The sequence below is a fragment of the Dactylosporangium sp. NPDC051485 genome (assembly GCF_040682015.1).
Lineage (GTDB): Bacteria > Actinomycetota > Actinomycetes > Mycobacteriales > Micromonosporaceae > Dactylosporangium.
This window is the reverse complement of the sequence record NZ_JBFAZW010000068.1, coordinates 1-56609: the sequence shown is the minus strand read 5'-3', so window position 1 is coordinate 56609 and position 56609 is coordinate 1. Positions and strand designations below refer to the sequence as shown.

Below are 56609 nucleotides of genomic sequence, written 5' to 3'. Positions count from 1 at the left end.
GCGAAGGAGACCGGCCGTGAGGTCGTCGGCGTGCCGCTGGACGTGCGCGACGAGCAGCGCATCGACGAGGCGATCGACAACGTCGTCGAGCGGTTCGGGCGGATCGATGTCGTCGTGAACAACAGCGGCATCAACCAGCTGTCGCCGCTGCACGAGATGCCGACCGACACGTGGCGCAAGGTCCTCGACGTCTCGCTCACCGGCCCGTTCATGGTCACCCGCAAGGCGCTGACCTACATGCGGGAGCAGCAGTCCGGCGCCATCGTGAACATGTCGTCGATCAACGGCTGGGTCGGCACGCCCGAGGGCGAGTCGCACTACTCCGCGGCCAAGGCCGGCATCATGGGCCTGACCCGGGCGAGCGCGGTGGAGGCGGCGCCGTTCGGCGTCCGGGTCAATGCGGTGGCTCCGGGCCTCGCCTGGAACAACTTCCTCGCCAAGGTCTACCCGACCGAGTACATGGAGGGCATGGTCGCCCGCACCCCGCTGCGCCGCGCCGGCACCCCGGAGGACATCGCCAACGCTGTACTCTTCCTGGCCAGCGACCGGGCCAGCTTCATCACGGGCGAGGTGCTCTGCGTCTCCGGCGGGTACTACATCCGTGGCTGAGGAAGCTCAGGGGGCCGGACGCGGAGCACTGGACGGCGTGCGCATCGTCGACGTCACCCAGATCGCGTCCGGCCCGTACGCCACCTCGATGCTCGGCGACTTCGGGGCCGAGGTCATCAAGATCGAGCCCATCGTCGGGGATCCGCTGCGCCAGATCGACGAGGTCTTCGGCAAGGGCGAGAGCTCGTACTCGTTCAGCGTCAACCGCAGCAAGCGAGCCATCAGCGTCGACCTCAAGTCCGCCGAGGGACAGCGGATCCTGCACCGGCTGCTGCAGGACGCCGACGTGCTGATGACCTCGATGAGGCCGAGCGCGACGAGCAAGCTCGGCCTCGAGTACGCGACGCTCGCACCGCGGTACCCACGGCTGATCGTCTGCTCCATCACGGCCTACGGCGACGACGGCCCGCTGGCGAACAACCCGGGCATGGACATCCTCGCCCAGGCCCGCGGCGGCACGATGGGGACCACCGGTGAGCCCGGCCGGACCCCGGTCAAGGTGGCGCCGGCGATCGCGGACTTCCTCGGCTCGTTCCTGGCGATGAACGGCGTGCTGCTCGGCCTGCGGGCGCGGGACCGGGACGGCGTTGGCCAGCAGGTGTCCATCAACCTGCTGGACGGCCAGGTGTCGCTGCTGGCGAACCTGGCCACGTCGTACTACAAGACCGGCATCCCGTTCATGCCGCAGGGCGGCGCACAGTCGAACATCGTGCCGTACCAGGTCTTCGGGACCTCCGACGGCTGGATCGTGGTGGCCTGCCTGACCCAGAAGTTCTGGCCGCTGCTGTGCCGGGCGCTCGGGACTCCCGAGCTTGCGGACGATCCCCGGTACGTCACCAACGCGCTGCGGGTGCAGCACCGCGCAACGCTGGTGCCCTATCTGGAGCAGATTTTCGCGACCCGTACCGCCGCCGAGTGGATCGCGGCGCTGGAACCGCACGACGTGCCGTGCGCGCCCGTCAACCGGCTGCACGAGGTGTTCGACGACCCGCAGGTCGCGCACAACCGCATGCTGCTCAGCCTGCAGCATCCGCGGCACGGCGACTTCCGCACGACGGCGAACCCGATCCACCTGTCCCGCACCCCAGCCGCGCCGTTCGGCTACCCGCCCGACATCGGCGAGCACACCTACGAGGTGCTGGCGGAGTTCGGGTACGACGTGGCAGCGCTGGACGCGTTGCGCGCCGACGGGGTCATTCGCGACGCATCGCGGGAGGGCTGAGCCGGCCTGAGCCGGTATCAACCCTCCCGCGCTGCGGATCGGTTTACCGCGGACGGCCGGCTCGTGCTCACGGAGCCTGGAGCCGGCCGAACCGCGCAGCTCGCTTCTCCAGGAAGGCCTGCGTGGCTTCGACGGCGTCGGCGCTGCGTGCCAGCCGCAGCGTGTGCTCCTGCTCCACGGCGTAGCCGTCGGAGACGGGCAGCGATTCGCTGAGGTTGAGCGCTTGCTTACCGACCCTGAGGGCGAGCGGGCTCTTCGTGGCGATGTACGCCGCGAGCTCCACCGCCCGGTCCAGCTCGCCGCCGGCCTCGACGAGTTCCTGGAGGAAGCCGAGGCGGTGGGCCTCGGCCCCGGGCAGCGGCTGGCCGGTGAAGAACATCAGGCGGACGGTGCCCTGCGGGAGATGCCGCATCAGGTGGCGGCCGCCGCCGCAGCGGGCGATGTCGATCTCGGGCAGCACGAAGCTCGAGCGCTGCGACCCGATGCGGGCGTCGCAGCAGGACGCGATGACGGCGCCCGCGCCGATGGCCGGCCCGTTCACCGCGGCGATGGTCGGCTGGGGCAGGTTCAGGATGGTGTCGAACACCTCGTGGGCGAGCGCCTGGCGCTGCTCGTCCAGCGTCTTCGCGTGCTCGCCGCTGAGACTGCGCAACTCCTTGATGTCCGCGCCCGCGCAGAAGATGTTCGGGATGGTGGAGCCGACGACGACGGCGTGGACGTCGGGGTCGGCTCCTACCTGGGCGAGCTGCCCGGTCAGATCCCGGTAGAGCTGGGAGGACAGGGCGTTGACCGGAGGCCTGGCGAGGCTGACGACGGCGACTCCGGGGCGCGGCCTGGCCACCGTGATCCCGTCGCTCACCGGCCGGCCGCCTCGCCGCGGCCGGCCACCAGCAGGCGGGAGACCGACACCATGACGGTCTCCCCGTGCTGGTTGAGCGCCGTGCGCTGCTCGACGAGCACGCCCTTCGTGCCGCTCGGGCTCAGCGACTTCTCCAGCACCTGGTATTCGACGTGCACGGTGTCGCCGATGCGCGTGGGTGCCGGCCAGCGGCACTCCACCGACAGCAGCCCCAGCAGGGACTCCTGCAGGCCGATGAGCAGCGGCAGGCGGGTCGTGAGACCGTTGGCGATCCCTTGCACGAGGACGCCGTGGGCGATGCGCCCACCGAACGGAGTGCTGCGGGCGTACTCCTCGTCCACGTGCAAGGAGTTGTAGTCGCCGGTCAGCCCGGCGAACCGGGACACGTCACCGTCGCCGATGGTGCGCCCAGGGGTGGAGAACGTCGTACCGACCGGGACGTCTTCGAAGTAGAGCCGCTCGACGGTGAACCGGTCGACGGTCATGCCGCCGGGCCCTTGGTGGACGGGAAGACGGGGCGCCGCTTCTCGACCATGGCGTTGTAGCCTTCGCGGGCGTCGGGGCCGAGGAAGTCGAGCATCTCCAGGGCGAGCGAGGCCTCGAAGATCGGCGTCGCCGCGCGGATCCAGTGGTTGAGCGTCCGCTTGGTGTTGGCGATGGCGAACTGCGGTCCGCTCGCGAGCCGCCGAGCGGTGTTGAGGGCGGTGTCCAGCAACTGGTCGGCCGGGACGCACTTGCTGACCAGCCCGATGCGCTCGGCCTCGCGCCCGTCGATCATATCGCTGGTGAGCAGGTAGTACTTGGCCTTGGCCATGCCGCACAGCAACGGCCAGATGATCGCGGCGTGGTCGCCGGCGGCCACGCCCAGGCGCAGGTGGCCGTCGGTGAACCTCGCGTCCTCGGAGATGATGCTGATGTCGGAGGTCAGCGCCACCGCCAGGCCCGCACCGACCGCGACGCCGTTGATGGCGGAGATGATCGGCTTCGGGCAGTTCGTAATGTTCTGCACGATGTCGAAGGCCTCTTTGAAGAGGCGGGTCACGACCTCGTGGCTGCCGAGCGAGGACTCGACCATGTCGAGGTCGCCGCCCGCCGAGAACGACGGGCCTTCGCCGGTGACGACCACGGCGCGGGTGCGCTCGTCGGCGGCGACGTCGTGCCAGATGACGCTGAGCTCCTGGTGGAGCAGGGCATCCATGGCGTTCAGCCGCTCGGGGCGATTGATCTTGATAAGGAGAATGCCGTCTTCCCAGTAGTCGATCGCGAGTCGCTGGTAACGCGACCAGTCGACGGTGCCCAACCGGGAGTGGTACGCCTCAGTAGTCATGGTCTCTCTTCTGGATCTAGCGCTCGGAGGAGCGAACCGCTCCGGAGCGGATGAGCTCGGCAGCCGCGTTGTCGTCAAGACCGAGGTCGGACAGGATTCGGTACGTGTCTTCGCCCAGCTCGGGAGAAGGCGTCAGCCGGTCCCTGCTGGCAAATCCGTCGAGGGCCGCGGGCCACTCCGAAACACGCACCGATCCGCCGTCGTCGTACACCATGCCCCGGGCGAGGAAGTGCGCGTCCCGGGTGGGCTCGGCGAGGTTGTTGACCGGCGCGACCGGTACATCCTTGTCGATGAGCAGGCGGACCAGTTCGTCGCGGTCGTACTGCTTGACCTTCTCGCGAAGGGCGGGCTGGATATCGTCATAGTGGCACTTGCGCAGCGCAAATGTCGCGTACGGCGCGCCGATGAACTGCTCGAGCCCCAGCGCGGTGACGAGGCTGACGAAGAACTTGTCCTCGATGGCGCCGATGGTGACGTACCCGCCGTCCTTCGTCTCGAAGACACCGTAGGCGGGCCGGCGCAGCGCGTCGGCGGGGTTCTCCTCGACCATGCCCTCGGCGATGCGCGGCTCCATGAGTGCCAGCGCGCAGTCGGCCATGGCCACGTCCAGGTGGCGGGCCGTGAAGGCGTCAGGGTCGTTCCGCTTCTGGAACAGGGCGAGCACCACACCGAGCACGCCGTACAGCGCACTGCCCATGTCGGCGACCGGGAGTGAGGTCGGCACGTAGTCCGCGGCGAACTCCGGCTTGGGGGCGGGGATCGCGCCCGCGAACGAGAGGTACTGGAAGTCGTGGCCGGACAGGTTGCGGTACGGTCCGGACTGCCCGTAACCGGAGACCGACAGGTAGACGATCCCCGGGTTGATCTGCCGCAGCGTCTCGAAGCCGAGTCCCAGCCGGTCGAGCACCCCGGGGCGGTAGCCCTCGACGAAGACGTCGGCGATGCCGACCAGCTTCTTGACGACGTCGAGCCCGGCCGGGTTCTTGAGGTCGACCGCGATGCTTTCTTTGCCGCGGTTCTCCGCCTCGAACATGAACGGCCTGCTCCGCAGCCGGTCGCCGTGGTCCGGCCGCTCGACTTTGATCACGCGGGCACCCAGTGCCGAGAGAAGCCGGGTCGCGTTCGGCCCGGGCAGCAGCTCCGAACAGTCCACCACCGTAAATCCAGCCAGGATCCCGTTGTTGCCCGCCATCCATCCTCGCTTCCGACACAAGAACCAGGCCGCTTCACCGGGCCGTCTTGGGCTTGTTTCGAGCATCCCTACTGATGTAGGTAGCAGTCAAGCTAGCAGCCGATCAGAGCGGTGGCAATCGTTGCCGGCGGCCGTACGGGGCGCCGGCACGGGGGCTGATCGGCGATGGGAGCGTGCCGAGGACGGGTTGCGTGAGGATTGCCACGGCCTCGGATCACCGTCTCGAACGGACCGGGCGCCGACCTGGCCCGGCGCGCGTCGGCTGGCGGGACGGCGCCGATCCCCTTGCCCTGCAAGCGGTTGCCGGATAGCCGAATGCCGGATCGCTGACGACCGCAGCGCAGCCGAACCGGCCCGGTTTCCGCGCTGCCGGCGATGCGGAACGGTTGACGTGGCGGGGTGCGGCGCTATAGTGCCTACGATGGTAGGTATCAACGACACCTCGAGCGTCCCCGGGATCATCGGGAGACGCCTTGCCCCGTTCGACGTCCACGTCGAACGGGACCTGCTGCGGCTGTTCTGCGAGATCACCGGCTTCCAGTCGGCCATCTACCACGACGTCGCCAGTGCGCGGCAGGCCGGCTACCCGGACCTGCTCGTGCCACCCACGTACCTCTTCTCCCTGGAACTGCGGCGACCTGACCCCTACGGCATCGTCCGTGAGCTGGGCCTGGACGTGTCCCGGCTGCTGCACGGCGGCCAGGAGTTCCGATACCAGGCGCCGTGTTTCGCGGGCGACCTGCTCCGCTTCGAGCCGCGCATCGTCGAGCACTACGACAAGCGCGGCGGCGCACTCGTCTTCCTCGTTCGCGAGACCGAGGTGACGCGCGCCGGTCAGAGCGTGGCGACACTGCGCAACACGGCGATCATTCAGACGGGAGCCACCCCATGACCGCCGTGACCGTCGGCGAGGAGATCGGGCCGCTGGTCACCGGGCCGGTCACCCGGCAGCTGCTGGCGCTGTTCGCCGGCGCGTCGGGCGACCGCAATCCGCTGCACATCGACATCGACTACGCCAAGGCCGCCGGTCGCGACGACGTCATCGCCCACGGCATGCTCAGCATGGCGTGGCTGTCCCGACTGGTCGTCGAACGGTTCGGACCGCAGAGCCTGACGTCACTGCAGGTCAGGTTCCTGTCGCCGACACCGGTACACGCCGTCGTGCACTGCCGGGGAGTCGTCACGGCCGTCGCGGAACAGGCCGCGGGTACCGCGGTGCAGCTCGACCTCTGGTCGGACCTCGACGACGGCACCACCACCCTGCTCGGTTCGGCCGCCTGCCTGGTCGAGCCGGCTCGCTGCGAGGAAAAGGACGAATAGATGCCATATCGCTCGCCGTGGATGACCGAGGAACTCGAGGACCTGCGCGGTCTCGCGCACGATTTCCTCTCCAAGGAAGGCGTGCCGCGGATGGCCAAATGGGCCACGCAGCAGTACGTCGACCGGGAATTCTGGGCGCAGGCCGGCAAGCTCGGGCTGCTCAGCCCGACGGTCCCCGAGGAGTACGGCGGGATCGGCGGCAACATCCTGCACCAGATCGTCATCGTCGAGGAACAGTCGAAGCTGCTCGACAAGGGCTGGGGCACGATGGTGCACAGCGGCGTCGTGACCGACTACATCGTCAAGTACGGGACCGAGGAGCAGAAGCAGCGCTGGCTGCCCGGCATGGTCGCGGGCACCATCGTCGGCGCGATCGCGATGACGGAGCCGTCCGCGGGTAGCGACCTGCGATCGATCACGTGCCGCGCCCGGCGTGACGGCGACGACTACGTCATCAACGGCACGAAGACGTTCATCACCAACGCGACCACGGCCGGGCTCGTCATCGTCGCCGTGAAGCTCGAGGACAACCCCGATCCGCGGGCCGTCACCCTGCTCGTCGTCGAGGCCGGCACGCCAGGCTTCCGGCACGGCAAGCCCCTGAAGAAGATCGGACAGCACGCCGCCGACACCGCCGAGCTCTTCTTCGACGACGTGCGGGTGCCCGCCGCGAACCGGCTCGGTGACGAGGGCGCCGGCTTCCCGGCGCTGATGGCGCGGATGCCGCAGGAGCGACTCATCGTCGGCGTGGTCGGCGTGGTTCAGGCGCAGAAGGCCGTGGACCTCACCCTGGAGTACACCCAGCAGCGCACGGCGTTCGGCAAGACCCTCTACCAGCAGCAGAACACCCGCTTCGTGCTCGCGGAGTGCGCGACCCTGGCCAAGGCCGGTCGCATCTTCCTCGACCACTGCATCCAGGAGCATGTCGAGCACGGGCTCGACAACGCCACGGCCGCGATGGTCAAGTGGTGGATCTCGGAGCTGCAGTGCAACGTCGTCGACAAGTGCCTGCAGTTCTTCGGCGGGTACGGCTACATGGAGGAGTACCCGATCGCGCGCATGTACGCCGACGCGCGCGTGCAGAAGATCTACGGCGGGGCGAACGAGATCATGAAAGAGATCATCGCCAGGTCGCTCGACGCCACGAGCCATCGCTGAATGTCCACACACGACAGAGCCGGGAGAGGGCAGCAGGAGTGAAGTCTACGGAGTTCAGCGGGCAGGTCGCGCTCATCGTCGGCGGGGCGGGAGGGCTCGGCCGACAGAGCGCACGATGGCTCGCGTCCCGGGGCTCGCACGTGGTCATCGCGGACATCAACGAGTCCGCGCTGCTGGCCGCCGCGGGTGATCTGGCGGATGCCGGTTCGGTGAGCACCGCCGTCCTGGACGTGACCGACGCGGCCGCGGTCGAGTCCGTGGTGCAGTCGGTCGTCGCGGACCACGGTCGTCTCGACATCCTGGTCACCAGCCAGGGGTTTCCGAAGGACGGCCGCCTGACGGACCTGACCGACGGGCAGTGGCACGACGTTGTCAGCGTGTGCCTGACCGGGACGTTCAACTGCATCCGTGCGGCGGCCCGGCCGATGATCGAGCAGCAGTACGGCCGGATCATCACGTTCTCCTCGCGCGCCTGGCACGGCAACCCCGGACAGGCGAACTACTCCGCGGCCAAGGCCGGCGTGGTCGGGCTGACCCGAGCCGTCGCCAAGGAGCTGGGCCGCTATTCGATCACCGCCAACGCGATCGCCCCCGGGCTCATCGACACCGAGTCGCTGCGGCAGCTGCCGACCTTTGACGCGATCGCCGAGCGCGCCGTCAAGGCCAACAGCATCCGCCGCCTCGGCGTGCCCGAGGACGTCGCGGCCACGGTCGGCTACCTTGCCTCGCCGGCCGCCGGCTTCCTCACCGGCGAGGTCGTGCACGTCTCCGGCGGGCGGTTCAGCTAGATGAGCCACCGGGCCGGCGCGGCCGAACACGCGGAAGCCACCGCCGAGTGGGCGCACCTCGACGCGGAGAGCCGGCAGATCGCCAGCCGGGCGCGCGAGCATCTCGCGCGGCACCTCGCGCCGATCGTCGCCGACTGCGAGCGCGACCGCCGCTTTCCGTACGAGCTCCTGGGCGGCCTGCTCGACCTGGGCTTCGTCAGGGGCGTGTGCGGGCCGCAGGACGGCGGCTACGGCCGCACCCACCTGCAGAACGCGCTGCTGATGGAGGAGGCCGGGCGGGTCTGGGCGAGCCTTCGCACGACGATGAACATCCTGTCGCTGGTCGCGGAGCTGCTGGCGTCCTCCGGCACGCCGCAGCAGAAGGCGAGCTATCTCGCCCCCCTGCTGCGCGGTGAGCGGCGCGGCTGGTTCGCCATCACCGAAGCGGAGGCGGGCTCGGACGCGGCCGGCCTGACGACCCGGGCGGAGCGCCTGCCCGACGGCTCGTTCCGGTTGACCGGGGAGAAGCGGTACATCACGAATGCCGCCCAGGGCGATTTCGGCATCGTCATGGCGAGCACCGATCCCGCGCTGGGCGCGAAGGGCATCACCGCTTTCATCGTCGAGCACGACCGCGGTGGCGTCACGGTGAGCGAGCAGCGGCGGCTGTCCGTGCGGGGCACCTCGAGCTGCACCGTCACCCTCGACGGCGCCGTCGTGCCGAAGGACCTGGTCCTGGGCCAGGTCGGCAGGGGACTCGCGACGGCCATGGCGGCCGTCAACGCGGGCCGGGTCAACGTCGCCGCGGGTGCGACGGGTCTGGGCCAGGCATGCCTGGAGGCCGCCGTGGCGCACACGACCGCGCGGCAGCAGTTCGGCAAAGCCATCGCCGGCTTTCAGCTCGTGCAGGAGATGGTGGTCGGCATCGGTGTGCGCACCCACGCCGGCCGGCTGCTCTACCAGGACGCGGCCCGGGCGCTGGACGCCGGGCGCGACGCCCGCACCGCCTGCGCGATGGCCAAGCTCTACTGCACCGAGGCGGCGGTACGCAGCGCCTCGGACACCATTCAGCTGCACGGCGCGGCCGGGCTGGAAGAGGGTACCGCGCCCGAGCGGTACTTCCGGGACGCGCGTGAGGCCACGATCCCCGAAGGGACGAGCCAGATGCAGATTCTCACCATCGGGCGCGCGTTACTGGGCGTCTCGGCGATCCGATAGGACGGGCGCAATGCCAACCGAGCAACAAGGAATCACGTCATACGCGGTGTACCTTCCCAGGTACCGGCTGAGCCGGGGCGAGATCGCGTCCGCCATCGGCGCGCGCGCGAACGGCACCAGGGTGGTCGCCGGACACGACCAGGACGCCACCTCCCTGGCGGTCGAGGCCGCCTCGCGCCTGGACCTCGCCACCGCCGCACCACGGTCGCTGTGGTATTCCACGACGTCTCCGGCGTATCTGGAGAAGACGAACGCGACCGCCATCCACGCCGCGGTGGGCCTCGACGAGGAGATCCCGGCCTTCGACCTCGGCGCGAATGCCCGCTCGGCGCCCGCCGCGCTGCTGAGCGCGAGCGCGTCGCAAGGTATTGCGGTCATGGCCGATCTCCGGCAGGGCGATGCCGGCGGCAGTGACGAGCGCGACGGGGGCGATGCGGCCGCCGCCTTCGCCTTCGGCCCGCAACCCGTCGCCGAGCTGCTGGCCACCGCATCGACCAGCGCTGAGTTCCTGGACCGCTGGCGACTGCCCACCGAGGTCGCGGCGCACGTCTGGGAGGAGCGCTTCGGCCAGCGGGAGTACGACAGCGCAGGGCTTCGGGCCGTCGCGCTCGCGCTGTCGCGCGCGGGTCTGACGCACCAGGACGTGACGCTGGTCGGCGTCGCCGGCCCCAATGCCCGGGCCACGAAGTCGGTGACCGCGGCGTGTACCAAGGGCGGCGCCCGGGCCGTCGGGGCCGACCTGCTGAGCCTGGTCGGCAACTGCGGCTCCACCCAGTTCGGCCTCGTCCTCGCCGACCTGCTCGACCAGGCCCGGCCGGGCGACGTGCTGCTGTGCGTCTCGCTCGCCGACGGGGCGGACGCCTTCGTGCTGCGCGCCACGGAGCGGATCGGCGCACAGCGCTCCGACATCCGCGGCCAGCTCGAGCCCTCCATCCCGGTCGACTACCCGAAGTACCTGGTCTGGCGGGGCCGGGTCGCCCGGGAGGCGCCCCGCCGGCCCGACCCGCAGCGGCCGTCCGCGCCGTTCGCGCGGCGCAACGAACCGTTCAAGTTCGGGTTCCGCGGCGGCCGTTGCCTCAGCTGCGGCCGGGTGCAGTTCCCCCTGCCCCGAGTCTGCTACCACTGTCACGCCGTCGACCGGTTCGAGGTCGTGCGTGGGGCCGGCCAGCGGGCAACGATCGTGACCTTCACGGTGGACCGCCTGGCCTTCTCGCCCAGCCCCCCGCTGCGCAGCGCCGTGGTCGAGCTCGAGCAGGGCGGCCGAATCCAGTGCGAGCTGACCGATGTCGCGCAAGAGCCGCAGGTCGGGGACACCGTCGAGATGACCTTCCGCCGTGCGGTATCCGTCGAGACCATCCACAACTACCTCTGGAAGGCCCGACCGGTCTCCTGACCGACGAGTGGAGCAGTGATGGCAATCCATAGCATCAAGGACCGCGTGGCAATCATCGCCATGGGGTGTACCAGGTTCGGCGAGTTCTTCGACAAGGGTGTGGACGACCTCATCGTCGATGCCGTGACCGAGACGGTCGCCGGCACCAGCCTGAGCCTCGACGACATCGACGCCTTCTGGCTCGGGACCTACGTGTCGGGCATCAGCGGCATGAGCCTGTCCAGGGCGTTGCGCCTGGAGGGCAAGCCCGTGACCCGCGTGGAGAACATGTGCGCCACCGGCTCGGAGGCCCTGCGTGCCGCGTGTTACGCGGTGGCGGCCGGCGCGGTCGACGTGGCCATGGCCGTCGGCGCCGAGAAGCTCAAGGACACCGGCTACTCGGGCCTGATCTCGCCGAAGATCCAGGACGACGGCAGCCGCGTCGACCTGTCGGCGCCGGCGAACTTCAGCCTCCTCGTGCCCGCGTACGAGCACCGCTACGGCGTGTCGGAGGGCGACTTCCGCGCGGCCATGACGCATGTGGCGTGGAAGAACCACCAGAACGGCGCGCTCAACCCTCGGGCGCAGTTCCGCAAGGCGGTGACCAAGGAGGCCATCGACGCCTCGCCGCAGGTGGCCGGGCGGTTCGGCGTGCTCGACTGTTCCGGGGTCGCCGACGGGGCCGCCGCCGCGATCGTGGTCCGGGCAGAGGACGCCTGGAAGTACACCGACAAGCCGATCTTCATCAAGGCGTTCTCGCTCGTCTCGGGCGCGGCGTCGGGCAACATCGACGAGGGCTACGACTTCACGACCTTTCCCGAGGCGGTCGCGAGCGTCACCCAGGCCTACGCCGAGGCCGGCATCACCAACCCCAGGCAACAGCTCGCGCTCGCCGAGGTGCACGACTGCTTCACCGCGACGGAGATCGTCCTGATGGAGGATCTCGGCTTCGCCGAGCGGGGCTCGGCGTGGGAGTCGGTGCTCGCCGGCGAGTTCGACCGCGACGGGGTGCTTCCGGTCAATCCGGACGGCGGCCTGAAGAGCTTCGGTCATCCGGTCGGCGCCAGCGGCCTGCGGATGCTGTACGAGGCGTGGCTGCAGCTTCGCGGCGAGGCCGGTGAGCGCCAGCTTGCCACGGCCGACCGGGGGCTGGCGTTGACGCAGAACCTCGGTGGTGCGCCGGGGGCGGCGGTGTCGTTCGTATCGATCGTCGGTACTGACGCGGTGTAGGCGGGTAGCCGGCCGTTGCCCGCGGCCGGCTACCCCGGCCGGGCCTACGCCTGGCGCAGGGCGTCACGGACGACCGCGGCCACCGTTTCGGGGTCGCGGGCGTCGTGCAGGACCAGCACGGTCGAGCCGGTGCCGGCCGGCTCGGCCTGGCGGGTGAAGAGGGACACGACCTGGGCCATGGCGGCGTCCAGCTCGGCCGCCGGGTCCTCGGCGTCGCGGCGCAGCCACCGCCGCAGCACGTGGTTGTGGGCGGAGACCACGGCGGCGGCCATCAGCTCGGCCCGCAGTGCCGCGCCCGGGGCGGGGCCCATCCACTCGGCGATGAACTCGCGGAACAGCCGCTGGTAGCGGGCCACGCTGGCGATCTCCCGGTCGCGCAGGGCGGCCACGCGGCTCGTGATCCGGTAGCGGCGCCGGGCGCGGTCGCCCTCCTCGACATAACGCAGGAGCACGAGCCGTACGGCATCCGTGACCGCGACCAGAGCGGTGTCCGCGCTCGAGGTGGCCAGCCGCTCCTTGACGGCGGCGAGGAGCCGGTCGTGGTCCGGGAAGATCACGTCTTCCTTGGACCGGTAGTGCCGGAACAGCGTCGTGCGGCCGACGCCGGCCCGGTCGGCGATGTCGTCCGCGGTGGTCTGCTCGAAGCCGCGCTCGTCGAACAGGTCGAAGGCCGCGTCGACCAGGCGCTCTCGGGCTGGAGTTGTCACGGAACCATCCTCGCGCATCGGGCGTTGCCTGACCTCGGCGGTATGCAGTACCGTAATGATGGTACTAGGTACCGCCCACCTAGGAGGCTGACATGCTCGAGGACACCGACCTCGCCACCGAGTTCGAGACGATCCAGGTCCCGCGCCGCGGCGTGCTGTTCCGGGAGGGCGACCTGGCCGACTACCTCTACATGCTGGTCGAGGGCAAGGTGAAGCTGAGCCGGCGCTCGCACGACGGGCGCGAAGGCCTCCTCGCGCTGCTCGGCCCGGACGAGCACTTCGGCGAGGTGGAGCTGCTCGACGGCGGGCCGCGGGTGACCACGGCGACGGCGGTGTCCGACGCGCGGCTGGCCCGGCTGCACAAGACCGCGCTGTACCACTGGCTGGCGCACCGGCCGCACGCCGCCGAGCAACTGCTGCGGGTGGTCGCCCGGCGCATCCGCGACGACCGGGCCACCGTGCACGACCGGCTCTTCACCGATGTCTCCGGGCGGGTGGCGGGGCAGCTGATCCAGCTCGCCCACCAGTTCGGGGTGGCCGACGGCGGCGTGACCCGGGTGGTGCACGACCTGACCCAGACCGAGCTGGCACAGTTCGTGGGGGCGTCGCGCGAGTCGGTGAACAAGGTCCTGGCACAGTACGCGAGCCGCGGCTGGGTCCGGCTGGAGAACAAGTGCATCGTGATCCTGGACGACGCCCCGCTGGCCCGCCGGGCCCAGCACAAGCGGCGCCGGTAAAGGAACGTTGCGGGCCGATCGTGGCGGCACGTTAGGTCTCTGGCGCGTCGTGCGGGGCGCGCACGGACCGAAATCTCCGCGGTCAGCAACGCCACGATTGCTGCAATGTCGGTCAGGTCGCTCCACGTGATGCTGGCCCCGGTGTGGCGGAGCTGGTCGACCGTTTCGCTTCCGGTGGCGATACCGATGGTCTGCGCGCCGCCTTCGAGCCTCGTTCGCACGTCGTGCCGACTGTCGCCGATGACGAAAGTATCCACCGCAGCTTGGCTCGAAGTATCGCGCACTGTTCGAGCACCTTGACGCCCTCGCCTTCGTCGGCAAGCAGGCGACGGTCACGCTCAGTGAGGTGCATCGCGTTGGGTGCGCAACAGCACGATGGCGAGCACCACCATCCACAGCAGGTAAGCCGCGACGTTGATGCGCTCGTACACTCCCTGCCACGGCGTGGGCTCGTTCGTAGCTAGGGCGTCAGCCTGCATCGAGGCCATTGCGCCGAACGCGAGCAGCGTCAGGATCGTAGCGACGGAGTAGACGCGGAACCGCTTCCCGAGCGCCACGGCGCCGAAGGTCATGGCCAGTAGGAAGAACAACGAGAGCACGATGGTGAGGGTGATGTGCATCGTGTCGCTGAAGGTGCCACCGCCCTGGGCGATGACGTCACGCATGTGCATTGGGAAGAAGGGGCCGGCCTGGTCGACGACTCCGACTATGACCAGCGCCCAGCCGGTGACGCGCAGAGCGCGGTTCCGACCGGCTGACCACAAGACTCCGAACCCGAAGGCGAGCGCAAGCACCCCGCTGACGAACAGGAGCGAAACGACGAGCGGTCGGGAAGGAGCGTCGACGGCAAACAGCTCGCTGATGGTTTGGTCTATCGAGCTGTAGCCCTCCCACCGCATGGGTCCCAGCACAAGCGCGACGACATAGAACAGGGAAGAGCCGATTCCGGCGGCGAGCAGTACCCTTCGCAGCACCCCTGGCGAGCCCTCGGCCGAGATATCAGGCTGCGGTAGCTCCGGTGCCCGTCCGATCGTGCTCGACATGTTGGCCTCCTCCGAACCTCAATGCGCGCACCCTCGACCCCGACCATCCCCCTGTGGGAGGAGCGGAGGTAGGGCCGATCGACCCCCCGGGATGGAGGCCCAAGGGGCCCGCTCACAAGTCAAGATCGATCACGAACGCGGCGTGTCGTGATGCGACGCTCGGTTCGCTGAGTTGGTCATCGAAGGCATGCCGCAGCTGTCTGCGCGTCGTTCGTGACGCCGTGTGAGGGCTGTGGGGTTTCGGTGTGTGGGCCATGACGCCGCGCACGTCGTGGACGCCCTCGTGCGGGCGGCCGGCGCGAACCGCCTGCCGGCCCGGTGACATCGCGCTGGTCGCCGCCAATGTCAACTACGTCCGGTGGCCTTGGGCTGGTGGGGGCATGCTGGCGCGGGCCAGGATCCCCGCCGCGGCGACCGCGCAGGCGCCGCCGATCGCGATGAGCGCGGTGCTGTACCCGGCGGCGGACGCGAGGGCGGCGGCGGCGAGCGGGGCGGCGGCTCTGGCCAGGGTGACTGGCGTGTTGAGAGTGCCGGCGATCGTGGCGTAGCCGGTGGTGCCGTAACGGTCGGCGAGCAGCGCGGGGGAGGCGAGGTTCGCGATACCGAACCCGATGCCGAAGGCGACCACGCCGATGACGGCACCGGTCCGGGTGCCGGCCAGCAGCGGCAGGGCGAAGGCTGCGACGGCCTGGGTGGCGAAGACGATCGCGATCACGGTAGTCAGCCGGATTCGTCGTTGTGCACCGGTGAGCACGAGCCGGCCGGTGACCGACAGTACGCCGAGGAGTCCGGCGACGGTGGCGGCGAACGTGGCTGGGTGGCCCTTGTCGGTGAGGAAGCCGACGAGGTGGACGGTCATTGCGGTCATGGCGGCGCTGTGGGCGACGAACGCGACGGCGAGGTACCAGAATCGGCTGTCGTGGACGGCGGCGCGGACGGCTGCTGCGCGCTGGGTGGCAGTTGGTCTTCCGGCAGCGCTATGTCCGGCCGGTGGGCGGCGGACGACGAGCGCGTGCAGGGGCACGGCGACGGTGCCGTTGACGGCCGCGAGTACCAGCAGTGTGGTGCGCCAGCCGTACCGCTGCTCCAGCAGCCCGGTGAGGGGCATGAAGATCGTGCTGGCGAATCCAGCAACGATCATCATCCCCAGGAGCGCCCTGGACCGGCGGGCGGCATCGAACCAGGAGACGATGACGGCGGTCGCGGCTTCGTAGAGCGACATCGCCATGGCGACGCCGAGTGCGGCGAAGACGAGGTACAGCTGCCATACCTCGTGGACGCGGGACCACGCGACGAGCAGGCCGGCCCCGGTGAGCGAACCGAGGGCCATCAGGGCCCGGCCGCCATGGTGGTCCAGCCATCGGCCGACCGGGATGGCTGTGGCAGCTCCCGTGAGTACTGCGGTGGTGAGCGCGCCGGTGACCACTGCGGGGCTGGTGTGCAGGTCGGCGGCGATCGGGTGCAGCAGGACGGCGAAGGCGTAGTACAGCGTGCCGTAGCCGACGGTCTGCGTGACGGCGAAGATGGCGACGATCCACCAGCCGTGGAACACCGGCCGGTGGCCGCGATCCTTGCGGTCCGCGGCCACCGGTGTCGTCGTGGGTGCCATAGGGGCGTGGTCAGCCGCAGCAGCTGCCGCCGGACTGCTCCCCGCTGGCGTCCGCCACGGGCAGCAACGTCAGCGGCGCGGAAAGCAGGCCGCCGGAGAGGCCGGTCGCCAGTCCCCGTCCGGTCGCAGCGGCCGGCTGTGCGGCGGGGGCGCAGCATCCGCCGTCGTTGGCCGAGATGGTGGTCTCGCCGAGGACGGGGTTGCTGTTGCACACGCCGGTTTCGGGTAGGTCGAGCTGGACGTCGCGGGCGGCGTCCCAGTCCCCGGCGAGGGCGGCGACAACGGAGCGGGCCTGCTCGTAGCCGGTGGCGAGCAGGAACGTCGGCGCGCGGCCGTAGCTCTTGACGCCCACGGCGTAGTAGCCGGCTTCGGGGTGGGCCAGTTCGTCGATGCCGTGCGGCGGGACGGTGCCGCAGGAGTGGTCGTTCGGGTCGATCAGTGGGGCGAGGGCCCGGGTGGAGCCCAGGATCGGGTCCAGGTCCAGGCGTAGCTCGGAGGTGATGCCGTGGTTGGGCCGGAATCCGGTCGCGGACACGATCCGGTCCGCGGTGATCGACCGTGTCCCGTCGGAGACGGTCACCTGGCCGTCGACAGTCGGGGTCAGCGAGTGCACCGAGAAGCCGGTGACGAGTTCGATGTTCCCAGCCTCGACGTGTTCGCGTAGGCGGGTGCCGATCGCGCCGCGGGCCGGCAGCGCGTCGGCGGTCTCGCCGCCGTAGGTGCGCGCCGCGCTGGCCGCCCGGATCGCCCACACGACGGACGTGCCCGGCGCCTGGCCGGCGAGCTCGGCCAGGAACAGCAGGGTGTTGGCCGCGGAGTGCCCGGCGCCGACGACCAGGGTGCGCCGACCGGCGAAGCGGTCCCGGTCGGCGCGGAGCACGTCCGGCAGTGCCTGCTCGATGAAGGCCGCCGCGGTGTCCTCGCCGCGGGCAGGGATGCCGGAGGCGCCGAGTACGTTCGGGGTGGTCCAGGTGCCGGAGGCGTCGATGACCGCCCGGGCCAGGATGTCGTCGCCCTCGGCGAGCCGGACGAGGAACGGTGCGGTGTCGCGGCCGGCGGTGCGCACCCGGTCCACGCCGAGCCGGGTCACGGCCTGGACCCGGGCGCCGTAGCGGACGTGCGGCTTGAGGGACGGCAGGTCGGCGAGCGGCTGGAGGTACTCGTCGGCGAGCTGGGCGCCGGTCGGCAGTACCTCGGGGGCGGGCTCGATCCAGCCCGCGTCGGCCAGGAGCCGGCGGGCCGCGGCGTCGGTGTTGTACCGCCACGGGGAGAACAGCCGGACGTGGCCCCACTGCCGTACCGACGCGGCGGGCCGGTCGCCGGCCTCGAGGACGGTGAACGGCAGGCCGCGCTCGGTCAGGTGCGCGGCGGCGGCGAGGCCGACCGGGCCGGCGCCGATGACGACGACCGGCAGGCCGTCGAGCTGGGTGGTCATATGAAAGATCCCTTTCGGTTGTCTTGACGAATGTCGAATCAGGAAGGCGGATTGCGCCCGCGCTGGGATGCCGTGGGCGGGACTGGTCTAGTTGATGTGTGGGCTGCGGCGTTCGATGAGGGTCACGTCGCGCCAGCGGTTGCCCTGGGTGACGTGCCGGGCGACCCGCTCGCGGATGCCGACGGTACGGAACCCGGCCGAGTGATGCAGGGCCAGGCTCGCCGTGTTCTCGGGAAAGACACCGGACTGGATGGTCCAGATCCCGGCCGCCTCGGTCGAGGCGATGAGCGCCCGTAACAGTGCCCTGCCGATCCCGCGTCTCTGGGCGGCGGCGTCGACGTAGACGGAGTGTTCGACCACGCCTGCGTACACCGCCCGTGCCGACACGGGCGAGACGGCGACCCAGCCGAGCGCGGTGCCGGTGTCGTCGACCGCGACGAACCGGTGGTCGGGCAGTCTCGACGTGTCAAACGTGTCCCAGTGGGGCGCGGTGGGTTCGAAGCTGGCGTTACCACCGTCCAGGCCCGCCTGGTAGATCGCGAGGACCGCGTCGGCGTCGCCGGCGGTCATCGGCCGGATGGGGACGATGGTGCGGGCCGGGGTGGTGGTCATGTGCAGCTTCCGGTGGGAATCGGGGCCGGGCGGCCCATGACGACGTCGGCGGCGGACGGGAAGCAGGCGATGCAGTTCTCGTTGATCCGGTAGTGCCGGGCCGTGCCGATGGCGTCCACCAGCACGAACCGGACCTCGGTGAGGATCTTCAGGTGCTGCGACACCGTCGACTGTGCCAGCCCGACCGCCGCGACGAGCTCGCCGACGCTCATCGGCCGGGCCTGCCGCGCCAGGTACTCCACAATCTGCACCCGCGTCGGATCGGCAAGGGCCCGGAACCACGACGCGTAGGTCTCCGCGGTCGTCCGATCGAGCAGCTCGCTCATCATCCACCAACTTCATCGTCTATCGCCGATCAACGATGAAACTGTAGCCGGGTCTTTGGTGATCAGCAACCCGGTCGCCACGACGAGCTGTGCGACCGCGGCCAGCGTGGCCGGTTCGACGTGTTCCGGGGTGTCGGCCGGGCTGTGGTACCCGGCCATCCCGGCTTCGATACCCACCGCGGCGAGCCCGGCGGCGGCGTGGCGGCGGTTGTCCGAGGCGACCGGCCCGGCCACGAGCGGCAGGCCACCGCCGGCGGGGTGTAGACCTCGCTCGGGAGCGTGCGGCACGGTGAACGCCTCGAACGTCACCGTGGCGCCGGCGTCGTCGAGCTGCTGGGTCAGCCAGGCCCGGGCGGCGGCCCCGCCCGCGCTGCCGACCCGCCGCCCGGCGAACGCATCCCCAGCCAGTGCGGCCACGGTTGCCGCCATCTGCTTCCCGGACACCTGTCGGAGCGCCGAGCGGAGCCGGTCCAGGGTGGGCCCGGTAGCAGGCGCAGCTGACGGCTGGGTGGGAATGTTCATCCGCAGCAGCCTTGACCGGCGGCGCTGGCGTCGGCCTTCGCTGCGCTGCCGCAACAGGAGGCTTCCGCGGCCGCCTCGGCGGTCGTACCGCAGCACGGCGCGCTCGCGGCGGCGGGCTCGGGCAGGTCGAGCGTGGCGGTGGGTGGGTTGCCGCAACAACCGCTGGTCCCGGCGACGAGCAGGGCGGCCGCCGGGTCGCCGGCGAACCCGCCGGTGATCGTGGTGGGTGCGGGGCTCGTCTGGGTCTCGTTCACGATCGTGGTCCTTCCTGAATTCTGACGCCAAGGCTGTCTCGATGTCTGTCGAATCAAACGGTTGCACGCTGATTTGAGATCTGTCAACCTAGAGGCATGTCAAAACAGCCGGCGGTGCTCACCCTCGCCGACCTCAACGCGGCGGAGCCGTGCTGCACGCCGCTCGCCGAGCGGCGAATCCCCGCGGAGACCGCTGCCGTGCTGGCGCCCGCGTTCAAGGCCCTCGGCGATCCGGTCCGGCTGCAGCTGATGTCGATGATCGCCTCGGCGCCGGACGGGGAGATCTGCGTGTGTGACCTCACCCCGGCGTTCGAGCTGTCCGGCCCGACCATCTCGCATCATCTGCGCACCCTGCGCGAAGCCGGCCTGGTCGACGCCGACCGTCGCGGCACCTGGGTGTACTACCGCGCCCGTACCGGCGTCCTGCGTCAGCTTGCCACGCTGCTCGCGGTCGAGGTTCTTCCGACAAGCTGACGATCTGCCGCGCTGCGGCGGTTTGCCGCACGGTGGACGACATCGACGGGCGAGTCCGGGCCCTGATCGACGAGCTCACCGCTACGCCGGCGGGATGACCGTCCGGCATGGCACGCCGGCCGGCTCGGTGTGTCGCGACGTCGTTCGCCGCGGGTTCACCGGCGCCGCGAAGGTCAGGTTGACAAGAGCATGTGACTCACCGGATATTGAGTCAATGGATGCTGAGTTTTCTTCGGTGCAGCGACGGGCCCGGATCCACGCCGCGCTCGGCGACCCGGCCCGGCTCGCCATCGTCGACACGCTCACCCTCGGCGACGCCTCGCCGGGCGAGATCGCCCGCGCGCTGCAGTTGCCGACCAACCTCGTCGCCCACCACGTCAACGTGCTCGACGACGCCGGGCTGCTCGAACGCGGCCGGTCCGAGGGCGACCGGCGCCGCACCTACCTGCGGCTGCGCCCGGACGTGCTGGCCTCGCTGGTCCCGCCGCCGCTGCGCGACGTGTCCCGGGTGGTGTTCGTGTGCACCCACAACTCGGCCCGCTCGCAGCTGGCCGCCGCGCTCTGGTCGCACCGGGCGGCCGGCATCCCGGCCGCGTCCGCCGGCACCCACCCCGCGGCCCGGGTCAACCCCCGTGCCGTCGCCGTCGCCCGCCGGCACGGGCTCGTCATCAACGCCACCGGCACCGCACACGTCGCCGACGTCGTCACCGAAGCCGACCTCGTCGTCGCCGTCTGCGACAACGCCCACGAGGACCTCACCGACGGCGTCCGGCCCCGGCTGCACTGGTCCGTGCCCGCCCCCGAGGACACCGACGCCGCGTTCGAGGCCATCTTCGCCGACCTCGCCGCCCGCATCGACCGCCTTGCCCCCGCCCTGCACCCCGCAGCAGCCCAGCGCGCCGGAGCCGACCATGACTGACGCGATCGTCTACTACCACCCGGACCTGTCCGTCGACCAGCAGCTCGCCCTGCGCACCGCCGCGATCCGCCTCGGCCACGAGTTCGACGGCACCTACACCGCCGAGACCATCGAACGGTTCCTGCACACCAGCTACGACCAGTTCGCGTCGCTGTCCACCGTGCCGAACTTCCTGCCCCTGCTCGCCGAACGCTTCGCCCGCCAGCGCCTGCACGCCCTGGCCCGCGTCGAAGGCAAACACCGCGACGGCAAACCCGTCGTGCTGTTCCTGTGCACCCACAACGCCGGCCGCTCCCAGATGGCGCTCGGGTTCTTCGCCCACCTCGCCGGCGACCGCGCCGTGGCCTGGTCCGGCGGCTCCGAACCCGGCACCGAGGTCAACCCCACCGCCGTCATCGCGATGGCCGAACGCGGCATCGACATCACCGACGAATACCCCAAACCGTGGACCGACGAAGTCGTCCGCGCCGCCGACGTCGTCATCACCATGGGCTGCGGCGACGCCTGCCCCGTCTTCCCCGGCACCCGCTACGAGAACTGGGTCCTCGACGACCCGGCCGGCTGGGACCTCGACGGCGTCCGCCCGCTACGCGACGAGATCGAACGCCGCGTCCGCCGCCTCATCGACCAGCTCGCCATCGCCTGACCACCCGAACCCGAGACAGGACCTCCACCCTCGTGAACCCAACCCTGTGGCGCCGACTCCTCGCCGAGTTCACCGGCACCGCACTACTCGTCACCGCCGTCGTCGGCTCCGGCATCATGGCCACCACGCTGTCGCCGAACGACATCGGCCTGCAGCTGCTGGAAAACTCCATCGCCACCGCGTTCGCCCTCGGCGCGCTCATCCTCACCTTCGGACCCATCTCCGGCGCCCATTTCAACCCGGTCGTCTCCGCCGCCGACTGGTTCCTCGGCCGCCGCGCCGGCACCGGACTCACGGCCCGCGACCTCGCCGGCTACATCCCGGCCCAGATCGGCGGAGCCATCGCCGGGGCGATCCTGGCCGACCTCATGTTCGATCTGCCCGCCGTCGCCTTCTCCACCAAAGACCGCACCGCCGGGCACCTCTGGCTCGGCGAGATCGTCGCCACCACCGGACTGCTGCTGCTCATCTTCGCCCTCGCCCGCTCCAGCCGGGCCGGCGTCGCCCCGGCCGCCGTCGGCGCCTACATCGGCGCCGCCTACTGGTTCACCTCCTCCACCTCCTTCGCAAACCCGGCGGTCACCATCGGCCGCGCCTTCACCGACACCTTCGCCGGGATCGCCCCCGCCTCCGTGCCCGGCTTCGTCATCGCCCAACTCGCCGGACTGGCCGTCGGCGTCGGACTGATCGCGGCGCTGTACCCCGACGCCGGGCGCAGCGCCGACGACGTCGTGACCGCCCGCCCCACCGCCGCGGACGACGCCGCCACACGCCGGGCCGCCGACGCCGTCGGCCGGTCCTGAACCTCCCGGCCAGCCTGAACAACCTCTTGGTCACCGAGCACGAAGGAACCGACACTCCATGAGCGACAAGCCAACCGTCCTGTTCGTCTGCGTCCACAACGCCGGCCGCTCCCAGATGGCCGCCGGCTGGCTGCGCCACCTCGCCGGTGACACCGTCGAGGTGCGCTCCGCCGGCTCCGAACCCGCAGACCGGATCAACCCCGTCGCCGTCGAGGCCATGCGCGAGGTCGGCATCGACATCACCGCCAACACCCCCCGCAAGCTCGACTGGGACACCGCCGAATCCTCCGACGTGCTCATCACCATGGGCTGCGGCGATGTCTGCCCCGTCTTCCCCGGCAAGCGCTACCTCGACTGGAAACTCGACGACCCCGCCGGGCAGGGCATCGACGCCGTCCGCCCGATCCGCGACGCCATCAAGGCCCGCGTGGAGCAGTTGCTCACCGAGCTGCCCGTGAAGACCGGCTGACCCGGACCGGCCCGCGAGTTTCAGCGTTCGCCGGGCCCGGCACGGGCGGTGCCGTCAGCGGCGGCCGCGACCAGCGCTTCAAGCTCTTCTTCCCCCGCCCTGGCCAGCCCGGGCCGCTGGTGCCCCGGGGCGAGGACTGGTTCGCGCATTGGCGCGCCATGGACCCCTCGACCCGCGGCGTCATGCGCACCTACACGGTCAGCGACCAGCGCCCGGGCGAGTTCGACGTCGAGTTCGCCCTGCACCCGGGCGGCGGCCCGGCCATCCAGTGGGCCGGCCGCGTCCGCGCGGGCGACCGCCTGGTCGCGCTGGGCCCGACGGTGGCCGACAACGGCGGCGTGGACTTCCGCCCGCCGGGGGACACCGAGTGGGTACTGCTGGCCGGCGACGAGACGGCGCTGCCCGCCCTGGCCGCGATCCGCGCCTGGATCGGCGACGACCTTCCGGTGTACTGCTACGTCGCCGCCGAACCGGACCGCTGCCCGGCCCTTGCCGGCGCGGTGCGGTGCGACGGCGACCTGCTGACCCCGATCCGCGGCGCCGCCCTTCCCGCCGGCACGCCGTACGCCTGGATCGCCGGCGAGTCGGGCGAGATCCGCGCCCTGCGCCGCCACCTGGTCCAGGACCGCGGCTTCCCGAAGCCGCGCGTGATGTTCACCGGCTACTGGCGCCGGGGCGCCACGGAGGACGACCTGATCGCGGAGTCGGTCGCCTGAGCCGGGGTCAGGCGGGGTAGCGGCGCGGGGTCCAGACTCGCGTGCCGTCGTGGCGGGTCTGCGAGGAGCCGATGATGAGCAGCGTCCGCATGTCCACTTCGGAGGGTTCCAGGGCGGCGAGGTCCACGACCCGCACCGACTCCTGCGGCCCGCCCACGTCGCGGCCGATCACCACCGGGGTGTCGGCGGCGCGGTGCTGCAGCAGCAGCTCCTTGGCCGCCGCCACCTGCCAGGTGCGCGAGCGCGAGCCCGGGTTGTAGATCGCGATCACCAGGTCCGCCGCGGCCGCGGCCGAGAGCCGGGAAGCGATGACGTCCCATGGCTTGAGCCGGTCGGACAGCGACAGCACGCAGAAGTCGTGCCCGAGCGGCGCCCCCGCCCGGCTCGCCACCGCCTGGGCCGCGGTGAGACCCGGCAGCACGCGGACGGGCACGTCCTTCCAGCGCGGCTCGGCGGCGACTTCCAGCACGGCCGCCGCCATGGCGAAGACGCCGGGGTCCCCGGAGGACACCACGGCCACCCGCCGCCCGTCCTTCGCCAGGGAGAGCGCGAACTCGGCCCGCTCCTCCTCGACCCGGTTGTCCGAGGCGTGCCGCCGCTGCCGGGGATTGACCGCGACCCGGTCCAGGTACGGCCCGTATCCCACGAGATCGTCGGCGGCGGCGAGCGCGGCCTGGGCCTGCGGGGTCAGCCAGTCCCGCCCGGCCGGTCCGAGGCCGACCACCACGACTTCCCCGGCGGCCGGCGCGGGCGGAGCCGCCGCGAGGGCGGCCGCGGTCTCGTCGTGGACCTTCGACGGCAGCAGGACGAGGGAGAAGTACGGCACGGTCGACGGGTCGACGTCGGCCAGTGGCGCGGTGCGCTGCCCGCCGGTGGTGGCCCGCTCGACGTACCAGGCGTCCTCCAGCCGCCCGGCCCGCTCGAGCGCGGAACGGACGTTGCCGAACGTGCGGCCCAGCTTCAGCACGGCGGCCGAGTCGGTGGCGGCCAGCCGCGCGGCCAGCTCGTCCGGGGGCAGGGTGCCGGGCAGCACGGTGAGCACCTCGTCGCGCTCCACGAGCGGGCGGCCCAGCACGGCCGAGGCGCCGGAGACGGAGGTCACGCCGGGGACGACCTCCGTGCGGTACCGCCGCGACAGTCGCTTGTGCATGTGCATGTAGGAGCCGTAGAACAGCGGGTCGCCCTCGCACAGGACGACGACGTCGCGCCCGGCGTCGAGGTGGGCGGCCAGCCGCGCGGCCCAGGCGTCGTAGTGCTCCTCGATGACGGCCCGGTAGTCCGGGGTGTCCTCGGTGGTCACCGGGTAGACGAGGGCCTCCTCGATCTGCTCCGGGCGCAGGTACGGCTCGGCGATCGAGCGGGCGATGCTGCGGCCGTGGCGGGCGCTGTGGTAGGCCACCACCGGGGCGGCGGCGATGAGCCGGGCCGCCTTGACCGTCACCAGCTCGGGGTCGCCGGGGCCGAGCCCGACGCCGTAGAGGCTCCCGCTGTCCACAGTGGTCATTCCTTCTCGTCCGCGATCGCGTTGACGGCGGCGGCCGTCATCGCGCTGCCGCCCCGGCGGCCGTGCACGACCAGGTGCTCCAGGTCCGACTCGGCCAGGGCCAGTTTCGACTCGGCGGCGCCGATGAAGCCGACCGGGATGCCGAGCACCGCGGCCGGGCGGCCGGCGCCCTCGGCGACCATCTCCAGCAGCCGGAAGAGCGCGGTCGGGGCGTTGCCGATGGCCACCACGGCGCCGTCGAGGCGGCCCCGCCACAGCTCGAGCGCCGCTGCGCTGCGGGTGGTGGCGAGACGCGCGGCCAGCTGCGGTACACCCGGATCCCGCAGCGTGCAGATGACCTCGTTGTCGCGGGGGAGCCGCGCGCGGGTGACCCCGGAGGCGACCATCTCGGCGTCGCAGAGGATCGGCGCACCGGCCCGCAGCGCGGCCCGGGCGGCGGCGACCACGCCGGGGGAGTGCCCCACGTCGGCGGGCAGGTCTACCATCCCGCAGGCGTGGATCATGCGCACGGTCACCTGGGCCACGTCGGGCGGCAGCGCGGAGAGGTCGGCCTCGGCCCGGATGGTGGCGAACGAGCGCCGGTAGATCTCCGCGCCGTCGCGGATGTAGTCCGTCATACGACCGCGCTCCGGTACCCCTGCGGCGTCGCCACCATCTCCACGTGCCTTCCCTTCGGCGCGCCGCAGCGCCGCTCGCAGCCGGCCCAGTGGACCGGAAGTCCGCCGGGGTCCCGCGGCCGGGCGTCCGCGCGGACATCGGCCAGTGCCTTGGCGCAGCCCGGCCGTCCGGCGCACGCCGTCACCCCGGTCCACGGAGAGGGATCAGAATCCGGCATTGGTACGCCGGGCAGCACGACGGTCCGCCACGGCGTGACGATGATCTCTTTCGCGGCGTCCTCGAACCGCAATGCGGGCGTGAGGAGCCCGAGGGGCACGACAACCCCTGGCGGAGGACCAGCGAAAACGGGCAGATCGCACACGTCGACGGAAGCGAGCAGCCGGTGGGCCACCCGCGCCGGACCGTCGCGCAGCTCGGCCAGCCGCCACGCCTGCGACTCCTGCGCGGCCCGCTCGGCCAGGAACGCCAGAGCGGCCGCTACCAGCAAGGACGCGCCCCCGGTGGCGGTGGTCGGCAGACCCGCGAGCACCAGGCGGCCGCCGTGCAGCCCCACGTCCCCGAGCAGCGGCGTCACGTCCCCGCGCCCGTCGTCGATCGTGGCCAGGAACCGCCCTGGCAGCTCGGCCAGCTCGGGGGTCGCGCACAGCAACGCGTCGAACTCGCGGACGAGCTCTCGCACGTCGCCGAGGGGGCTGGCGATGATGTTGCGCACCCGCTCGTGGGTCGCCGAGGGCAGCAGCCCGGCCGCCGAGAGCCGGTCGCCCAGCTCGGTCTCGGCCCCCGGCCGCAGGCCGCGGACCTGCACGTTCGCCCGCGAGGTGAGCTCCAGCACGGGGTCGCCCAGCTCGGCCGCGGCGGCCCGCAGCACGCCCAGCTGATCCGCGGTGAGCAGGCCGCCGGGCAGCCGGACGCGGGCCAGGCCGCCGTCCGCGGCGGCGTGCACCTGCACCGCGCCGGGGCACCGGTCGGGGGCGTCGCGTTCGCTGGGAGCCTGCACGGGGCGGATACTACCTGCGCTTGACGCGGCGGCGGCCGGTCAAGGAGAGTTGGCGACGCTGTACACAGCAACGGCGACGTGTGGAGGAACCCGGTGCGAGTCCGGGGCGGTCCCGCCACTGTGACCGGGACCGAGCCGCCAGCGCCGATCCGGAAGTCAGGAACTCCTCCGCCGCCGGAACCGACCCACCGACTTGGGGCGCGGACCCCGAGGGAGGACCACGGCGTGATCCTGCTGTTGTCGACGTCCGACACCGACCTGCTCAGCGCCCGCGCGAGCGGGGCCGAGTACCGGCTGGCCAACCCGTCCCGGACCGCCGTGGAGGACCTGGCGGGGCTGGCCGAGGGCGCGGAGCTGATCGTCGTGCGCTTCCTGGGGGCGTACCGCGACTGGGCCGACGGCCTCGACGCGCTCCTGGCCACCGGCCGCCCGGTGGTGATCCTCGGCGGCGAGCAGGCCCCCGATGCCGAGCTGATGAGCCACTCGACCGTGCCGGCCGGCCTCGCCGCCCAGGCCCACGCCTACCTCGCCTCCGGCGGCCCGGCCAACCTCGCCGAGCTGCACCGGTTCCTCTCCGACACGGTGCTGCTGACCGGCCACGGCTTCGCCCCGCCGGTGGAAACCCCGGCCTGGGGCGTGCTGGAGCGCGAGGCGGCCGCGACCGGCGGCCCGACGGTGGCCGTCATCTACTACCGGGCCCACCACGTGTCCGGCAACACCGCGTTCGTCGAGCGGCTGTGCGACGCGATCGAGGCCGAGGGCGCCAACGCGCTGCCGGTCTTCGCCGCCTCCCTGCGCACCGCCCCGCCGGAGCTGCTCGACACGCTGTGCCGGGCCGACGCGCTCGTCGTCACCGTGCTCGCGGCCGGCGGCACCCGCCCGGCCGACGCCCAGGCCGGCGGCGAGGACGAGGCCTGGGACGTCGGCGCCCTGGCCGCGCTGGACGTGCCGATCCTGCAGGGCCTGTGCCTGACCAGCAGCCGCGAGACCTGGGACGCCAACGACGACGGGCTCTCCCCGCTGGACACCGCCACCCAGGTCGCCATCCCGGAGTTCGACGGCCGGATCATCACCGTGCCGTTCTCGTTCAAGGAGATCGACGAGGACGGCCTCACCGTCTACGTCGCCGACCGCGAGCGGGCGCGGCGCGTGGCCGGGATCGCCGCCGCCCACGCCCGGCTGCGCGGCCTGGCCAACGCGGACAAGCGGATCGTGGTCATGCTCAGCGCGTACCCGACCAAGCACTCGCGCATCGGCAACGCCGTCGGCCTGGACACCCCGGCCAGCGTCGTGCGGCTGCTCGCCGAGCTGGCCGAGCGCGGGTACGACCTCGGCGAGGGCTTCCCGGCCGAGGGCGACGCGCTCATCCACGAGCTCATCGCGGCCGGCGGCCAGGACGTCAACTGGCTCACCGAGGAGCAGCTGCGCGGCAACCCGGTGCGGATTTCGGCCGAGCGCTACGCCGCCTGGTTCGCCACCCTGCCCGAGGACCTGCGGGCCGGCATGGAGCAGCACTGGGGCCCGGCCCCGGGCGAGCTCTTCGTCGACCCGGCCACCGGCGACATCGTGCTCGCCGCCCTGCGCCGCGGCAACGTCGTGGTCATGGTCCAGCCGCCGCGCGGCTTCGGGGAGAACCCGGTCGCCATCTACCACGACCCCGACCTGCCGCCGAGCCACCACTACCTGGCCGCGTACCGCTGGCTGGCCGACGAGTTCGGCGCGCACGCGGTTGTCCACGTGGGCAAGCACGGCAACCTGGAGTGGCTGCCGGGCAAGACCGTCGGCATGTCGGCCGGCTGCGGCGCCGACGCGGCCCTGGGCAACCTGCCGCTGGTCTACCCGTTCCTGGTCAACGACCCCGGCGAGGGCACCCAGGCCAAGCGCCGGGCCCACGCCACCCTCGTCGACCACCTGGTCCCGCCGATGGCCCGGGCCGACACCTACGGCGACATCGCCCGCCTGGAGCAGCTGCTCGACGAGCACGCGACGATCGCCGCGCTCGACCCGGCCAAGCTGCCGGCCATCCGGGCCCAGATCTGGACCCTGATCCAGGCCGCCCGCCTCGACCACGACCTGGGCCTGGCCGACCGGCCCCACGACGCCGAGTTCGACGACTTCCTGCTGCACGTCGACGGCTGGCTGTGCGAGGTCAAGGACGTGCAGATCCGCGACGGCCTGCACATCCTGGGCCAGGCCCCGACCGGCCCCGCGCGCGTCGACCTGGTCCTGGCCATGCTGCGCGCCCGCCAGATGTGGGGCGGCCAGGCGGCGGCGCTCCCGGGCCTGCGCGAGGCGCTGGGCCTGGACGAATCGTCGACGGCCCGCCTGTCCGTGGACGAGGCCGAAGCCCGCGCCCGCGAGCTGGTCGAGGCCATGGAGGCGCGCGGCTGGGACGATTCCGGCATTTCGGATCTGTCGGACAACCCGGAAGTCGTACGTGTCCTGCGCTTCGCCGCCGCGGAGATCATCCCCCGTCTGGCGAGGACCACCGACGAGCTCACGATGGTCCTGCACGCCCTCGACGGCGGCTACGTCCCGGCCGGCCCGAGCGGCTCGCCCCTGCGCGGCCTCATCAACGTCCTGCCGACCGGCCGCAACTTCTACTCCGTCGACCCGAAGGCGGTCCCGAGCCGCCTCGCGTGGGAGACCGGCCAGGCGATGGCCGACTCGCTCCTGGCGCGGTACCGGGCCGACCACGGCGACTGGCCCCGCTCCGTCGGGCTGTCCATGTGGGGCACCAGCGCCATGCGCACCGCCGGCGACGACATCGCCGAGGCCCTCGCCCTGCTCGGCGTCCGCCCGGTCTGGGACGACGCCTCCCGCCGGGTCAGCCGCCTGGAGTTGATTGGCCTGGCGGAGCTGGGCCGCCCGCGCATCGACGTGACCATGCGCATCAGCGGCTTCTTCCGCGACGCCTTCCCGCACGTGGTCGCCCTGCTCGACGACGCCGTGCGGCTGGCCGCCGACGCCGAGGAGCCCGACGAGGACAATTTCGTGCGCGCCCACGTGCGGGCCGACCTGGCCGCCCACGGCGACGGCCGCCGCGCCACGCTGCGCGTGTTCGGCTCCAAGCCGGGCGCGTACGGCGCGGGCATCCTCCCGCTCATCGACAGCCGCAACTGGCGCGACGACCGGGACCTCGCCGAGGTCTACGCCGTGTGGGGCGGCTACGCCTACGGCCGCGGCGTCGACGGGATCGAGGCCCGCACCGACATGGAGGGCGCGTACCGCAGGATCTCCGTCGCGGTGAAGAACACCGACACCCGCGAGCACGACATCGCCGACTCGGACGACTACTTCCAGTACCACGGCGGCATGGTCGCCACCGTCCGCGCCCTCACCGGCCGGGCCCCCGCCGCCTACGTCGGCGACAGCACCAACCCCGACGCGGTGCGCACCCGCACCCTGAGCGAGGAGACCGCGCGCGTCTTCCGGGCCCGGGTGGTCAACCCGAGGTGGCTGGCCGCCATGCGCCGGCACGGCTACAAGGGCGCCTTCGAGCTGGCCGCGACCGTCGACTACCTGTTCGGCTTCGACGCCACCGCCGGCGTGGTCGCCGACTGGATGTACGAGAAGCTCGCCGAGTCCTACGTCTTCGACCCCGACAACCACAAGTTCCTGACCGAGTCCAACCCGTGGGCGCTGCACGGCATCGCCGAGCGCCTCCTGGAGGCGGCGGAGCGGGGCCTCTGGGAGCACCCCGAGCCGTCGACCCTGGACTCACTGCGCGAGGTGTACCTCGAGACCGAGGGCGACCTCGAGGACCACTGAGGCGCTCAGGCGATCCGCTCGGCGGCCATGACCACCGTGGTGTACTGCATGACGAAGTCGTCGCGCACCACGGCGGCGACGCCGTCGAGCACCTCGCCGAGGGTCCGCGGGTCGAGCCGGTTCAGCCCGCCGAACGTGGGCAGCACGTCGAGCCACTCGGCGGGGGTGTACGCGCGCTCCCACGGGAAGCGCCACTCCTGCGGCTCGCCGAACCGGCCGGTGGCCCGCGCCCCGTCGGCCGCCTTGGCCGCGAGGAGCGCGTAGGGGTCCGGCCCGACCTGCCACCGGTGGGCCTGCGGTAGGTCCGGCAGCACCCGGCGGAAGACGGTCACCATGCCCTCGGCCACGTCGTCGGGCGGGACGAAGGCGTTCCAGAACGTGGCGAGCAGGCCGGCCGGGCGCAGTACCGCCGCGGCCTTGTGAGCCCCCGCCTCGGGGTCGATCCAGTGCCAGGCCTGGGCCGCCACGACCGCGTCGAAGGCGCGCCCGGCCGGCTCCCAGGCCTCGATGGTGGCCACCTCGACGTCGAGCCCGCGCCGCCGGGCCTCCTCGGCCATCCGTGGGTCGGGGTCGACCCCGAGCACGGTGCAGCCGCGTTGCTGCAGCAGCCGCGCCGCGATGCCGGTGCCGCAGCCGACGTCGAGGACGTCCCGGCGGTGCTCGGCGAGCCGCTCGATCAGCACGTCCGGGTATGTCGGGCGGGCGCGGTCGTAGCGCTGGGCGTTGGCCCCGAAGGACTCCGCTACCGTTCGGTGGTGGTGGGGTTCGTCCGTAGTGGGCATGCGCCCACTCTAGTGGGCGGGTGCCCACTCAACAAGCCGATGGGAGTGCGGGTGCCGACCGGAGTGGCCCTTCGCGACGTACGCGAGCAACTGTTCGACGCCGCCGACCGCATCCTGCTGCGCGACGGCCCGAGCGCGCTGACCAGCCGCGCCGTGACCGCCGAGGCGGGCGTGGCCAAGGGCGTGCTGCACCGGCACTTCGAGGACTTCGACGCCTTCCTGGCCGAGTTCGTGCTCGACCGGGTGGGGCGGATGGACGCCCGTGCGGCCGCCCTGCGCGAGGCTGCCGGCACCGGCGAGGTGGCCGACAACGTCACCGACGCCCTGGTCGCCGTCTTCGGCTCGGTCGCGGTGGCCATCGTCGCGCTGGTCACCTTCCGCGACGAGCTGCGCGCCCGGCTGCGCGAGTCCTGGCCGGCCGGCGTGCCGGTGCTGACCGACCTCGCCGTCATGCTCGACAGCTACCTGTCCGCGGAGCGCGACCTGGGCCGCTTCCCCGGTTCGGCCGACGTGAGCACCCTGGCGGCGATGCTGGTCGGCTCGACCCACCTGCTCTTCGCCGACCGCACCGGCCCGGCCCCGACCCCGGACGCCGTCCGCCGGGTGGTCGCGGCGGTGCTGGCCCGGGCATGACCACGGCGACGATCGTCCGGGCCTGCCTGCGGGACGGGCGCGGCGGCAGCCCGACGGCTGTGCTCGACGACGGGCCGTTCGACGACGCCGAGCGCCGGGCCGTCCCGCCGAGGGCCGGCACTTCGCACGCCGTGTACCTCGGCGAAGGCCCCCACCTGCGCTTCTTCACCGCCACGGGCGAGCTGCCGGCCTGCGGCCACGGCACCGTGGCCGCCCTCGCCGTCCTGGCCGCCCGCGCCCCGCACGGCCGCGTAGCGCTCACCCTGCGCGCGGGACCCCGCGCGTTCCACGGCCGGGCGGAGCGCAACGGCGACGAGTACGAGGCCTGGTTCGACCCCGGCCCGGTCACCCTCCGCGCCCCGCGGCCCGCCGAGGCCGCCCCGATCCTCGCCGCGCTGGGCCTGACGGCGGCCGGCCTGGCCGACCGGCCCTGCGTGGGCGGCGTCGGCCGGGAGCGCCTGCTCGTCCCGGTCCCCGGCCGCGCTGCCCTCGCCGCACTCGCGCCCGACCTGGCCGCCCTGCGCGAGGCGTGCGACGACGCCGGGATGCTGGGCTGCTACGTGTACAGCGCCCCGGACGCGCGCGGCCGCGCCGCCGCCCGCATGTTCGCCCCGTCGATCGGCGTGCCCGAGGACATCGCCAACGCCAACAGCACCGCCTGCCTGGCCGCGCGGCTGGCCGGTGACGGCATCGACGCCGTCTCGGTCGACATGGGCGACGCACTCGGGGAGCCGGCCACGATCCGGGCGAGCGTCCGCGGCGGGGCCGTCGAGGTCGGCGGGGCCGCCCGGCCGGCTTGAGCGATCACGGATCGAGCTCGGCGGCGCCCGCACGATCCGCGCGTCGCGGCCGGGACCGGCAGCCGCCATCACGTCCCGCGTACGGGCCGATTGGCTCAGCGCTCGGCGTCGAGCAGCGCCAGGAGCGGGATCGCGGCCCGCGGCACGGCGGCCCGGAACTCGTCGGCCCCGAGCGTCTCCCGGATCGTCCGCAGCTGGTCGATGTCGTCGCGGGCCGCCGGGCTGTTCAGCTCCTGCCAGATGGCGAGGGCCTCGCAGTGCAGCCGCACCGCCTCGCGCAGGCGGCCGGCCCCGGTCATCTGCGCGCCGCGCCGGCTCGCCGAGGCGGCCACGGCCGCGCGGTCGCCGGCGTCCCACCCGGCCAGGGTCTTCGCCTCCGTCAGCGCCGCGCCCAGCCCCTGCCCGGCCACCTCGGCCAGGTAGCCCCGCGGGTCCGGGATGCCGGCCGAGGCCAGCAGGCGCTCGATCCGCTGCTCGACGTCGGGGAAGCGGGCGTGGCCCGAGCGCAGGAACGCGTCGAGGTACTCCAGGGTGCGCGGGTGCCCGCCCGCCTCCGCGTGGATGCGGGCCTGTTCGTCCTCGTCCAGGTCCGCGAGGCTTGGCAGGCGCGACATCAGCCGGCGGCTCTCCGGCCACGGCAGGGGGCCGACGTGGTGCGCGGGCAGGCCGAGGTCCGCCTCGTGGCGGGCGATCAGGACCAGGGGCAGGGCCCGGCCGCGCCAGCCGTCCAGCAGCTCGTGCAGGTCCGGGTCGGCCGTCGCCCAGCCGTCGCCGTCACGGACCAGGTTGTCCTCGAAGTCGTCGATCACCAGCAGCAGCCGCAGCCGGTCGCGGCGCAGGGTCCGGCGCAGGACGTCCAGGCGGTCGGCCCACGGGTGCGCGGCGTCGCGGACGAACGCGGCCACCTTGATGTACGACGGGCCGTTCGCGTCGACGCGCCCGACCGCGTACGCCAGCAGCGCCAGCCCGGCAGCGTCGAGCACGGCGTCCACGCCGGTCCGGCCGGTCACCCCGGCGACGATGCCCGCCTCCGGGCCGAGCTGGCGGACCAGCTCGGCGGCCAGGGTGGACTTGCCCACGCCGCGGGCGCCGTGGATGTACGCCCCGGGCCGCTCCTCCTCGTCCAGCAGCGCGTGCAGCCGGCGCAGGTCGGCCCGCCGCCCGATGAACTCGCCGACCGGCCGCGCCGGCAGCCCCTCGACCACCGCGGGCGGCTCCTCGGCCACCGGCTCGGGCCGGGCGTGCGGGTCGAGCAGGGCCGGGGCGGCATCGGCCTGGTAGCACGCGGGCGGCGTGCGCAGGACCGAGGACTCGACGGCCACGCGGACCGCGGTCGTGACGTCGGCGCCGGCCGCGAGCCCCCGGTAGAGGTCGTAGGTGAAGGCCGTCGCCTCCCGGTCGCTGACCGGTCCGGTCAGCGCGACCACCTGCGGTACCCCGGCGGCCATCAGCGCCTCGGCCAGCGACGCCCCCGCGGCGGGATCGACGTCGAGCACCACCAGCCGGGGCGCCTGGTAGGCGACGCAGAGGGCGGCCAGCTCGGCCGCGCCGATGCGGTCCGCTCGCCCGTCCTCGGTCTCGAGCAGCAGCCCTTCCGGGTCGCCATGGCAGGCGAAGTGCAGCACGTGACACGGCTCGCGAACCAGCGCGTCGGCGATCGCGGCGCGGGTGCCCTGGTTGAGCAGCCGCACGCGCGGGCGGTCCCGGGCGGGTCGCACGGCGTCGAGGATCGCGCGGAACCGGGCCTCCAGGTCCAGCTCGGGCGCCGAGTCCGGGTTGGCCGGCACGACGAGGATGCGCAGCGGCCCCGGCCCGGGCGGCGGGACCGCGACGTCGGTGCGGACCCGGCGGAACAGGCGCACCGATGCCCGCCGGGCCAGCGGCGCCGTGTCGCCGGGCAGGGTCAGCAGCTCCCAGGGCACGGTGGCCAGGGCCGCGTCCACGGTCTCGATCGCCACCGACAGGCGGGTGCCGCGCCGCTCGGCCGCCTCGACCAGCCCGGCCAGTTCGGCGAGCACGTCGCGGTGCACCGGCTGCCCGGCGTTGGCGGGCCCGTCGGCCAGCCGTACGCCGTCGGGGCCGAGCAGCGTGGAGCGGCCCACGGCGAGCTCGAGGGTGACCGCCTCGACGGCCGCCCCCGGGTAGACCGGCCGGTCCCGGGCCGGCGCGCCCGCCCCCGTCCGCGGCAGCCGCAGCTCCTCGAGGACGGCCACGACCCGCTCGTACGCGGCCCGCGCGCTCAGCCCGGCCAGCCCGATCGCCGTCCGTGCGCCCGCCGGGGCCGCGTCCGGCACGACCGGCAGCACGGACAGCCAGCCGGGCGCGGCCCGTACGAGCCCGAGGCCGGACCCGGCGGTCACGATCGGCAGCACCAGCGCCGTGCCCGCGAGCAGCTGCCCGGTCCGCTCGGGATCGAACTCCTCGACGGTGGCCGGCCAGCCCTCGGTGCCGAGGACCCAGTGCAGCCAGTCGGCCCACGCGCGGTCCGCCTCCCGGCACACGATCCGAAGCTCCCGCGGCTCGGCCGGGCCGGCCTCGAAGGCGGCGATGAGGCGGCGCCGGTCGGGCTCGTCGAGGGGCGCCGCCCGAGTCACCGCGCCCCCGACGATCACCCCGGTCAGCCGCTCCAGCGCGGCCAGGAGCGTGTCCTCCAGCAGGGGCCGGTCGCGGACGGTCGCGAGCATCTCCTCGTAGGCGTACAGCGGCTTGTACGGGACCTCGACCGCGGCCCAGAAGGCGTCCGGCCCGGCGAACCCGGCCGGGTCGAGCAGCGGGGCGAAGCGGCGGCGCACGTAGTCGCGGCGGGCGTCGGCCCGGGCCTGCTCGGCGTCCTCCACCCGCAGCAGCGCCGGGATCATCCGGATCGGGCGGTCGCCGCGCAGGGCAAGGACCCGCTCGGCCACGGCCACCGCGCCGTCGATGCTCTGCCCGTTCAGGGTCACGCAGTTGACCAGGACGTCGGGCAGCTGCACGGTGCAGATACCGGCGGTGTCGGCCAGGCCGGTGCGGCTGTCGACGAGCACGTAGTCGTATTCGGCCAGCAGGCGGCGACGCAGCGCCTCGAGGAACGGGCCGCCCCCGTGTCGCCGGTACAGGTCGTTCCAGTCGAACAGGTCGACCCGCTCGGCGTAGGTGTCGTCCTGGCGCCCGGCCGGCACGAGGGACAGCTCGCCGCCGTCCGGGAACTTCCAACGGACCGGGATGCTGTACGGCGTGAGGTCGGTGAACCGCGCGAAGAGCGCCTCGCTGCCGCCGTCCCCGGACCCTGGTCTGCGCCTCGAGGTAGGCGCCCCTCAGGTCCTCGCGGAACGCCGGCAGCGTCTCGGAGCCCTGACGGAAGGTCGGGTCGGGGCGCAGCACGCTCTTCGGCATCGTCGCGATCAGGAGCTCGTCGAGCTCGCCGGCCCGGGTCGTGGCCTCGCCGTCGTCCCGGCTGCGCGGCACCATGACGACGGCACCGACCTCGTTGCGGTCGTCGTACCCGCGCAGCTCGTCCCGGTACGGCGCCAGCCCGGCGGCCCAGGCGTCGACCAGCACGACGACGACGTCGTTGGCCTCGCCGGCCTCGTCGAGCACCTCGCGCAGCGGGCGCCCGGCCGGCTGGAGGTACACGTTGGTGCCCAGCCCGGCGAGGACCCCCATGGCGTACGCCGACAGCGGATGGTCGTTCGGCGCGGGGAACGGCCGCCAGTCGCACGACCCCGCGCCGTAGTAGTCCAGCTCCCGGCGTACCGCCGCCATCTCCTGCTGGCTGCCGGCCACCACCACGATCCGGACGCTGCCGTCGCGCTCCCGGCCGGCCGCCGCGACCGGCACCGGCCCGGCGGGGACGGGGTCCGGGAACGCCTGCGCGATGTCGTCCCACGCCGGCCGGGGCGACAGCTGCGCCAGCCGATCGGGGGCCAGCACGATGTCGCGGATCCGCGTGGCAAGCTCGGTGACGATGTCCTGGTAGCGCCGCTCGAGCTCGTCGTTTTTGCCCATGCGCTGTGCGATCCAGCGCAGCCCGCGCTCGGCGTACTGCTCACCGAACGCCGCGCCCCACAGCTGCGGCCTGGAGGCGACCGCGGGCCGGGCCGGTGTCGGCAGCCAGTTCACCGGCAGGATGCGCCCGGGTTGGCCCCCGGCCCGCTCGGTCAGCACCGCCCATTCCTTGCCGCAGTACGGCCGGGTGAAGTACGTCGGCGAGTACACGGCCACCATGACGCCGCACGTGCAGGCCACATCGATGATCCCGGCCGCCCAGTCGTCGCCGACCTCCACGCCCCGGTAGTCGATGAACCCGGCGTCCTCGAGCGCGCAGCCGATGAGCCCGCAGGCCTCGTTGCGCAGGTCGGTGAAGAACTTCTCCAGGTACGGGTCGAAATCCTGCCGGGCGTAGCTGAACAGGAAGTGCCGCACTACCTCTCCCGGGGTGGCCTCACGGCGGGCGAAGCCACCATTCAACCATCCGCATACCCGGATCGGGGTCGACCGAGCGGCCGCCGCCCGGCTCGGCCGGACGCCCGTGACGTGGCCGGTCTGTGGTCCCGGTGGCGGGGGGACTTCGGTCCCGCTCGATTGAGGAGGTTCGGCACAGGCGCCGGGTCCCCGCCGGGGATGACGATGTGTGTGTCACAAGGGAACGGCAGGAGGCCGAGATGAGCACCGCACACTTCCACCGGGTCAACCACCTCGAGCACGTCGAGGCCCCGGGCAGCATGCTGACGAAGACGGCTGCCAAGGCGCTGGCGGTGCTGCGGTACGCCACCGGGTTCGTCTTCCTCTGGGCGTTCCTCGACAAGACCTTCGGCCTGGGCTACGCCACCCCGTCGGCGAAGGCCTGGATCAACGGCGGTAACCCCACCAAGGGCTTCCTCGCCTCGGTCGACGCCGGCCCGCTGCAGGGCTTCTTCCACACCATCGCCGGCACCTGGTACGCCAACTGGCTCTTCATGGCCGGCCTCCTCGGCATCGGCCTCGCCCTCACCGCCGGCATCGCCCTGCGCATCACCGCCGCCTCGGGCACCCTCATGATGGCCGGCATGTGGCTGGCCGAGTGGCCCCTCGCCCAGCACACCGCCAAGGGCGCCCCGAGCGGCTCGACCAACCCCTTCACCGACTACCACGTCATCTACGCCGCCGTGCTCATCGTCCTGGCCGCCGCCTACGCCGGCCACACCTGGGGCCTCGGCCGCCGCTGGGCCAAGCTCCCCATCGTCCAGCGCAACCGCTGGCTCATCTGACCCGTCCGCACCACCGCCGAAGCCCGGCCGAGGCAGCCAACAGCCGCCTCGACCGGGCTTCACGTCTGTTCCTGGGCCGTCTCCTCGGCGACATCGAGAGCCCCGCCGGCGTCGTCGAGGCCGACTGCAGCGCCCGGCAGACTGACAGCTTCGAGAAGGTCACGCTCGTATGCGTATCGGCGTATGCCCGCGCTGTCGGCTCAACCTTCTCGGCGAGGAGTGCTCAGCTTGCGGAGCGGGCCGACGCTGACGCGGCCGGGCAGCCGTCGTGTTGGGCACCTTGATCCTGTTGACGGTGCCTTCGGCGGGTCCGGCGTTCCAGGGCAGGGGCAGGCCTGCGGTGACGGCGTCGTTGTCGGCGGTGGGGTGCGGGGCGAACGTGCTGACGCCGGTCAGGTCTGCCGTGGTCGCGGTGCGGATCGATCCATCGGCAGAACCCGTGTGGTTTCAGCCGGACGGCTTGGGTGTTCGTGCGCGGCCCCGGCCCGGGCGGGCGGGCGAGAGCGTCCGTCAGGTCGGCAGAGCCCCGTGTGGCCTCACCCGACGGGCCGGGGGTTTGTGCGCGGCCCCGGGCCGGGTGGGTGAGGGCGTTGGTCAGGCGACGCCGGACGGGCGGAACTGGACGCTCACGCGCGGGCCGACCGGGCGGGCGGTCTTTGGGATCGAGTGCTCCCAGGTGCGCTGGCAGGAGCCGCCCATCACGACCAGGTCGCCGTGGCCGAGGACGAAGCGGATGCTGTCGCCGCCGCCGCGGGGGCGTAGTAGCAGGGAGCGCGGTGAGCCGAAGGAGACGATGGCGACCATCGTGTCGAAGCGGGCGCCGCGGCCGATGGTGTCGCCGTGCCAGGCGACGCTGTCGCGACCGTCGCGGTACAGGCACATGCCCGCGGTCATGAACGGCTCGCCGAGTTCCTCCACGTAGTGCGCGGTGAGGCGGCGGCGGGCCTCGGTCAGCAGCGGGTGGGGGAGGGTGTCCTCGGCGCCGTACCAGTGCAGCAGCCGCGGCACGTCCACCACGTCGTCGTACATCTTGCGTCGCTCCGCCCGCCACTCGACCTCGTGCAGCAGCGTCTGCAGGATCGCGTCGGAGCCGAGCACCCAGCCCGGCAGGTGGTCGACCCACGCGCCGCGGCTCAGCGGATGGCGGGTCACCTGGCCGGTGATCGAGCCCAGGGAAGGGCCGGCGACGTCGAACATCGACGGCTGGTACGCGAGGTCAATCATGCCCCGATTCTACCCTCATTTCGAACGGGTGTACGAGCAACTTGCCAGGCTTTACCCTTGGTCGATGGGAGCGACACGCAAGGTGGGGCGCGGCAGCGCCGAGGTGGGCTGCCCGGTCGAGCGCGGGGCGGACGGGGTCTGGCGCGTGCGCGGGCACGCGGCCGGGCGGGTGGTGTTGCGCAGCACCGACACGGTGCAGGCCGGGCTGGGCGTGGAGACCGTCGAGCACCTGCCGCCCAGTATCCGCCGGCCGGTGCTCTACCGCGACGGGGTGGAGCACCGGGAGTACCGCCGCCAGACCGCCCGTTTCTTCACCCCCAGGCGGGTCGACGAGCACTACCGCGACCTGATGGTCGAGATCGCCGAGCGCCAGCTGGACGTCCTGCGCCGCGACGGCCACGCCGACCTGTCCACGCTGAGCTTCCGCCTGGCCATCGACGTCGCCGCCGCGATCATCGGCCTGACCGAGAGCCGCCCGGGCATCGACGAGCGCCTCCAGCGCTTCTTCCCCGAGAAGTTCGGCCGCCCCGGCTTCACCAGCCTCGACGGGATCCGCTGGTTCCTGCGCCAGAACGTCCAGTTCCTCGGCATCTACCTCAAGGACGTCCGCCCCGCCATCCGCCCCCGCCGGCGGGCCCGCCGCGACGACCTCATCTCGCACCTGCTCGACGAGGGCTGCCGGGACGGCGAGATCCTCGGCGAGGTGATCACCTTCGCCGCTGCGGGCATGGTGACGACCCGCGAGTTCATCAACGTCGCCGCCTGGCACCTGTTCACGGACCAGGAGCTGCTGCAGCGGTACCGCGAAAGCCCCGAACCCGACCGGACGGCCCTCCTGCACGAGTTGCTGCGCCTGGAACCGGTCGTCGGCAACCTGAAGCGCCGCACCACGGCCCCGCTGACCGTCCCCACCGACGACGGCGAGGTGACCATCCCGTCCGGCGACCTGGTCGACGTGGCCGTGAGCACCGCCAACCTCGACCCCGCCGCGGTGGGCGAGGACCCGGCCGAGGTGTGCCCGGCCCGCGGCCTGGCCCCGGGCGTCGCCCCGATGGCGTTGTCCTTCGGCGACGGCCCGCACCGCTGCCCGGGCGCGCACGTCGCCATCCAGGAGTCGGACATCTTCCTGACGCGCCTGTTCGCGCTGCCGGGCCTGCGCATGACCCGCCCGCCCCGCATCACGATGAAGGAGGACATCTCCTCTTACGAGCTGCGCGACCTGACCGTCTCCATCGACCGCGTGCCGGCCTGATCCGGCAGGCGCGCGGTCGGGCGCCGGCCGGCGGGGAAGGGGCCAGTCAGCACCGTCTCATCGACCGCATGCCGGGCGGGGGAGGGCGGTCGGGTGCGGGGTTGATCCGGCAGGCGCGCGGTCGGGTCAGCGCACGCCGGCCATCGGGGGAGGAGCGATCAGCGACACTGCTGTGGGGTCCTCGATCATGCGCTCGACCACGACGCCGGCGCCGCCGCGGGCGGCGGCGGTGAAGCCCAGGTGCGAGGCGACGAAGTGGCAGCGGGCGGCGGTCGAGGCGACGGCCAGGCGGGCGAGGTTGGCCTGGGCGGACGGGATCAGGTGGTCGGAGAGCTCGGCGAAGTAGCCGCCGAGCACGATCACCCTCGGGTTGAACAGGTTGACCAGGATGGCCCCGCCGTGGCCGAGCCAGCGGCCGACCTCGGCGACGGCGTCGGCGGCGGCGCGGTCGTCGGCGGCCAGACGGCGGGCGACCTCGGCGATGCGCTCCTGCGGGTCGGGGATGGGGCCGTCGGCCAGGCCGTAGGCGGCGTCGGGGGTGGCCTTGCGGACCAGCTCGGCCAGGCCGACCTTGGTCTCCCAGCAGCCGGCCCGCCCGCAGCCGCAGGGTGTGCCGCCGGGCTCGACCGGGAGGTGACCGACCTCGCCGGAGAAGCCGTCGGCGCCGCGCAGGAGGCGGCCGTTGACGATCACGCCGCCGCCCACGCCGACCTCGCCGGTCAGGTAGACGAGGTCGTCGGTGCCGGCGGCCACGCCCCAGGTGTATTCGGCCAGCGCGGCCAGGTTGGCGTCGTTGTCGACGCCGATCCACAGGCCGGGCGCGAGGCCGTGGGCCAGCCGGGTGGCGACCGGGACGTCCCGCCAGCCCAGGTTGGGGGCCAGCACCACGACGCCGCGGGCCACGTCGACCAGGCCGGGGACGGCGACCGTCAGACCGACGGGGGTGACGCCGCGGCGGACCAGCTCGGCCAGGGAGCGGCGGGCGGCCTCGGTGAGGTCGTCGAGGCAGCGCTCGACGTCGCGGTGCATGGCGTCGAAGCTGATCCGCTTCTCGATGACCGTGCGGCCGGTGAGGTCGCTGCCGTGCACGGCCAGGTAGTCGACGTTGATCTCGATGCCGATGGCGCCGACGTCGGGGCTCAGGGCGATGCCGCGGCCGGGGCGGCCGGCGCCCCCGGAGTGCTCGGCGCCGATCTCGCGGACCAGGCGGCGGGCCAGCAGCTCGTCGACGAGGCTGGACACCGTCGCCTTGTGCAGGCCCGTGGCGGCGGCGATCGCGGCCCGGGATCGGGGGCCGTTGATGCGGATGTGCCGCAACGTCCGCGACAGGTTGGCGCGGCGCAGGGCGAGCTGGTCTGTGGGCTCCTCGGCGGATCCGGCCCCGGCGCGCTCCTTGCTTACCATGGCAGCCTCCGTCCGGTTCCCAGGCCATAGACGCGGTTCATTCGTCGGTCCGTGCGACGAATCAACCACGAAACATCCCGGCAACACCAGACCTGCGGGCAACGAATCCGTGACGTTTCGAAAGTGGCCCGCGCGGTCCCACATCTTCCAACGCGTCAACCGAACTCGATGGCACAAATCCCAAGACCGTTGACGAGTCGGCAGCACGTCTGCAACATTTGGCGCAACGCAGTGCAAGATTCCTACAAGTGCCCGACAGACTTACAGCTCCTCAGCGCAACTCGATCGCAGCCCTGAACCGCCAACCAGGTCGCGAGCGGGACCCACCCCGCCTACGGAGGAGGCCAGACCCTTGCAGCGCGGACCACCCTCGCATGGCCGCCACGCAACTGGACCGCACGGCCGGACCGCACCGCCAACCCCCGCCAGGGAAGCGCTCCGGCGCACGACGCCGACCTCCGCCAATGCTTCGGCGCAGTACCCCCTCACCCCCCGCTCGGACGCGAGCGACTCGGACGAAGGATCTCGATGAGCAGAAAGCTCGTGACGCGAAGGGTGCTCGCGGCGTTCGCCGTGGCCACCCTCGTCGCCGTGACGGCGCAGACGCTGCCGGCCCAGGCGGCCGGAGGCCCTAACCTGGCCAGCGGCCGCACCGCCACCTCCAGCAGCAGCAACGGCGCCAATGGCATCGGCAACATCAACGACGGCAACCAGGCCACCTACTGGGAGAGCGCCAACAACTCCTGGCCGCAGTGGGCGCAGATCGACCTGGGCAGCGCCAAGAACATCGACCAGATCAAGCTGAAGCTGCCCAACGACACCGCGTGGGCGACCCGCACCCAGACCCTGTCGGTCACCGGCAGCACCGACGGCTCGGGCTTCAGCACGATCCTCGGCTCGGCCGGCTACTCGTTCAACCCGGCGACGCAGAACACGGTGACGATCAGCTTCACCGCGACCAACACCCGCTACGTCCGGCTGAACTTCACCGCCAACACCGGCTGGCAGGCCGCGCAGCTCTCCGAGTTCGAGATCTACGGGGTGTCGGCGTCCACCACCAACCTGGCGCAGGGCAAGACGTTCACGGCGAGCTCCACCAACGCGTCGTACGTGCCCGGCAACGCGGGCGACGGCAACCAGAACAGCTACTGGGAGAGCTCCAGCAACGCCTTCCCGCAGTGGCTGGGCGTCGACCTCGGCGCGGCCGTGCCGGTCACCTCGGTCGTCCTGAAGCTGCCCGCCTCCTGGGGTGCCCGCAACGAGACCCTCTCGGTCCAGACGAGCACCACCGGCAGCAGCTACTCCGACCTGGTCGCCTCCGCGGCGTACAACTTCGCCCCCGGCACGGCGAACACGGTGACGATCTCGTTCACCCAGGCCACGACCCGCTACATCCGGGTCAACATCACCGCCAACAGCGGCTGGCCGGCGGCGCAGATCTCGGAGCTTGAGGTCTACGGCCCGTCCACCGGTGACACCCAGCCCCCGACGGCGCCGGGTAACCTGGCCTACACCTCGCCGGCCAGCGGCCAGATCAAGCTGACCTGGACCGCGTCGACCGACAACAGCGGCTCGATCGCCGGGTACGACATCTACGCCAACAACGTGCTGCGCACCAGCGTGAGCGGCACGACCCTGACGTACACGGACAGCCAGCCGGACTCGGCCACGGTCGCCTACTACGTCATCGCCCGCGACGCGGCCGGCAACCAGTCGCCCGCGAGCAACACGGTCACGCGCACCGGCACCACGCCGGACACCCAGGCTCCGACGGCGCCGGGCAACCTGGCCTACACCTCGCCGGCCAGCGGCCAGATCAAGCTGACCTGGACCGCGTCGACCGACAACAGCGGCTCGATCGCCGGGTACGACATCTACGCCAACAACGCCCTGCGCACCAGCGTGAACGGGACCACCCTGACGTACACGGACAGCCAGCCGGACTCGGCCACGGTGTCGTACTACGTGAAGGCCCGCGACGCCGCCGGCAACGTCTCGGCGGCCAGCAACACGGTCACCCGCACCGGCACCACCACGGACACCCAGGCTCCGACGGCGCCGGGCAACCTGGCCTACACCTCGCCGGCCAGCGGCCAGATCAAGCTGACCTGGACCGCGTCGACCGACGACAGCGGCTCGATCGCCGGCTACGACGTCTACGCGAACAACTCGCTGCGGGCGAGCGTCAGCGGTACCACGCTGACCTACACGGACAACCAGCCGGACTCGGCCACGGTGTCGTACTACGTGAAGGCCCGCGACGCCGCCAGCAACGTCTCCGCGGCCAGCAACACGGTCACCCGCACCGGCACCGGCAACCCGCCGCCGGGGACCAACGTGGCGCTGAACAAGCCGATCGAGGCCAGCGGCTCGGTGTTCACCTTCGTGCCGTCCAACGCCAACGACAACAGCGCCACCACGTACTGGGAGGGCGCGGCCGGCTTCCCGGCGACCCTGACCGTGCACCTGGGCGCCAACAACGACATCTCGAAGATCACGCTGAAGCTCGACCCGAGCTCCTCGTGGGGCGCGCGCACCCAGAACGTGCAGGTGCTGGGGCGTGAGCAGAGCGCGACCGGCTTCACCAGCCTGGTGAACGCGGTCGACTACCGCTGGGACCCGGCGACGGGCAACTCGGTGGACATCACGGTGTCGGCCCGGGTGGCCGACGTGCAGCTGAAGATTAACTCCAACACCGGCGCCCCGTCGGGCCAGATCGCGGAGTTCCAGGTCTTCGGCACCGCGTCGCCGAACCCGGACCTGCAGGTGACCGCGATCAGCGCGTCGCCCGCCTCGCCGGTGGAGACCGACTCGGTCAACCTGACCGCGACGGTGAAGAACAACGGTACGGCCGCGTCCGGCGCGACCACCGTGAACTTCTACCTCGGCACGGCCCAGGGCACCGTCCTGGCCGGCACGGCCAACGTGTCGGGCCTCGCCGCCGGCGCGCAGGGCACCTTCACCGCGAACATCGGGCCCCGCACCGCCGGGACCTACACGGTGAGCGCCAAGGTGGACGAGTCCAACTCGGTCATCGAGACCGACGAGACCAACAACTCCTTCACCAGCGCCACCAACCTGGTGGTCCAGCCGGTGGCCAGCTCCGACCTGATCGCCTCCCCGGTGGCCTGGTCGCCGAGCAACCCGTCGACCGGTAACACGGTCACGTTCACGGTGGTCATCAAGAACCAGGGCACCCAGGCCACGGCGTCCGGCGCGCACGGCGTCACGCTCACGGTGGTCGACTCGACGGGCGCCACGGTCAAGACGCTCACCGGTTCCTACACCGGCACGCTCGCCGCGGGCGCCAGCTCGCCGGTGATCACGCTGGGCACCTGGACCGCGGCGAACGGCAAGTACACGGTGCACACCGTGCTCGCGCCGGACACCAACGAGCTGTCCATCAAGCAGGGCAACAACACCAGCGACAACTCGCTGTTCGTCGGGCGCGGCGCCAACATGCCCTACGACATGTACGAGGCCGAGGACGGCATCGTCGGCGGCGGCGCGCAGGTCGTCGGCCCGAGCCGCGACATCGGCACCATCGCGGGCGAGGCGTCCGGCCGCAAGGCCGTCACGCTGAACTCGACCGGCTCGTCCGTGCAGTGGACCACCCGGGCCAGCACCAACACCCTGGTCACCCGGTTCTCGATCCCGGACGGCACCTCCACCACGCTGAACATCTACGTCGACGGCACCTTCGCCAAGGCCATCCCGCTGACGTCGAAGTTCTCCTGGTTGTACGGCGCCGAGGCCTCGCCCACGAACTCCCCCGGCGCCGGCCCGCGGCACATCTACGACGAGGCCAGCATCATGCTCGACAGCACGGTGCCGGCCGGTCACACGATCAAGCTGCAGAAGGACTCCGCCAACAGCGGCAACTTCGCGATCGACTTCATCAACCTCGAGCAGGTCGCGCCGATCGCCAACCCGAACCCGGCCACGTACATCACCCCGGCCGGCTTCACGCAGCAGGACGTGCAGAACGCCTTCGACACCGCGCGGCAGAGCAGCACGGCCGTCGGCGTCTACCTGCCGGCGGGCACCTACACCACCACCGGCAAGTTCCAGATCTACGGCAAGGCCCTGCAGGTTGTGGGCGCCGGTCCGTGGTACACCAAGTTCCAGACCCCGCAGGACCAGCAGAACACCGACGCGGGCTTCCGCATCGAGACCTCGGCCAACGGCTCGACCTTCAAGAACCTCGCCTTCTTCGGCAACTACGTCGAGCGCATCGACGGGCCGGGCAAGGTGTGGGGCGAGCTCAAGGACAACCAGAACCTGACGATCGACAACGTCTGGGTCGAGCACACGGTCTGCATGTACTGGGGCGTGCACAACAGCGGCATCAACATCAGCAACAGCCGGATCCGGGACACGTTCGCGGACGGCATCAACTTCACCAACGACACGACCAACACCCACCTGGACAACATCGACGCCCGCAGCACGGGTGACGACTCGTTCGCGCTGTTCTCCGCGACCGACGGCGGCGGCTCGGTGGGCAACCACGACAACCTGTGGGAGAACCTGTCCGCGACCCTCACCTGGCGCGCGGCCGGCCTCGCGGTCTACGGCGGGTACAGCAACACGTTCCGCAACATGTACATCGCGGACATGCTGACGTACTCCGGCATCACGATCAGCTCGCTGGACTTCGGCTACCCGTTCGTCGGGTTCGGCCCCGGCTCGACGCCGACGAACATCCAGAACGTCTCGCTGGTGCGCGACGGCGGTCACTTCTGGGGCGCGCAGGCGTTCGGCGCGATCTGGGTGTTCTCGGCCTCGAAGCAGTTCCGCGGCATCCGGGTGTCCGACGTGGACATCGTCGACCCGACCTACTCCGGCATCATGTTCCAGACGAAGTACACGGGAAGCTCGCCGGAGAACCCGGTCACCGACACGGTGTTCACCAACGTGAGCATCAGCGGCGCCAAGCGCAGCGGTGACGCGTACGACGCCAAGTCCGGCATCGGCATCTGGGTCAACGAGATGCCCGAGCCCGGTCAGGGCCCGGCCGTCGGCTCGGCGACGTTCAACCACCTCACCTTCTCCAACAACGCGGAGAACATCCGCAACACCACCAGCACGTTCACCCTCACCATCAACCCGTAATCCGCACCGAGTAACAAGCACGGCCGCCGGGGCACCCAGCCCCGGCGGCCGTTGCCGTTGGCGCAAGGGCCGTGAAACCGGGCGAAGAGCCGCGAAAGCGGTACGTCACGAGACGCCGTTCACGGCGGGGAGCCCGCCACCCGGGCCCGCAGGCGGCGCAGCATGCGCGCGTCCTCGAAGCCGGCGGCGCGGGCGGCGGCCTCCACCGTGGCGCCGTGCCCGATGAGGTGCTCGGCCCGCTCCACCCGCAGCAGCTGCTGGTACCGCAGCGGGGTCAGCCCGGTCGCCTCGCCGAACGCGCGGGTCAGCGTGCGCTCGCTCACGCCCGCGGCCACGGCCAGGGCGCGCAGCGGCAGCCGCTCGGTGAAGCGGCCGTCGATGACGTCCTGGGCGCGGTGCACGACGTCGGACACGTGGTCGCGATGGCGGAGCATGACGCTGTGCTGCGGGGCGTCGCCGTTGCGCCGGGCGTACACGACCATCTCGCGGGCCACCCGGGCCGCCACCGCCGGGCCGTGCCGGGCCGCCACCAGGTGCAGCGCCAGGTCGATGCCGCTGGCGATGCCGGCCGAGGTGACGACCCGGTCGTCGACGACGTAGAGCACGTCGCGGACCACCCGCGCCGCCGGGTACCGCTCGGCCAGATGGTCCTGCAGGTCGTGGTGCGTGGTGCAGCGGCGCCCGTCGAGCAGCCCGGCCTGGCCCAGCGCGTCGGCGCCGGCGCACACGCTGGCCACGGTCCCGCCGCGGCGGTGGTGCTCGGCGAGCCGGGCGCGGGTCGATCCGGTCAGCAGCCCGTGGGTGCCGAACCGGTGCCCGCGCCAGCCCGGGACCACGACCAGGTCGCCGGCGTCCAGCGCCGGCCAGTCCGCGCTCGCCCGCAGCGGTATGCCCTGGGCGGTCGGGACGTCCTCCCGCTCGGCCACGTAGTGCAGCTCGTAGCCCAGGCCCAGGTCCCGCGCGGTGGAGAACACCTGTGCGGGGCCGGCCAGGTCGAGCAGGTGCACCTGCGGCACGAGCAGGAAGACCACCCTCATCGGGCGAGGACCTCCTTGACGGTGGCCACGGTCGCGAACCGGCCGTTGAGCGCGTACTCGGTCCGGGCGACCACCTCGGCGGCCGGCAGCGTGCGCGGGCTGGCGAGGATCTCCTCGTACGGCAGGTCACGCTCGTCCACGTGCGGGATCGGGAACGTGGCCGTGGCCTCGGTGACGAACGTGACGTCGTACCCGAGGTCGCACGCGACCCGGGTGGTCGTCTCGCAGCACCATTCGGTCTGGATGCCGGTCACGATGAGGTGCCGGATGCCCTCGGTGGTGAGCAGCTGCTGCAGGCCGGTGGTGGTGAACGCGTTGGCCGACGTCTTGACCAGCTCCGGCTCGCCGGCCCGGGGCTCGAGGCCGTCGAGGTAACGGATGTGGCCGTTGACCGGGTCGAACGGGTTCCCGGTGCCGGGCTCGGTGTGCAGGATCCAGACCACCAGGTCGCCGCGCTTGCGGGCGTCGTCGATGAGCGGCTGCACGGTCGCCGCGATGCCGGGATCGGTCACGGCCACCCAGCTCGGCCGCCGCCGGAACGACTCCTGGATGTCGATGATGAGCAGTGCGCTTCGCATGCCTCTGATCCTGCGCTTCGGTTCGCCTCCCGACCAGGCTAGGACCGGCCGTCGGGCGGACGGATCCGGTCAACAGCCGTCTCATAATGCGGGAGAGTGATTCCGGAGTATGAGACGCGGATACTACTGTCCGGGACATGCCGAGCAACGTCTACACCCACGGACACCACGAATCGGTACTGCGCTCACACCGCTGGCGCACCGCCGAGAACTCCGCCGCCTACCTGCTGCCGGTGCTCACCGAGAAGATGAAGGTCCTGGACGTCGGGGCCGGGCCGGCCACCATCACCCGGGACCTGGCCGCCCGCGTCGCCCACGTGACCGCCCTCGAGGTCACCGAGGAGGCCGTCGCCGTCGCCCGCGAGGGCCTCGCCGGGGTGGCCAACGCCGAGGTGGTGCGCGGCGACGTGCACGCCCTGCCGTTCCCCGACGACACGTTCTGCGTGGTCCACGCCCACCAGGTGCTGCAGCACGTCGCCGACCCGGTCCGGGCCCTGCGCGAGATGCGCCGGGTGTGCAAGCCCGGCGGCTACATCGCCGCGCGCGACAGCGACTACGCCGGCTTCGTGTGGCACCCGGCCCTGCCCGAGCTGGACGACTGGATGGCCCTCTACCAGCGCATGGCCCGGGCCAACGGCGGCGAGCCCGACGCCGGCCGGCGGCTGCTGGCCTGGGCCCGCGAGGCCGGCCTGACCGACGTCACCGCCACCTCGAGCACCTGGTGCTTCGCCGACGACGAGGACCGTGCCTGGTGGGGCGGCATGTGGGCCGACCGGGTGCGCTCGTCGGCGATGGCCCGCCAGGCCCTGGCCGCCGGCGTGCCCGAGGAGGAACTGGCCCGCCTGTCCGAGGGCTGGCGCCGCTGGGCCGCCGATCCGGACGGGTGGCTGTCCATCCTGCACGGCGAGATCCTCGCCCGGGTCGTGTGACACCATCCTTGCCGTGACCGGAGATCGACTTCCCGCGGACCTGCACACCCATACCCAGTTCTCGTGGGACAGCACGGCCGGCGACATGGACGGCTCCTGCGCCCGGGCGGTCGAGCTCGGCCTGCCGGCGATCGCGTTCACCGAGCACACGGACTTCATCACGTGGACCGTCGCGCCCGACTCGCTGGCGCCGCGGATGGCCCGCCACCTGGTGGACCCCGAGTCGCTCGCGCCGCCGCCGCTGGACGTGGCCGGGTACCTGGAGTCGGTCGACCGGTGCCGTTCGCGGTACCCCTCCCTGAAGATCATCACCGGCGTCGAGCTCGGCGAGCCGCACTGGTTCGCCGGCCCGGCCGCCGCGCTGCTCGCCTCCGCCCCCTTCGAGCGCGTCATCGGCTCCCTGCACTCGCTGCGCGTGCGCGGCGTCTTCCGCCTGGTGGAAGACGAGTACACGGTGCGCGACGTCCCGTCGGTGCTGCGCGACTACTTCGCCGAGACGATTCGCATGATCGAGACGGGCGGCGACTTCTCGACGCTGACCCACCTCGACTACCCGGTGCGCTACCTCCCGGCGGGCCACGAGTTCCGCCTCGCCGATTTCGAGGACGAGGTACGAGCCGTGCTGCGCTCCCTCGCCGGCACCGGCCGAGCGCTGGAGGTCAACACCCGCCGCACCCTGGAGCCGCTGCTGCTGCGGTGGTGGCGCGAGGCCGGCGGCGAGGCGGTGAGCTTCGGCAGCGACGCGCACCGCCCCGACCTGGTGGCCACGAACTTCCGGGCCGCCGCCGATCTGGCCACGGCCGCCGGCTTCCGCCCCGGCCGCCACCCCTACGAGCACTGGCTGCGTTGATCGGGCGGCGACGTCGACAGTCGTGGATGTCGACGGGTGACGCCGGGGGTGAATGCCCGTATCGTGGAAGCGGCTCGGATCGTAGAAGGTGAGCCGCCGATGAGTCCCGCCGATCGCTTCGCCGTGTTCCCCGAACTGCACATCACCGTCGATCCCCTGCCCGGCCAGGCCCTGCGGGTCCGCGTAGCGGGGGAGGTGACCCTGGAAAACGTTGGCGAACTGCGGAAGGTGCTGTTCCGGGCGATCGACGACGTGCGGGCAAGAGCCGTCGAGGTCGACCTGGGCCTGGTGACCTTCATCGACTCGACCGGCATCGGCAAGCTCGTCTCCGCCCGCGCCCACGCCGTCAGCAGCCACAGCGACCTGTGGATCGTCAACCCGAGCCCCGGCGTCCGCCGCGTGCTGAGCCTGCTGGGCCTGCTGGACACCCTCTCCACCCCGACCGGCACGAGCGGCTGGGCCCCTCCGAAGAGCGCGTAGCAACCCCGCGCCGGCTACAGGCGCAGCTGGCTGACGAAGGCGGCGGCGGCCTCCCGGTCCGGGGGCAGGGCCGGGGCGAACGCGGAGATGAAGGCGTGCTGGAAGCAGGCGCGTGAGTGAGCACTCACTAACCACGGAAGGCGCGGGGATGAAACTCACGGTGTTCGGGGCGACCGGAGGCATCGGGACGCAGCTCATCCGGCAGGGGCTGGCACGCGGGCACGAGATGACGGCGGTCAGCCGGCGGCCCGTCGAGCTCGGATGTGCCGTGGTGGTGGCCGGCCTCGACGATGCGGCGGCCCTCGCCGGGGCGGTGGCCGGGCGGGACGCGGTGCTGTCCGCGCTCGGGCTGCGGGCGCCGGAGATGAAGGCCCGGCGGCGGCGGGACCCGGCGGCGCGCAGCACCGTGCAGGCCGACGGCGCGCGGGCGCAGGCGGCGGCCATGCGGGCGACCGGGGTACGGCGGATCGTCTCCGTCGACGCCGCCGGGCGGGTCGCTGACGAGGGCGACGGGGCGCTGACCCGGGCCGTCGTCAAGCCGCTGCTGCAGCGGCTGCTGCGGGAGGGGTTCGAGGACCTGGCCGAGGCCGAGCGGGTCCTGCGGGCGAGCGGGGCCGACTGGACGCTCATCGCGCCGCCGCGGCTGACCGGCGGCGGACACCGTCCATATCGCGCCGTTCTCGACATCAACGTGCGCGGGGCGCGGACCCTCTCGCGGGCCGACGTCGCGGACGCGATGTTCCGCGCGCTGGAGGAGCCGTCCTGGGTCGGCCGGCGGGTATCCGTCGCGTACTGAACCCGCGTCGAACCCCGAGGGCGCGATGCGGCCCGGGTCCGTCGGGCCACGGACCCGGGCCGGACGCTACCGGCCGTCCCAAGGAGGAAGAACGGCCGGTCGCGTCACCGCCGTGCCCGGGAAGTCCCTCGTCGACCCGGGCACTCCACGGTCAGCTCACGACACCCAGGCTGCCGAAGTCCAGCATGCCGTAGTACGGCGTGACGAAGCAGTTGGTGAGCCGCGGGCTGCGGTAGTTCAGCGCCTTGTCGTACGTGAACGGCAGGTACGCCGCCGTCTCCGACACGAGCTTGTTGATCTGGCGCCAGATCTCGGCGTTCTTGGCCAGGTCGGGCTCGGTCTTGGTCTGGTCGATCAGCTTGTTGATCTCAGGGTCGTCGATCTCGGCGTAGTTGTTGTTGCCCGACGCCGAGATGGCCCGGCCGTCGACGAGGACCTGCAGGAAGCCGGCCGCCGTCGGGTAGTCGGCGCCCCAGCCCGCCATCATCAGGCCGTAGCCCTTGTTGTGCACGTTGGCCGGCGTGCCGATGATCGAGCGGAAGTACTGCGACGGGTCCTGCGGGTCGAGGCGGGCCTTGATGCCGACCGCGGCCAGCGACTGCTGCAGCGCCTCAGCCGTCTTGAACTCCTTGCCGGTGTTGCGCGTGGCGAGCACGGTGTCGAAGCCGCTGGGCTTGCCGCACGCGGCGAGCTCCTCCTTGGCCTTGTCGGTCTGCGGCTTGCCCGACTTGGTGTTGAACGCGTCGTCGGCGTCGTCGTGCCCGGCGATCGTCGGCGGCAGCATGTTGGTGGCGATGGCGCCGCCGGCGTCGGGGCCGCCGCGGGCGGTCTGCATGGCGACCTTGTCCAGCGCGTACTGCACGGCCTTGCGGCAGTGGATGTTGTCCAGCGGCGGAACCTTGGTGCTGATGGCGGCGTACCGGATGAAGCCCGACGGCACCGAGTCCGTGTTCTTCCTGTTGTCCGGCTGGGTCAGGACCTTCGGTTGCGTGCCGGGCTGCACGCCGGTCTGCGCGATGTCGAGGTCGACCTCGCCGGACAGCACTTCGTTGTCGATCTCCTCGACCGCGGTGCCGAAGGTGACCTCGACGCGGTCCGGCAGGGCCAGGCGCACGGTGTCGGTCCTCGGGTCCCAGTTCTCGTTGCGGACCAGGGTCAGCTTCTTGCCCTCGTCGAAGGTCTCGAACTTGTACGGCCCGGACGAGACCGGGTGCAGCGCGTACTTCACGCCGGTGTCCTTGGCCCGCGGGATCGGACCCGCCGCGGGCATCGAGATCAGGTACAGGAAGTCGCTGTTGGGCTCCTTGAGGGTGAACACGATCGTGAGGTCGTCCGGTGTTTGGACCGACTTGAGGCCCATCTTGTCCGGGTCGGTGTCCTTGTACACGCCCGGGTACTTCTGCCCCTGGTCGAGCACGTCCACCAGGTACTTCGGCCCGGCGTTGACGACCTCGGAGGCGAAGACGCGCTCGACGGCGTACTTGAAGTCCTTCGAGGTGATCGGCGAGCCGTCCTCGTACTTCAGCCCCGGCTTGAGCTTGAAGGTGTACTTCTTGCCGCCGTCCTCGATCGTGGGCATGTCGGCGGCCAGGTCCGGCACCAGCTTCAGGCCGTCCGGGCCGGGCTTGGCCTGGTTGGTCAGCAGCGCGCGGACGTAGAACCCCTTCATGAAGTTCCAGGCGTTCGCGTAGTACGCGATCTGCGGGTCGGTCGAGTCGAAGCCGGAGTTCTGCGTCAGCTTGAGGGTGCCGCCCTTCTTGTCGGACGGGTGCACGATGCCCTGCAGGGCGGCGTTGTACCCGCTCGGACCTTTGGCGCCGCCGTTGTTGCTGGTATTGTCGCTGCTGGTGCCGCCTCCGCAGGCGGACAGCAGGAGGCTCGCGGTGACCGTGGCGGTCACCAGCGCACCTGGTCGCTTCTTCACGTGTCGGACCTTTCCAAGGGCCGCGGTTGAGGTCGCCGCGGATCGGATCTCACGCACGCGGGCAGCACGGATCAGCCGGCGTCCACTGAGGACCCTCCACTGTGTACAGGGCGTAGGCATGCACCACGCCCACCGGGTGGGTCGTCGAAAACGTCGGTAGAGCCTGAACTTTTGGTTGCTACGTCGTGTGGTTGCTACGTCGTGTGGTTGCTGCGTCGCGTGGCCGGCGATGTGCGTCGCCGTTCTGTGAGCAATGACCTCGGAGGCGACGGGCCGGTTGCACTCCGGATTGCTTTGTCGCATAACGGAATGGTCACCGTGGCGTTGAGCAGCGGCTCGGCCGCCGAAATCGCAGTGGCCCGGGACCGGTCAGGCGCCGGGCAGCTCCCGCAGCCGGGCGATGTTCCCGGCCTCTTGCGGATCCGGCGCCGGTACCTCCAGGAACGCCCGCAACACCTCGACGGCGACGTCCGGCGCCAGCCGCTTGAGGCTCATCGCGAGGACGTTCGCGTCGTTCCACAGCCGCGCGCCCCGGGCCACCCACGGGTCCCAGGCGACGGCCGCGAGCACCCCGGGCACCTTGTTCGCGGCGATCGCGGTGCCCGTGCCGGTCCAGCACATGACGACGCCGAGGTCGGCCCGCCCCTCGACGACGGCCCGCCCGACTCCGGCGCCGAGGTCCGGCCACGGTACGTCGGCATCGTCACCGCCGACCCGCAGCACCTCGTGGCCGGCGTCCGCGAGCTCGGCCAGGACGGCGTCGGTGGTCGCGTTGTGGTCGTCGGCGGCGAACGCGATGCGCATCATCCCATTGTGCCGCCACCCGGTCAGGGGCATACACCCGCCGCACGCCGGCCGCCCGCATCCGCCGGACGATCGGGCCCCGGCCGAGCCGCACCAGCTCCTCGGGCGTGACGTGCCGGCGCGGCCCGCCTGCCGTGGCGTGAGGGGCAAAAGGTAACGGGCGCGGCGCGCGGCCGCATCCTCGGGCGTGACGTGCCGGCGCGGCCCGCCTGTCGTGGCGTGAGGGTCAACCGGCCGGGGGGCTGGCCGCCTCGAGCCGGGGCGGGGCCGGGGGCGCGGCGCGCAGCCGCTGGGTCAGCGCCACGCAGGCGAGGACGGCGACGGCGGCGGCGATCGCGACCGCGGGCACGTGCTCGCCCAGCAGCAGGGCGGACCAGGCCATGGTCAGCACCGGCTGGGCGAGCTGGATCTGCCCGACGCGGGCGACGCCGCCGCGGGCCAGCCCGCCGTACCAGGCGAAGAACCCCAGGAACATGGAGATCACGGTGAGGTAGCCGAGGCCGGCCCAGCCCGCGGCCGGGGCGTGCGGGGGATGGCGCAGCGCGGACCACGCCGTGACCGCGGCCGTGACCGGCAGGCTGAGCACGAGCGCCCAGCAGATGGTGCGGGCGCCGCCGAGCTCCCGGGCGAGGGCGCCGCCCTCGGCGTAGCCCAGGCCGCACAGGGCGACCGCGGCGAGCAGGAACAGGTCGGCCGGGCCGATGGCGCCGGAGACGGCGCCGCCGAGGACCAGGAAGGCCAGCACGGCGGCCAGGCCGCCGCCGCCGGCGAGCCAGAACGCCGGTGCCGGGCGCTCGTGGGCCCGCAGCACCGCGAAGCCGGCCGTGACCGCCGGGAGCAGGGCGATGACCACGGCGCCGTGGGTGGCCGTGCTTGCCTGCAGGGCGAGGGAGGTGAACATCGGGAAGCCGGCCACGACGCCGGCGGCGACCACGGCCAGGCGCCGCCACTGGGCCCCCGTCGGGCGCGGGGCGCGGACGATCGCGAGATAGGCCAGCGCCAGCAGGCCGGCGCCGACGGCCCGGCCGAACGCGACGAACCAGGGGTCGAGGTGCTCCACCGCCAGGCGGGTGGCCGGCAGCGACATGCTGAACCCGAGGACCCCGAGGGCGCCGAGCGCGGCCCCCGTTATCGCATTCCGGCGGGTAACGTTACCCTTGTCTCTCATGAATGACGATAACGCAGCCGGACGCGTTATCCAAGATCTTCGGGCGCTGGCCGCCGCGGCCGGGCCGGGGGCGCGGCTGCCGGCCGTGCGCGAGCTGACCGCGCGGCACCGGGCGTCGGCGATCACGGTGTCGCGGGCGATCCGGGCCCTGGCCGCCGAGGGGCTGCTCGACACGCAGCCCGGGCGGGGGACCTACGTGGCCGCGCAGCCCGCCGCCGCGGCCCGGCCGGACCTGTCGTGGCAGTCGATCGCGCTCGGGCCCCGGCCGGCCGGCGAGGACGCGATGCAGGCGCTGCTGGCCATCCCGCGGCCGGGGGCGATCGCACTGTCCAGCGGGTACCTCGACCCGGACCTCCAGCCGGCCGCCGCCCTCGGCGCCGCGCTGGGCCGGGCCGCCCGGCACCCGGCGAGCTGGCAGCGCGGCCCGGTCGAGGGGCGGGAGGACCTGCGGGCCTGGTTCGCCCGCACGGCCGGCGGGCTGCTGCGGCCGGAGGACGTGGTGATCTGCGCCGGCGGGCAGGCGGCGCTGTCCACGGCGTTCCGCGCGCTGGCCGCGCCCGGCGACGCGGTGCTGGTGGAGTCGCCGACGTACCTCGGGGCGCTCGCGGCGGCCCGGGCGGCCGGCCTGCGGGTGGTGCCGGTGCCCGCCGACGCCGAGGGGGTGCGTCCCGACCTGCTGGCGGCCGCGCTGCGGCGCACCGGGGCGCGGCTGTTCTACTGCCAGCCGCTGTTCGCCAACCCGCACGGCGGCGTGCTGTCCCCGGCCCGGCGGGCCGCGGTGCTGGCCGAGGTCCGGGCCGCCGGGGCGTTCCTGCTCGAGGACGACTACGCCCGGGACCTCGCCATCGACCTCGACCCGCCGCCCCCGCTGGTCGCCGAGGACCCGGACGGCCACGTGATCTACCTGCGCTCGCTGACCAAGTCGGCCGCCCCCGGGCTGCGGGTGGCCGCCATCGCCGCCCGCGGGCCGGCGGGGGCCCGGCTGCGCGGGGCCCGGGTCCTGGACGACTTCTTCGTGGCCGGGCCGCTGCAGCAGGCCGCCCTGGACTTCGTCACCTCGCCGGCCTGGCCCCGCCACCTGCGGGCCCTGCGGGCGGAGCTGCGGCTGCGCCGGGACGCGCTGCTCGACACGATCCGCCGGCACCTGCCGGAGCTGGAGGCCCCGGCGGTGC

51 protein-coding genes, 2 pseudogenes and 1 riboswitch (1 of these 54 running past the window's edge) are annotated in these 56609 nt (G+C 72.3%); of the genes and pseudogenes, 27 read left to right on the top strand and 26 right to left on the bottom strand.

What is annotated here, in order from left to right; all coding sequences use genetic code 11:
* Nucleotides 1-609, top strand: partial view of an SDR family NAD(P)-dependent oxidoreductase gene (locus AB0M46_RS32525; protein WP_363342289.1) — the 3' portion only. 150 nt of this gene lie to the left of the window's left edge; the window shows 609 of its 759 coding nt (coding positions 151-759); the start codon falls outside the window, past its left edge; its stop codon occupies nt 607-609.
* Nucleotides 602-1831 (top strand): CoA transferase, encoded by a 1230-nt coding sequence (locus AB0M46_RS32520; RefSeq protein ID WP_363342287.1) that lies wholly within the window; start codon nt 602-604, stop codon nt 1829-1831. Before AB0M46_RS32525 ends, AB0M46_RS32520 begins: the two co-directional genes overlap by 8 nt.
* A 67-nt stretch (nt 1832-1898) precedes the next feature.
* On the opposite strand, the gene AB0M46_RS32515 is transcribed toward AB0M46_RS32520, so the two are convergent.
* From AB0M46_RS32515 to AB0M46_RS32500, 4 genes are read right to left on the bottom strand one after another with little or no spacing between them, the layout of a single operon-like run.
* Nucleotides 1899-2690 carry an enoyl-CoA hydratase-related protein gene (locus tag AB0M46_RS32515; protein WP_363342285.1) on the bottom strand — a complete coding sequence of 264 codons (792 nt, stop codon included), beginning with the start codon at nt 2688-2690 and terminating at the stop codon, nt 1899-1901.
* Entirely contained in the window at nt 2687-3175 is a 489-nt protein-coding gene (locus AB0M46_RS32510; protein WP_363342283.1) for a MaoC/PaaZ C-terminal domain-containing protein, read from the bottom strand. Before AB0M46_RS32510 ends, AB0M46_RS32515 begins: the two co-directional genes overlap by 4 nt.
* Entirely contained in the window at nt 3172-4017 is an 846-nt protein-coding gene (locus AB0M46_RS32505) for an enoyl-CoA hydratase/isomerase family protein (protein WP_363342281.1), read from the bottom strand. The genes AB0M46_RS32510 and AB0M46_RS32505 overlap by 4 nt, the downstream gene beginning before the upstream one ends.
* Before the next feature lie 16 nt (nt 4018-4033).
* On the bottom strand, nt 4034-5209 hold the full coding sequence (locus tag AB0M46_RS32500) for a CaiB/BaiF CoA-transferase family protein (RefSeq protein WP_363342279.1): 1176 nt from the start codon (nt 5207-5209) through the stop codon (nt 4034-4036).
* Nucleotides 5210-5630: 421 nt separating this feature from the next.
* Between AB0M46_RS32500 and AB0M46_RS32495 the strand changes: the two genes are divergently transcribed.
* The 7 genes from AB0M46_RS32495 to AB0M46_RS32465 are packed head-to-tail and all read left to right on the top strand — an operon-like array spanning nt 5631 to nt 12274.
* Complete coding sequence (locus AB0M46_RS32495; protein WP_363342277.1) at nt 5631-6101, top strand: MaoC family dehydratase N-terminal domain-containing protein; 471 nt, start codon at nt 5631-5633, stop codon at nt 6099-6101.
* Nucleotides 6098-6529 (top strand): MaoC/PaaZ C-terminal domain-containing protein, encoded by a 432-nt coding sequence (locus tag AB0M46_RS32490; RefSeq protein WP_363342275.1) that lies wholly within the window; start codon nt 6098-6100, stop codon nt 6527-6529. The genes AB0M46_RS32495 and AB0M46_RS32490 overlap by 4 nt, the downstream gene beginning before the upstream one ends.
* The gene (locus tag AB0M46_RS32485) at nt 6530-7687 is read left to right on the top strand and encodes an acyl-CoA dehydrogenase family protein (RefSeq protein WP_363342274.1); all 1158 of its coding nucleotides are present in this window, start codon (nt 6530-6532) and stop codon (nt 7685-7687) included.
* Between the two features lie 38 nt (nt 7688-7725).
* The gene (locus AB0M46_RS32480; protein ID WP_363342272.1) at nt 7726-8475 is read left to right on the top strand and encodes an SDR family NAD(P)-dependent oxidoreductase; all 750 of its coding nucleotides are present in this window, start codon (nt 7726-7728) and stop codon (nt 8473-8475) included.
* The gene (locus tag AB0M46_RS32475; RefSeq protein ID WP_363342270.1) at nt 8476-9672 is read left to right on the top strand and encodes an acyl-CoA dehydrogenase family protein; all 1197 of its coding nucleotides are present in this window, start codon (nt 8476-8478) and stop codon (nt 9670-9672) included. It abuts the gene before it with no gap.
* A gap of 46 nt (nt 9673-9718) precedes the next feature.
* Entirely contained in the window at nt 9719-11065 is a 1347-nt protein-coding gene (locus AB0M46_RS32470) for an OB-fold domain-containing protein (RefSeq protein ID WP_363342268.1), read from the top strand.
* Between the two features lie 18 nt (nt 11066-11083).
* Complete coding sequence (locus AB0M46_RS32465; RefSeq protein WP_363342267.1) at nt 11084-12274, top strand: acetyl-CoA acetyltransferase; 1191 nt, start codon at nt 11084-11086, stop codon at nt 12272-12274.
* Between the two features lie 44 nt (nt 12275-12318).
* Here the strand turns inward: AB0M46_RS32465 and AB0M46_RS32460 are convergent, their stop codons facing one another.
* A complete protein-coding gene (locus AB0M46_RS32460; RefSeq protein ID WP_363342265.1) occupies nt 12319-12981 on the bottom strand; it encodes a TetR family transcriptional regulator in 663 nt (220 codons plus the stop codon).
* Between the two features lie 92 nt (nt 12982-13073).
* Between AB0M46_RS32460 and AB0M46_RS32455 the strand changes: the two genes are divergently transcribed.
* On the top strand, nt 13074-13718 hold the full coding sequence (locus AB0M46_RS32455) for a Crp/Fnr family transcriptional regulator (RefSeq protein ID WP_363342264.1): 645 nt from the start codon (nt 13074-13076) through the stop codon (nt 13716-13718).
* A 149-nt stretch (nt 13719-13867) separates the two neighbouring features.
* Here the strand turns inward: AB0M46_RS32455 and AB0M46_RS32450 are convergent.
* From AB0M46_RS32450 to AB0M46_RS32415, 8 genes and pseudogenes are all read right to left on the bottom strand, one after another.
* Nucleotides 13868-13975 (bottom strand): annotated as a pseudogene (locus AB0M46_RS32450) (HAD hydrolase-like protein); the annotation flags it as partial.
* 81 nt (nt 13976-14056) lie between these two features.
* A complete protein-coding gene (locus AB0M46_RS32445) occupies nt 14057-14761 on the bottom strand; it encodes a DUF998 domain-containing protein (protein WP_363342262.1) in 705 nt (234 codons plus the stop codon).
* Nucleotides 14762-15110: 349 nt separating this feature from the next.
* Nucleotides 15111-16370 (bottom strand): MFS transporter, encoded by a 1260-nt coding sequence (locus AB0M46_RS32440; protein ID WP_363342261.1) that lies wholly within the window; start codon nt 16368-16370, stop codon nt 15111-15113.
* 10 nt (nt 16371-16380) lie between these two features.
* Nucleotides 16381-17805, bottom strand: coding sequence for an FAD-dependent oxidoreductase (locus tag AB0M46_RS32435; RefSeq protein ID WP_363342259.1), 1425 nt, complete (start codon nt 17803-17805; stop codon nt 16381-16383).
* An 87-nt stretch (nt 17806-17892) separates the two neighbouring features.
* Entirely contained in the window at nt 17893-18375 is a 483-nt protein-coding gene (locus AB0M46_RS32430) for an N-acetyltransferase family protein (protein ID WP_363342305.1), read from the bottom strand.
* Nucleotides 18376-18413: 38 nt separating this feature from the next.
* Nucleotides 18414-18746, bottom strand: coding sequence for a metalloregulator ArsR/SmtB family transcription factor (locus AB0M46_RS32425; protein WP_363342258.1), 333 nt, complete (start codon nt 18744-18746; stop codon nt 18414-18416).
* Nucleotides 18747-18755: 9 nt separating this feature from the next.
* Nucleotides 18756-19160, bottom strand: a complete 405-nt coding sequence (locus AB0M46_RS32420; protein ID WP_363342257.1) for a hypothetical protein — start codon at nt 19158-19160, stop codon at nt 18756-18758.
* A 101-nt stretch (nt 19161-19261) separates the two neighbouring features.
* Entirely contained in the window at nt 19262-19519 is a 258-nt protein-coding gene (locus tag AB0M46_RS32415) for a hypothetical protein (RefSeq protein WP_363342256.1), read from the bottom strand.
* 96 nt (nt 19520-19615) lie between these two features.
* On the opposite strand from AB0M46_RS32415, the gene AB0M46_RS32410 reads away from it, so the two are divergent.
* From AB0M46_RS32410 to AB0M46_RS32385, 6 genes are all read left to right on the top strand, one after another.
* The gene (locus AB0M46_RS32410) at nt 19616-19993 is read left to right on the top strand and encodes a metalloregulator ArsR/SmtB family transcription factor (RefSeq protein WP_363342254.1); all 378 of its coding nucleotides are present in this window, start codon (nt 19616-19618) and stop codon (nt 19991-19993) included.
* 214 nt (nt 19994-20207) lie between these two features.
* Nucleotides 20208-20912 (top strand): helix-turn-helix domain-containing protein, encoded by a 705-nt coding sequence (locus tag AB0M46_RS32405; RefSeq protein WP_363342252.1) that lies wholly within the window; start codon nt 20208-20210, stop codon nt 20910-20912.
* Entirely contained in the window at nt 20905-21558 is a 654-nt protein-coding gene (locus AB0M46_RS32400) for an arsenate reductase ArsC (protein ID WP_363342250.1), read from the top strand. Before AB0M46_RS32405 ends, AB0M46_RS32400 begins: the two co-directional genes overlap by 8 nt.
* Before the next feature lie 32 nt (nt 21559-21590).
* Nucleotides 21591-22361 carry an MIP/aquaporin family protein gene (locus AB0M46_RS32395; RefSeq protein ID WP_363342248.1) on the top strand — a complete coding sequence of 257 codons (771 nt, stop codon included), beginning with the start codon at nt 21591-21593 and terminating at the stop codon, nt 22359-22361.
* Nucleotides 22362-22419: 58 nt separating this feature from the next.
* Nucleotides 22420-22830, top strand: coding sequence for an arsenate reductase ArsC (locus AB0M46_RS32390; protein WP_363342246.1), 411 nt, complete (start codon nt 22420-22422; stop codon nt 22828-22830).
* Nucleotides 22716-23546 (top strand): siderophore-interacting protein, encoded by an 831-nt coding sequence (locus tag AB0M46_RS32385; protein WP_363342303.1) that lies wholly within the window; start codon nt 22716-22718, stop codon nt 23544-23546. The genes AB0M46_RS32390 and AB0M46_RS32385 overlap by 115 nt, the downstream gene beginning before the upstream one ends.
* Nucleotides 23547-23553: 7 nt before the next feature.
* Here AB0M46_RS32385 and AB0M46_RS32380 read toward each other — a convergent pair whose 3' ends face one another.
* The 3 genes from AB0M46_RS32380 to AB0M46_RS32370 are packed head-to-tail and all read right to left on the bottom strand — an operon-like array spanning nt 23554 to nt 26665.
* Nucleotides 23554-25050 (bottom strand): precorrin-2 C(20)-methyltransferase, encoded by a 1497-nt coding sequence (locus AB0M46_RS32380; protein WP_363342244.1) that lies wholly within the window; start codon nt 25048-25050, stop codon nt 23554-23556.
* On the bottom strand, nt 25047-25667 hold the full coding sequence (locus AB0M46_RS32375; protein ID WP_363342242.1) for a precorrin-8X methylmutase: 621 nt from the start codon (nt 25665-25667) through the stop codon (nt 25047-25049). Before AB0M46_RS32375 ends, AB0M46_RS32380 begins: the two co-directional genes overlap by 4 nt.
* Nucleotides 25664-26665 (bottom strand): precorrin-3B synthase, encoded by a 1002-nt coding sequence (locus AB0M46_RS32370; RefSeq protein ID WP_363342240.1) that lies wholly within the window; start codon nt 26663-26665, stop codon nt 25664-25666. Before AB0M46_RS32370 ends, AB0M46_RS32375 begins: the two co-directional genes overlap by 4 nt.
* Nucleotides 26666-26748: 83 nt before the next feature.
* Nucleotides 26749-26831, top strand: a riboswitch (cobalamin riboswitch).
* Nucleotides 26832-26890: 59 nt separating this feature from the next.
* On the opposite strand from AB0M46_RS32370, the gene cobN reads away from it, so the two are divergent.
* Complete coding sequence (gene cobN, locus AB0M46_RS32365; protein ID WP_363342238.1) at nt 26891-30436, top strand: cobaltochelatase subunit CobN; 3546 nt, start codon at nt 26891-26893, stop codon at nt 30434-30436.
* Nucleotides 30437-30441: 5 nt separating this feature from the next.
* Here cobN and AB0M46_RS32360 read toward each other — a convergent pair whose 3' ends face one another.
* The gene (locus AB0M46_RS32360) at nt 30442-31218 is read right to left on the bottom strand and encodes a class I SAM-dependent methyltransferase (RefSeq protein WP_363342236.1); all 777 of its coding nucleotides are present in this window, start codon (nt 31216-31218) and stop codon (nt 30442-30444) included.
* Nucleotides 31219-31269: 51 nt separating this feature from the next.
* Between AB0M46_RS32360 and AB0M46_RS32355 the strand changes: the two genes are divergently transcribed.
* Together AB0M46_RS32355 and AB0M46_RS32350 are read left to right on the top strand one after the other, a co-directional pair.
* Nucleotides 31270-31851, top strand: coding sequence for a TetR family transcriptional regulator (locus tag AB0M46_RS32355; protein WP_363342234.1), 582 nt, complete (start codon nt 31270-31272; stop codon nt 31849-31851).
* Nucleotides 31848-32651: a PhzF family phenazine biosynthesis protein gene (locus AB0M46_RS32350; RefSeq protein ID WP_363342232.1), complete on the top strand. Its 804-nt coding sequence runs from the start codon at nt 31848-31850 to the stop codon at nt 32649-32651. The genes AB0M46_RS32355 and AB0M46_RS32350 overlap by 4 nt, the downstream gene beginning before the upstream one ends.
* A gap of 95 nt (nt 32652-32746) precedes the next feature.
* Here AB0M46_RS32350 and AB0M46_RS32345 read toward each other — a convergent pair whose 3' ends face one another.
* Nucleotides 32747-35809: a CHAT domain-containing protein gene (locus tag AB0M46_RS32345; RefSeq protein WP_363342230.1), complete on the bottom strand. Its 3063-nt coding sequence runs from the start codon at nt 35807-35809 to the stop codon at nt 32747-32749.
* Between the two features lie 85 nt (nt 35810-35894).
* Nucleotides 35895-37052, bottom strand: a pseudogene (gene fsxC / locus AB0M46_RS32340) (FxsC protein); the annotation flags it as partial.
* Nucleotides 37053-37351: 299 nt separating this feature from the next.
* Between fsxC and AB0M46_RS32335 the strand changes: the two are divergent.
* The gene (locus AB0M46_RS32335; protein WP_363342301.1) at nt 37352-37876 is read left to right on the top strand and encodes a hypothetical protein; all 525 of its coding nucleotides are present in this window, start codon (nt 37352-37354) and stop codon (nt 37874-37876) included.
* 594 nt (nt 37877-38470) lie between these two features.
* Here AB0M46_RS32335 and AB0M46_RS32330 read toward each other — a convergent pair.
* Entirely contained in the window at nt 38471-39100 is a 630-nt protein-coding gene (locus AB0M46_RS32330) for an alpha-ketoglutarate-dependent dioxygenase AlkB (RefSeq protein WP_363342228.1), read from the bottom strand.
* A 64-nt stretch (nt 39101-39164) separates the two neighbouring features.
* On the opposite strand from AB0M46_RS32330, the gene AB0M46_RS32325 reads away from it, so the two are divergent.
* Nucleotides 39165-40352, top strand: a complete 1188-nt coding sequence (locus AB0M46_RS32325; RefSeq protein WP_363342226.1) for a cytochrome P450 — start codon at nt 39165-39167, stop codon at nt 40350-40352.
* 126 nt (nt 40353-40478) lie between these two features.
* Here AB0M46_RS32325 and AB0M46_RS32320 read toward each other — a convergent pair whose 3' ends face one another.
* Nucleotides 40479-41756 (bottom strand): ROK family transcriptional regulator, encoded by a 1278-nt coding sequence (locus AB0M46_RS32320; protein WP_363342224.1) that lies wholly within the window; start codon nt 41754-41756, stop codon nt 40479-40481.
* A 528-nt stretch (nt 41757-42284) separates the two neighbouring features.
* On the opposite strand from AB0M46_RS32320, the gene AB0M46_RS32315 reads away from it, so the two are divergent.
* Nucleotides 42285-46871: a discoidin domain-containing protein gene (locus AB0M46_RS32315; protein WP_363342222.1), complete on the top strand. Its 4587-nt coding sequence runs from the start codon at nt 42285-42287 to the stop codon at nt 46869-46871.
* Nucleotides 46872-46990: 119 nt separating this feature from the next.
* Here the strand turns inward: AB0M46_RS32315 and AB0M46_RS32310 are convergent, their stop codons facing one another.
* Both AB0M46_RS32310 and AB0M46_RS32305 read right to left on the bottom strand, forming a co-directional pair.
* Nucleotides 46991-47908, bottom strand: a complete 918-nt coding sequence (locus tag AB0M46_RS32310) for an AraC family transcriptional regulator (protein WP_363342220.1) — start codon at nt 47906-47908, stop codon at nt 46991-46993.
* Nucleotides 47905-48486 (bottom strand): isochorismatase family protein, encoded by a 582-nt coding sequence (locus AB0M46_RS32305; RefSeq protein WP_363342218.1) that lies wholly within the window; start codon nt 48484-48486, stop codon nt 47905-47907. Before AB0M46_RS32305 ends, AB0M46_RS32310 begins: the two co-directional genes overlap by 4 nt.
* A 137-nt stretch (nt 48487-48623) precedes the next feature.
* On the opposite strand from AB0M46_RS32305, the gene AB0M46_RS32300 reads away from it, so the two are divergent.
* The 4 genes from AB0M46_RS32300 (at nt 48624) to AB0M46_RS32285 (ending at nt 51541) form a co-directional block, all read left to right on the top strand.
* The gene (locus AB0M46_RS32300) at nt 48624-49415 is read left to right on the top strand and encodes a methyltransferase domain-containing protein (protein WP_363342216.1); all 792 of its coding nucleotides are present in this window, start codon (nt 48624-48626) and stop codon (nt 49413-49415) included.
* A 13-nt stretch (nt 49416-49428) separates the two neighbouring features.
* A complete protein-coding gene (locus AB0M46_RS32295; RefSeq protein WP_363342214.1) occupies nt 49429-50265 on the top strand; it encodes a PHP domain-containing protein in 837 nt (278 codons plus the stop codon).
* 99 nt (nt 50266-50364) lie between these two features.
* Entirely contained in the window at nt 50365-50745 is a 381-nt protein-coding gene (locus tag AB0M46_RS32290) for an STAS domain-containing protein (RefSeq protein WP_363342212.1), read from the top strand.
* Between the two features lie 148 nt (nt 50746-50893).
* Nucleotides 50894-51541, top strand: coding sequence for an NAD(P)H-binding protein (locus AB0M46_RS32285; protein WP_363342210.1), 648 nt, complete (start codon nt 50894-50896; stop codon nt 51539-51541).
* Between the two features lie 151 nt (nt 51542-51692).
* Here the strand turns inward: AB0M46_RS32285 and AB0M46_RS32280 are convergent, their stop codons facing one another.
* The 3 genes from AB0M46_RS32280 to AB0M46_RS32270 all read right to left on the bottom strand — a co-directional run bounded on the left by AB0M46_RS32280 (nt 51693) and on the right by AB0M46_RS32270 (nt 55437).
* A complete protein-coding gene (locus tag AB0M46_RS32280) occupies nt 51693-53465 on the bottom strand; it encodes an ABC transporter substrate-binding protein (RefSeq protein WP_363342208.1) in 1773 nt (590 codons plus the stop codon).
* 369 nt (nt 53466-53834) lie between these two features.
* On the bottom strand, nt 53835-54269 hold the full coding sequence (locus tag AB0M46_RS32275) for an RpiB/LacA/LacB family sugar-phosphate isomerase (RefSeq protein ID WP_363342206.1): 435 nt from the start codon (nt 54267-54269) through the stop codon (nt 53835-53837).
* Nucleotides 54270-54495: 226 nt separating this feature from the next.
* Nucleotides 54496-55437, bottom strand: coding sequence for a DMT family transporter (locus AB0M46_RS32270; protein ID WP_363342204.1), 942 nt, complete (start codon nt 55435-55437; stop codon nt 54496-54498).
* Here AB0M46_RS32270 and AB0M46_RS32265 point away from each other — a divergent pair.
* A partial coding sequence (locus tag AB0M46_RS32265; RefSeq protein WP_363342202.1) for a PLP-dependent aminotransferase family protein occupies nt 55436-56609 on the top strand: 1174 nt, incomplete at its 3' end. The genes AB0M46_RS32270 and AB0M46_RS32265 overlap by 2 nt on opposite strands.

Bases quoted from the DNA above. Each gene is read 5' to 3' on its own strand.
- AB0M46_RS32300 (WP_363342216.1), top strand. From the start codon at position 48,624: ATGCCGAGCAACGTCTACACCCACGGACACCACGAATCGGTACTGCGC.
- AB0M46_RS32325 (WP_363342226.1), top strand. From the start codon at position 39,165: ATGGGAGCGACACGCAAGGTGGGGCGCGGCAGCGCCGAGGTGGGCTGC.
- AB0M46_RS32270 (WP_363342204.1), bottom strand. From the start codon at position 55,437: ATGAGAGACAAGGGTAACGTTACCCGCCGGAATGCGATAACGGGGGCC.
- AB0M46_RS32500 (WP_363342279.1), bottom strand. From the start codon at position 5,209: ATGGCGGGCAACAACGGGATCCTGGCTGGATTTACGGTGGTGGACTGT.
- AB0M46_RS32335 (WP_363342301.1), top strand. From the start codon at position 37,352: ATGCTGACGAAGACGGCTGCCAAGGCGCTGGCGGTGCTGCGGTACGCC.
- AB0M46_RS32410 (WP_363342254.1), top strand. From the start codon at position 19,616: ATGTCAAAACAGCCGGCGGTGCTCACCCTCGCCGACCTCAACGCGGCG.
- AB0M46_RS32380 (WP_363342244.1), bottom strand. From the start codon at position 25,050: ATGACCACTGTGGACAGCGGGAGCCTCTACGGCGTCGGGCTCGGCCCC.
- AB0M46_RS32475 (WP_363342270.1), top strand. From the start codon at position 8,476: ATGAGCCACCGGGCCGGCGCGGCCGAACACGCGGAAGCCACCGCCGAG.
- AB0M46_RS32360 (WP_363342236.1), bottom strand. From the start codon at position 31,218: ATGCCCACTACGGACGAACCCCACCACCACCGAACGGTAGCGGAGTCC.
- AB0M46_RS32375 (WP_363342242.1), bottom strand. From the start codon at position 25,667: ATGACGGACTACATCCGCGACGGCGCGGAGATCTACCGGCGCTCGTTC.
- AB0M46_RS32290 (WP_363342212.1), top strand. From the start codon at position 50,365: ATGAGTCCCGCCGATCGCTTCGCCGTGTTCCCCGAACTGCACATCACC.
- AB0M46_RS32495 (WP_363342277.1), top strand. From the start codon at position 5,631: ATGGTAGGTATCAACGACACCTCGAGCGTCCCCGGGATCATCGGGAGA.
- AB0M46_RS32400 (WP_363342250.1), top strand. From the start codon at position 20,905: ATGACTGACGCGATCGTCTACTACCACCCGGACCTGTCCGTCGACCAG.
- AB0M46_RS32350 (WP_363342232.1), top strand. From the start codon at position 31,848: ATGACCACGGCGACGATCGTCCGGGCCTGCCTGCGGGACGGGCGCGGC.
- AB0M46_RS32285 (WP_363342210.1), top strand. From the start codon at position 50,894: ATGAAACTCACGGTGTTCGGGGCGACCGGAGGCATCGGGACGCAGCTC.
- AB0M46_RS32485 (WP_363342274.1), top strand. From the start codon at position 6,530: ATGCCATATCGCTCGCCGTGGATGACCGAGGAACTCGAGGACCTGCGC.
- AB0M46_RS32455 (WP_363342264.1), top strand. From the start codon at position 13,074: ATGCTCGAGGACACCGACCTCGCCACCGAGTTCGAGACGATCCAGGTC.
- AB0M46_RS32330 (WP_363342228.1), bottom strand. From the start codon at position 39,100: ATGATTGACCTCGCGTACCAGCCGTCGATGTTCGACGTCGCCGGCCCT.
- AB0M46_RS32430 (WP_363342305.1), bottom strand. From the start codon at position 18,375: ATGACCGCCGGCGACGCCGACGCGGTCCTCGCGATCTACCAGGCGGGC.
- AB0M46_RS32490 (WP_363342275.1), top strand. From the start codon at position 6,098: ATGACCGCCGTGACCGTCGGCGAGGAGATCGGGCCGCTGGTCACCGGG.
- AB0M46_RS32440 (WP_363342261.1), bottom strand. From the start codon at position 16,370: ATGGCACCCACGACGACACCGGTGGCCGCGGACCGCAAGGATCGCGGC.
- AB0M46_RS32425 (WP_363342258.1), bottom strand. From the start codon at position 18,746: ATGATGAGCGAGCTGCTCGATCGGACGACCGCGGAGACCTACGCGTCG.
- AB0M46_RS32445 (WP_363342262.1), bottom strand. From the start codon at position 14,761: ATGTCGAGCACGATCGGACGGGCACCGGAGCTACCGCAGCCTGATATC.
- AB0M46_RS32390 (WP_363342246.1), top strand. From the start codon at position 22,420: ATGAGCGACAAGCCAACCGTCCTGTTCGTCTGCGTCCACAACGCCGGC.
- AB0M46_RS32310 (WP_363342220.1), bottom strand. From the start codon at position 47,908: ATGAGGGTGGTCTTCCTGCTCGTGCCGCAGGTGCACCTGCTCGACCTG.
- AB0M46_RS32275 (WP_363342206.1), bottom strand. From the start codon at position 54,269: ATGCGCATCGCGTTCGCCGCCGACGACCACAACGCGACCACCGACGCC.
- AB0M46_RS32315 (WP_363342222.1), top strand. From the start codon at position 42,285: ATGAGCAGAAAGCTCGTGACGCGAAGGGTGCTCGCGGCGTTCGCCGTG.
- AB0M46_RS32505 (WP_363342281.1), bottom strand. From the start codon at position 4,017: ATGACTACTGAGGCGTACCACTCCCGGTTGGGCACCGTCGACTGGTCG.
- AB0M46_RS32405 (WP_363342252.1), top strand. From the start codon at position 20,208: ATGGATGCTGAGTTTTCTTCGGTGCAGCGACGGGCCCGGATCCACGCC.
- AB0M46_RS32465 (WP_363342267.1), top strand. From the start codon at position 11,084: ATGGCAATCCATAGCATCAAGGACCGCGTGGCAATCATCGCCATGGGG.
- AB0M46_RS32510 (WP_363342283.1), bottom strand. From the start codon at position 3,175: ATGACCGTCGACCGGTTCACCGTCGAGCGGCTCTACTTCGAAGACGTC.
- AB0M46_RS32320 (WP_363342224.1), bottom strand. From the start codon at position 41,756: ATGGTAAGCAAGGAGCGCGCCGGGGCCGGATCCGCCGAGGAGCCCACA.
- AB0M46_RS32435 (WP_363342259.1), bottom strand. From the start codon at position 17,805: ATGACCACCCAGCTCGACGGCCTGCCGGTCGTCGTCATCGGCGCCGGC.
- AB0M46_RS32305 (WP_363342218.1), bottom strand. From the start codon at position 48,486: ATGCGAAGCGCACTGCTCATCATCGACATCCAGGAGTCGTTCCGGCGG.